The following is a 57,357-nucleotide window of genomic DNA, read 5'->3' as shown; positions in this document are numbered from 1 at the left end:
TTTCTTTAAATAATTCACTGAGATAACGGCTTGCATTACTGCGATCGATTTGTAAAATCTCCGCAACCTCTAAGGCTGTCAGACCTTGTTTGTGCAGTTCGATCGTCTGAAAGATTTCTTCTTTCCTTGAATTCACGAAAATGCCTCCTCAATATTACACACTAGTAATTAACCACCGTTAATGGTAACACAAAAAGACGCTCAATGGCGTCTTTTGCCTTTATCTTTTTGGTTTTTTTGCTTTTTCTTCGTTTTCTTTGGCATAGTGTGTAATTTTTCAGAAGTTTTTCTGGAATTTTTCTGCACACTCTGCTCTTTTTTAGGTTCACTTTTAACTTCCGGACGCTCTGTGTGAAGCGCACCTCCATGCAAGAAAACTTCTTGCAGCGTTAGATCCAGCTGTGCGGCAATTTTCTTTAGATCCTTTAATGTATGGTCTTGAACGATCGTGATCACTGTGCCCTCATTTCCCATCCGTCCCACACGACCTGCTCGGTGAAGATAAGATTCTTTCTCTTGTGGAACCTCGGTGTTGACCACATACCCCAGCTGATCGACATCCAATCCTCTGGCAGCAACATCTGTCGTTAGTAATTCACAAATCTTTCCCTGACGGAACCCATCAAGCGAAGCACGGCGGGTCAGTTTGTTCTGGTCTGAAGCAAGGGAGGCGACTGGCAAACCATGAAAGAGCAGTTTTTCTTCAGCATTACCTAATGCACTTAATTCATTGAAAAAAATCAATCCCTGAAAATCTGGTAAGTAAGCCAACCGGCGCAAAGCATCCACTAGTTTACGACTCGGGTAATTCAAATAATAATGATGGATCACCCCTTTGCTCTGGTCTTCCTCTGTCACATCAATGACCTGTGGTGTTTCAAAAGCCAGTTCTTGAATTTCTTTTAGAACCTCATTGGCAGTTGCAGAGAAGAAACTGCGAGTCGCCTGTTTTGGAATAAGCGTCAAGATTTTGCTAGCGAGCCCAAAGGCCCCTTCTTTCAGTAATTGATCCACTTCATCCAAGACTACCCCGTGAATCTGTTGCGTTTTGACTTTTTTTAATTTGAGCAATTCCAATACTCGTCCTGGTGTCCCCACCAAAACTTCTGGTTTGGCCTTCAACTTTTCAATTTGTCGCTTAGTATTTGCGCCGCCAATCAGTGGTAAAACCTGCAAATCTAAAAGCTGGGCCCAATCTCGTGCGACCTGTGTGACCTGCATGGCCAGTTCTTGGGAAGAGGTCAAAATCAGGAGCTGATTGCCTTCACCAACTTTTACAGTTTCCAATAAAGGTAGTAAATAGGCCAATGTTTTCCCTGAACCTGTCGGTGAAACGCCTACTACTGATTGTCCTGATTTCAAGAGGGGGTAAACCCGTTCTTGAATCAGTGATGGCGCAGAAAAGCCGCTGCTTTGCCATTTTTCTTGCCAAACTTCTGCTAAATAAGTTGCTGTCATACATTCCATTCCTTACTCTTTGTCTGCGTCAAAGGAGATTTCTGCGTGTTTTCTCATGAGATAGATCGCTTCATTTACATCACGAGCTAATTCGATCCATTCTTCATAGCGCGCACCCAATTGGGGATCTGCTTTATTTTCGATGACTTCTGCAAAATCTGCAGCTTCTTCGACCATCGGATTTGCCTGCGCGGTCACCGGTAATACCGTTTCATTATTTGTACGGTCATAAAATACCGCTTGTTCAATGGCATTGACTGCATTTAGTTCCAGTGTTCCATTTTCAAAATATATTTCGGATTTCAAGTCAGAGTTGCCGATTTTTCCAGTTTGAATGGTTACGTCAAAAGTTTCATAACGTAAAATGATCGTACCGATCCCATCGACTCCTGTCACGATTTTCCGGGCAAAATAATAAACATTTTGTGGTCTGCCAAACCAAGCTAGTGCTGCATAAACGGGATAAACACCCAGATCTACCAATGCGCCGCCAGAAAAATGGGGAGAAAAAATATTTGGCTCCTCTCCTGCTAACACTGCATCATACCGTGAAGAGTATTTCATATAGGTAAAGTTTGCACCAATGATATTGCCATGTTCAGTTAAGACAGACGCAATGGTGTCAAAACTTTTCTCATGAATGTTGCGCGCTGCTTCAAAAAATAAAACTTGATTTTCATTGGCCAATTCAATGATCTCAGCCATTTCTGATGGTGTCGAAAAGGCAGGTTTTTCGACGATCACATTTTTTCCTGACAAAATCCCTTGTTTTGCTTGTTCAAAATGCAAACTGTTGGGAGATGCAATATATACCGTATCTAATTCTTCTAGTTGAAAGAAAGCCGTTAAATCATCTACACAAGTCACTTCTCCGTATTTCTCTGCAAAAGACTGAGCAGTCGCCAGTTTTCTAGAATAGACAGCCGTTAGATGGTAGCGTCCCGTTTCATGTGCAGCTTGTACAAATTGATCCGTGATCCAATTTGTACCGATTATCCCTAAATGAATCATTCATATTCCCTCTTTTCTTATAAGTTTGGGTCTTCAAAAGCAGCCGTAAGATCAAAAGGTACTGCTTTATTAATGGAAATGCTGGTTTCATCCACAAGACAATTATACGCGAAAACTTGGATTCCGTCTGCAATTGCTTGTCCGATTTTTTTTGCTAGCTCTGGTTGCATGGCACGATGGATCGTCGCGACATCAATGTCTTCAAATTGGACGACAAACAATACCGCGGCATAGTACCCTTCTTTCTTGGCATCTATCAGTTCACTTACATGTTTCAATCCGCGACTGGTGGGCGCATCTGGAAAAGCACCCACTCGTTTGTTTTCCAAAGTCATCCCTTTGATTTCTATAAAGCCCTTTTCTCCGACATCTGTTTCAAAATAAAAATCAAACTTTGAACGGTGATACGTCACTTCTCTCTTTAGTAAAGTTAGATTGCCTGTGATCTGCGGTAAAAGAATCGTTCCGTCCAATAAGGATTCATAGGCCAAACGGTTTGGGACTTGACTGTCGATATTAATCCATTGGTCGCCCTTTTTTACTGCGATCAAATCATAATTAGTTTTTCTCTTTGGACTATTCCAGTATTGCAAAGTGACTAACGCACCAGCAACAAGTACCTCTTTTCCTCGACCAGTATTTTTGACGTGAACGATTACTTCCTCCCCTGACATCAATCGACAGCGGGCAATAAAGCGATTTTCCCGAATAATAAATATCGCTAAGTGACTATTTGGATATTCCATCTTTTTCCCTCTCCATTAATACCTCGGCCTTAAAACAGCCGGACTTCCTTAAATAAACGCTAAATCAGTTGATCTAGTAATTGATGATGTTCTGATTCTCAGTGAAAGACTCTCTTTCAATTAAAGTAGGAGAAAGCAGAAAACTTTCTATCTGATTTTACCATAAGCTATGGAACAATGCTTTGGGTCAGCATCATTGCTGCAGCTATCCGCTGCAGCTGCAATTTTCTGGTATTTTCTGAGGGCTGTAAGATTTTGATAAATGGATTATGCGGTCAATTAAAAACTTTTAAAGTTCCGACCAAAGTAGGAGGATTTCCTTGTTCCCCATGGTATACTAGTTCCATCATAGGTAGGAATGGATGTGAAAATGTGAAAAAACGTTCACTGTTGATTGGTCTGTCACTTTTGACCGGTGTTGCCAGTTCGCTCATATTAAGAAAAGAAAAGCAAAAAACTGAGCCCCGCCAACAATTCGTGGGGAAATGGCAGTTCACTTCAAAAATGAAAGACACTGTATCCATTGAGATCACAGAGGAGCATTCACTGACAATTGATGGGAAACATTCACCTACTGTGATCGTTGAGCTGACCCCATCAAGATTGGTTTTACTAGATTCATTGGGTTACCATTTGATCATTGAACAAAAGGACCAGCGCTTCACCCTTTATGATGAAGCAGAAGATTGGCAATATCCTTTGACAAAAATCGAATGATTTCTTCAAAGTTTCTTCATTATTTATTCTTGATTTCCTCTGAAAATGCTCAGACTTTCTACCAGCATTTTTAGACAGTTCATGCTATGATAGTAATAAGAAGTGGTTGAACAAGGTGTTCCGTTGAGTGATAGATGATCGTTCATAGATTAAGGTGTAGGTTCGATTCCTACCTTCCACATTAATTAAAAACAGAAAGAAGGGATTTCTATGTTAGCGACGTTTGTTTCACTTTTTTCAATCTTTGGTTTAGCCGCATTACTTGGAGGAACGCTGTTTCTTGCCCGCCAATTGATGCAGCAAGAAACAAGAGCAGTGAAAGTACCTGTAAAAGTGCAAAGTGAGGATCCCCGAAATCATATTCGCCGATAGTTTTATTAGATAAAAAAACTGCTTTTCTTTGTTCGTTAAAGAAAAGCTTTTTTTATGTCTAAAAACAACTGTTGTTTCAAGACAAAGCGATCACTGGTGTGATTCGGCAAGAAGAAAAAAGCTGGTTCTTACGAATTTTTGAACTTTCTGTTAGAGTATTGCAACTCAGGAAACTCTTTGTTAAACTTTTGATTTAGATACAGAAACGAAGGAGTTTACCTATGCAGAAATTATCCAAAATCTGGTATTCATTGATTGCGGGTCTAGCAACCCTCTTTTTTATTGCCGGAATACCAATGATCTCCCACGCTGAGGAGACTACATTTACCGCTGAAGAAATCAAAAACTTTTCTATCGATGCAAAAGCTGCTTTTTCAGTGGATTTCGATACAGGCAAAATTTTATATGACCAAGAGGGAGAAACCCCGATGGGCATCGCCTCAGTGACAAAAATCATTAGTCTGTATCTAGTAGCAGAACAAGTCAAGCAAGGCAAATTGACTTGGGAAGACCCTGTTGAAATCTCACAATATGCAGCCGACCTCAGTGTCACACCTGACTTGTCCAATGTTCCTTTGCATCGTGATGTTCAATACACCGTTAAAGACCTTTATGAAGCGAGCTACATTCAATCAGCTAATGCTGCGGTCGTTGCCCTAGCAGAGAAAATTGCCGGGTCGGAGCCAGCCTTTGTCGATCAAATGAAAGACAAACTCACTGAATGGGGAATCACAGATGCTAAGATTGTCAATGCTTCCGGACTGAATAACACCTATCTGGGAGAAAACCTTTACCCTGGTTCCACTTCCACTGATGAAAATGAATTATCTGCAAAAGATGTCGCTATCGTAGCGAGACATTTGCTCCAAGACTTCCCAGAAGTATTAGAAGTCACCAGCACGGTTACCAAAACATTTGGTGAAGGTTCCTACTCACCAGTTGAGATGGTCAACTGGAACTGGATGCTACCTGGTTTCATCAACGCCAAAGATGGTGTTGACGGTTTGAAAACCGGAACCACTGATTTAGCAGGTGCTTGCTTTGTTGGAACGGCTGTGCGAGATGGCCAGCGTATTATCACCGTAGTGTTAAACGTCAACGGTCATGCTGAGAATCCTAGTGTACGTTTCACCGAAACAGGCAAACTGATGGATTACTCATTTGATGCATGGGAGCAAGTTCCTATTCTATCTGCTGGTGATCAGTTAGCAGATACAAAAACGGTCGCTGTTAAAAACGGCAAAGAACTTACTGTTCCCATAGCGGTAAAAAATGATCTTTCTGTTTGGGTACGTAAAGATATGGATCCAAAAGACTTCACTACAACAATCGATTATAACAAAACAATGAACGAAGAAACTGTCTCTGCACCAGTTGCCAAAGGAACGGATTTAGGAAAAGTAACAGCAACGATTCCTGCAGATACATTAGGTTATATGGATGGTAGTAAAGAAGTCCCTACTACTGAGCTGATCACTACTAAAGCCGTTGAAAAAGCAAATATTTTTGTTATCGGCTGGCGATCAGTTGCCAATTTCTTTACAAATCTCTTTTAATCAAAAATAAACTTCCAGTGTTTGGCGTTGCCGGTAAGACCGGTAATCACTAAAACACTGGAAGTTTTTTGTTAAGAGAGTAACTCTTCTTTGGTTACAACAGGCGCAATCGGTTCAATAGGAAAATACAGTTCTACTTCCCCTTCTTGAAAATTAGGCAGGTAGTGTTCCTGAATAGCTGCTGCCAGTTGAACATTATTTTCTGGAAGAACTTCTCTCAGCATCTTCTCTGTCATCATGTTTAGATTGGCTTCATTTGTTTTTACGACCATGTATTCCATCTCTGGCATTTGCCAACGGACCCAATCTACTGGTGGAAAATTATCCGTAGTGACTTGGACACCCGCAAGGTAACGTCCTGTCTCTTGCCATGGTTCCAGCCAGTTCTCTCCGTCACTCATCAATCCCCAGAACTGCAGATTTTCCGCTTCTTGATCGGCTAGCAAAAACTCGATTTCTTCAAAATCTTTCGTTGCAAGATCCCATAGTGCCGGTACCCATGAAGGGCCTTCTTCAGCAAGACCTTTCCCTTCTTTTCCGACAACATAAAACGCTGGGAGTGTTACTCGGATCACTTCACCTAATTCCATGCTTGTGCCTCCTTCTTTCTTCTCTATCCATTGTAGCGAATTCAAGAAAATTCAGCAACTTTGACCACATCTGCAAGCTTTTTCTTCGAAAATTAGGTATACTGTTCTTAGATTTAAAGGAGTGAAAAGAATGGATTTTACACAAATTGGGCTTTTCAGTATCGCTTATATCTTAGGAGCGATTTTTGTTTTTTGGTACCGTAAGAAAAAAGATGACCCAGATATCTTTTTCTTCGAGTGTTGTTGGACGATTGCCGCTTTATTGGCCTATTTGTCCATTTCGGAATTACGTACTGGCAGTTTTTTTATCTTAGCCCCGCTTAGTTTGGCCGGATTATTTTTATATTCCTATTTTAAAAACAAGCATCGTTTAGTGAATGGTTTGCTTTTTAATGTCTTCATCTTGACCTTTGGGATTTATTTGCTCGTTAATCTTTATCGGACAGAAGATATTTTAGTCGGCGGGATTTTAGCTGTTGCATTAGTTGGCTTTCTATTCGTTTTTCTTTTTGGTTTGTATGGATTGATTATTTTCCTCTATTGGAATTCAATCGTCGTTTTACGCCGAGAATCCCACTCATTGGCCAACCTGTTGACATTGGTTTTAGCTATCGTTTTAACGATCTTGTTGGTATCGGATTCCTTTTTACATGCCTTACCAAGTTGGGTCAGTGTTTTATTTACAATTTTTCCGGCATCGCTGCTTTATTTTTTTGTGGTTTTTCTTAACTTTTTGTCGATCTCGGTTATTTATCAATTCAATCATCCCCGCTATGACCAGGACTTCATTATAGTTTTAGGGGCAGGTCTCCTTAATGGCGAGAAAGTTTCTCCATTATTAGCCCAACGGATCGATAAAGCTATCGCATTTTATCATCTTCAATTTCGTGCGAAGAAAACAGCCCCTCGTCTTTTGATGTCCGGTGGTCAAGGCAGCGACGAAAAAATTCCTGAAGCAGTGGCCATGAAAGAATATGCCGTTTCTCAAGGAATCCCTGAAAGTGAAATCTTAGTGGAAGCCAATTCGACAACGACTTACGAAAATATGAAATTCTCCAAAGAAATCATGGATTCGTTACGTCCAGAAGGATATCACGCAATCTTTGCTTCCAATAACTATCATATTTTCCGGGCAGGGATGTACGCCGACCAAGCGCATGTCAAAGCAGATGGGATTGGCTCACACACAGCCTTCTATTACTTGCCGAATGCTTTTTTACGAGAATATATCGCCATTTTGTTCATGCACAAAAAAAGACATGCGTTAGCTATAGGCGGAATTGCAATCATCATCTTTTTGATGACTATTCTCGAATTTTTCTTTGGAAACTAGCGTAAGTATGCCCTTTGAATGGAATCATGAGCACCACGATCCAATTGTTTCACCACCATACAAAAAAAGCGCCTGGAATCTGATAAATCACTACAGATTCTAGGCGCTTGCCTGTTTTATTAGAGATGTGTTGGTCGTTGTTTATGCCAAAACCGTTGTTGCCATTTTGCTTTCATGGCTTGAGTCATTGGTTCTGATGCTTCCTTCACCGCACAATATTTATCCACCATGGTTACGATATAACTTTCTTTATATCGGGGTGGTGCAATGGTTGCTCCCCACATATGTTTCAAAATAATGTCCCGCTCGAGATCACTTAATTCAGTAATTTTCTCTGCGTTTTTAACGGCAATTCGCGGATGCATATAGGCATGTGTTCCTTCATCGAATTTGGTTGTACGCCAATCATAATAGAAAAGGTCATGCAATAATCCAGCCCGAGCTGTTGCACGAGCATTGCCGCCCCATTTTTTTGCCAATTTATAACTGTAATAAGAAACGCTGATCGAATGTTCTAAACGTGTGGAACTCATATGTTGAACATAATTGGCTAATTTTTTTACAGCTTCTGTCTCTAACAAATCTGCTACATAAGACATATACTCGCTATCTTCTTGCCATTTTTCTGTCATAGATTTATGCCTGCCACCTTTTTGATACTGCTTATTTCTTACAAATAGAAGTATAGCATCTGCTCAGACAGAATTCTAGGAGAATCCAAAGAGTTGCTTTGAGTTTAACAGTTCCTTAAAAAAGTCTAACTGACAAAAAAGTACATCAAAATACCGGCAGCAATAGCTACATTCAGTGATTCTGCTTGCCCATAGATAGGAATATAGACATTTTGATCGGTCAACCCTAAAATATCTGGATGGACGCCTTGTCCTTCGTTCCCTAAGATAAACGCAGCTGTTCCTTTCTTAGATAACTCTGTATAAGAAACCGCCTCTTTATTCAATTCAGTCCCGTAAATAGCAGTCCCTTGGGCTTTTAATTTTTGGATGAATGCTGGCACATCCCCTTCAAGGATCGGTAAATGAAAGTTGCTGCCTTGCATACTACGCAAGACTTTTGTGCTGTAACGATCAGCTGTGCCTGTTCCTAAAAAGACCCCAGCAAAACCCGCAGCATCGGCTGTACGAATCATAGTCCCAACATTCCCTGGATCCTGGACATTATCTAAAATCAGCCAATTTCCATGAATCGTTTCTTGAACGGTCTCTTTTTCGATCACTGCAAAGATCCCTTGGGGTGTCGGTAAATCTGATAGAAAAGCAGCTACTTCATCGGAGATACGAAATACTTTGTCTTGATAGTCTTTTAACTGATTGCCGGTTTCTTGGATTCCTTTATCAGTAACAAATAGATAATTGATCGGTGCCGATGCTGCAATGGCTTCTTGTACCAAATGCCAACCGTCGATTATATACGTATTGGTTTGATTGCGGTATTTTTTTTGTGCGAGTTTTTTGACCTCTTTGATCAATATATTTTTTTTTGAAAGAATTTCCTTCATCCTGTTCACCTCGCCTCATTATAGCATGAGTCAAAGGATGAAACTTGTTCTTTCGTTAGAAAAACGCTATCATATACTATAGAGGTTGACTGAAACGAGGGATGATTTGATGAAAAAAATACGCATTCAAGTTCAAGGCAGAGTCCAAGGAGTCGGTTTTCGTTACACGACAAAATTGTTAGCGGACCGGATGGGGATCCAAGGATCCGTCAAAAATGAATCTGATGGTTCAGTAACGATCGAAGCTATCGGCGAAGAGAAACAGGTAGACGCTTTTGTTGAAGCGGTCAAAGATTCACCGTCTCCTTCTGGTAAAGTGACAAGTACAAAGATCCAAGAAGATCCTTCTATCAAGGAAAGAACAAGTTTTGATGTTGAATATGGTTACTAAATCTACGACGAAAGATTGATTTTTCAATGAATTTCCTTTTGTACATTGAAATAGTCGGTCTTTTTTAGTATAGTTATTTTTGTCTAAATTTATAGTGAAGAGGAAGAAAAGAATGTCAAAAATGAATAAATGGCTGCTCTCGTCTGGATTGTTAGGACTTTTACTGACTTTATCCGGATGCGTCAGCACAAACTCTGATGGAACACCGAATGAAAACGGCATGATCTATCGTTTCTTAGTGAAACCATTAGGTAATTTGATCACCATGCTGGTAGAAAACTTCGATTGGTCTTATGGTTGGGCAATTATCGCTGTGACAATCGTTGTACGCCTCATTATCTTACCGCTTGGGATCCATCAATCGAAGAAAACGATGATCCAAAGTGAAAAAATGCAGTTCTTGAAACCGCAGGTAGATATCGCACAAGCCAACTTGAAAAAAGCGACCACTCGTGAAGAACAAATGCAAGCACAAGCAGACATGCAAAAAATTTATTCTGAAAATAATGTCAGCATGTTTGGCGGAATCGGTTGCTTGCCGCTGCTGATTCAGATGCCAATATTTTCAGCTTTGTATTTTACTGCTCGTTACACACAAGGGATTCAAAATTCGGAATTCTTTGGGATTTCCTTAGGACAACCAAGTTTCCTATTTGTAGCCATTGCTGGTATTTCGTATCTCATACAAGGATATATTTCAACCATTGGAATCCCAGAAGAACAGAAAAAAACGATGAAAACAATGTTGATCGTTTCGCCATTGATGATTGTCTTCATGTCATTAAGTGCACCTGCTGGTGTAACGTTATACTGGGTTGTCGGCGGGGTCTTCAGCTGCCTGCAAACCTTTATTACAAATGTCATCATGAAACCTAAGATTCGTGCGCAAGTTGAAGCAGAAATGAAAGCCAATCCGCCTAAAACGGTCGTGACGCCTCGGAAAGATGTCACTCCTACGCAGCAGACGCAGCCTACAACGCCAAAAAACTTGAATCATAAAAATGCAAAAGGCCGTAATGCCGGCAAACAACAACGAAAATAAATTTAGAACTATGACCGACTCTTCTCGGTCATAGTTTTTTTGATTGCTTTTTTGGGGTATTCTTTTCTGATTGAATTGATTATGGAATCAAGATTCGCTATAGTGAAAGAGAGGTGAGTTCATGTTCCAAGCATATAGCAATATTTTTGTGATTTTTAGTTTGATGTTTATTGGCTACTGGTTGTCTTTTAAGCAATGGTTCTCAAATCGTACAGCAGATACCTTTTCAAAACTTGTTTTGAATCTCTCACTGCCGGCAAGTATGTTTTTGAATATCATCAAGAATTTTACCCGCGATGAATTCCTTTCATTGTTTTCTGGAATGATTATTCCATTATTATCCATTGTCATTACTTATGGGATCAGTAAACTTTGGCAGCGTTTCTTTCAAGTAGCTCCCACTCATCATGGATCCTTCTCCACCATGTTTACTTTTTCCAATACAATTTTTATTGGATTACCGATCAACCTGGCTATTTTTGGCGAAAAGGCTGTTCCTTATGTCTTGCTTTATTATATTGTCAACACTAGTTTGTTTTGGACGGTTGGGATCTATGAAATCGCTCGAGACAGCCCTAGTTTCGAAGAAGCAAAAGTCTCCTTTCACCCTTTAGTTGTGTTGAAAAAAATCTTCTCTCCTGCATTGATTGGGTTTATTATTGGATTGATCTGGATGCTCTTCGATTTTCCTTTACCGAAATTTATTGCAGGCCTAGGAGGCTATCTTTCTGAGTTGACCACGCCTCTATCCATGTTCATCATTGGGATCATCGTTTACTATAGTGGTATCAAGAATTTACGTATGACCAAGGATCTTGCCGGTGTCCTCGCAGGTCGTTTTCTCCTCTCTCCATTGATCGTGTGGCTGATTGGTCAATGGATACAGGTTCCTTCATTGATGTTGCAAGTCTTTATCATCCAAGCATCGATGCCTGTTCAAAATTCTGTGCCGATCCTGGTTAGAAATTACCATGGAGATGAAGAGTTTGCTGCTTCTTCATTAGGCTACTCCGTTTTGATTTATATGATTTACATTCCATTATTGTTGATGGTTTTATTATGACATGCAGCAAAAGTGTCGATGTATAAAACAAAAAAACGATTCGAGGACCTATCATTTCTGAGAAAGATAGTGCCTGCGAATCGTTTTTATAGTTGATAATAAATTTCTTCCTTATAGCATATCAAACAACGACAATTGATTTTCATCCGGTAAATCTTTCAAGACACCATTGTCTGTCATATATTCGATTAATGTTTTGGAAACTTTTCCTCGGTTGGCCAGATCTTCTTTGGACAAGAACGGACCATCTTTCCGGGCCTCACAGATTTGTTTGGCTACGTTTAGACCTAAACTTGGTACAGCTCGAAATGGTGCGATCAGCTTGTTGCCATCGATCACAAAATTCTCAGCATCCGATTTATATAAATCGATCATGCCAAATTCATAGCCTCTTTCCAACATTTCATTGGCCAATTCCAAAACAGTCAGCAAGTTTTTTTCTTTTGTCGATGCATCCATGCCTTTGTCATTGATTTCTTGCATCCGCTCTTTTACCGCTTCTTTGCCTTTTGACATGGCGATCAAATCAAAGTCGTCCGCACGAACAGAGAAATAGGCACAGTAATACAGAATTGGGAAATATACTTTGAAGTAAGCGACCCGCAATGCCATCAATACATAGGCTGCCGCATGGGCTTTGGGGAACATATACTTGATCTTAGAACAAGAATCGATATACCATTCAGGGACATTATTTTCCCGCATCGCTTGCAGATAAGTATCTCGCAAATCATCCGGGATCTTGTTCCATTGTCCTTTACGAACCGTCTCCATGATTTTGAAAGCCATACCGTCATCTAATCCTGCATGAATCAGATAGACCATGATGTCATCCCGACAACCAATGACTTCTGCCAAGTTGGCATCACCGCGCCGAATCAGTTCCTCGGCATTTCCTAGCCAAACATCCGTTCCGTGGGAAAGTCCTGAAATCTGCAACAACTCTGCGAAGGTGGACGGATGGGTCTGTTCCAACATCCCCCGTACGAAACGGGTCCCAAATTCAGGAATCCCTAAGGTACCAGTTTTAGAATAAATTTGCTCTTCTGTTACACCTAAAACATCCGTTTCGCCAAAAATACGCATAACTTCTGGATCATCGGTAGGGATCGTTTTTGGATCAATTCCAGATAAGTCCTGTAACATCCGAATCACTGTCGGATCATCATGTCCTAAAATATCCAGTTTCAAAATATTGTCATGGATCGAGTGGAAATCAAAGTGTGTCGTCTTCCATTCAGAATTCATATCATCGGCTGGGTATTGAATCGGTGTGAAATCATAGACATCCATATAATCGGGGATTACAATGATCCCCCCTGGATGCTGTCCGGTGGTGCGCTTCACTCCGGTAGCCCCTTTGGCCAATCGGTCCACTTCTGCTGCACGATAATGAAGATTGTGATCCCGCTCAAACCCTTTTACAAAACCGAATGCGGTTTTGTCTGCTACCGTACCGATCGTTCCTGCACGGTAAACATAATCTTCTCCGAAAAGAACCTTTGTATAATTGTGCGCTTCGGGCTGGTATTCCCCAGAGAAGTTCAAATCGATATCGGGGACTTTATCTCCATGGAAACCTAAGAAGGTTTCAAACGGAATGTCATGACCGTCCTTGTTTAGTCGGGTGCCGCATTTCGGACATTTTTTTTCTGGCATATCATAGCCAGAACCATAAGACCCGTCCTCATAAAACTCCGAGTACTGACAGTCTGGGCAATAATAATGAGGAGCTAATGGATTCACTTCAGTGATCCCCGTCATCGTTGCGACAAAACTGGAACCGACAGATCCCCGCGAGCCCACCAAGTAGCCATCTTCATTGCTCTTGTGTACCAGTTTTTGGGAGATCAGGTAAATCACGGAGAAGCCATTTCCGATAATGGAATCTAATTCTTTTTTCAATCGCTTTTCAACGATCTCAGGCAAAGGATCCCCATATAATTCTTTGGCACGATTGTAACTTAGATCTGTGATTTCTTGCTCGGAACCTGGGATTTTTGGCGTATACAAATCATCCTTGACTGGAATGACCTTTTCACACATATCCGCAATTTTGTTGGGGTTTGTCACGACGATTTCTTTGGCTGTATCTGGGCCTAAAAATTGAAAAGCGGTCAGCATCTCATCTGTCGTCCGAAAGTGAACAGCTGGGAGACTATGGCGATTCAGAGGATTGGCTCCCCCCATTGAATTGATCAAAATCTTACGATAGATCGCATCTTCTTCATTCAAATAATGAACATTCCCTGTAGCTACCACCACTTTGCCTAATTCGTTCCCGATCTCGATCAGGTTGCGAATAATGTCTTCTAGGTCTGATTCATTCTTAACAAGTTCGGTCTCAATCAAATGAGCGTAAACTTCTTTGGGCATGACTTCAATATAATCGTAGAACTCTGCTAATTTACGGGCAGCATCCACCCCTTTTTGCATCATGGCGACAAAGACTTCTCCCTTGTCACAGGCGGTTCCTACAAGTAATCCTTCCCGCAGCTTCACCAATTCCGAGCGAGGAATTCTTGGGACTTTGTCATGGAAATATTTCACGTTCGACATCGAGATCAATTTAAATAAATTTTTTAATCCGGCTTGCGTCTTCGCCAAGATCGTCGCATGGAATGGTCGCGCCGCTTTGAAGGAGTTCTCTCCTCCCACATGGCGGTTCAAGTCTTCATGCAGCAGCATGCCATGCTTTTCCATCGCTTCTTTGACAAAGATCCAAGCTAAATGGCCCGTGGCTTCCGCATCATAGATCGCTCGGTGATGCTGTTCTAAGCTGACGCCGAATTTTTTAGATAAGACGCCTAGACCAAAACGTTTGAACTCAGGATATAAGTAACGTGCCAGTTCTAATGTATCAATAACTGGATTTTCGGCTTCTGGAATCCCATATTTTCGATAACTCGTATTTAAAAAGCCCATATCGAAAGAAGCATTGTGGGCAACCAAGATTGCTCCTTCAGAAAACTCTCTAAAGAGTCGCAATACTTCTTCTTCTGATTTAGAACCGCGAACCATTTCATCCGTGATCCCTGTAAGCTCTACGGTGGTGCGAGACAATGGGTGTCCTGGATCAATGAATTCATCAAATGAGCCTTCCACATTGCCTTTATGCATGCGGACAGCCGCTAATTCGATAATTGTATCATAAACGGCAGATAGCCCCGTCGTTTCCACGTCAAACACAATATACGTGGCATCCGTCAAAGGAACTGGTTTAGGGTTATAAGCCACTGCAACGCCATCATCAACGATATTGGCTTCAACCCCATATAAAATCTTAACACCAGCTTTTTCACCCGCATGATGGGCATCTGGGAAAGCTTGCGCGCCACCATGGTCCGTAATAGCGATCGCCTTATGTCCCCATTTTCCAGCTTGTGCAACTAAATCACTGATATTATTCGTGGCATCCATCGTACTCATATTTGAATGAAGATGGAGTTCCACCCGTTTTTCTCCTTCAGGTGCATAGTCTTTCCGAATCTCGTGTTTTACCTCAATCAAGTCTTGAGCATTCATAACAAGATCTCGCATAAAGGTATCTTCCTGCACGCTTCCGCGAACTTTTACCCAGCTGCCTTTGGCGATTGCCTCAAAGATTTGTTCATCTTTTTCATTATTGGAGAACTTTTTGACACTGAAAGATGACGTATAATCCGTGATTTTCAGAATCAAGATCTTCCGCTTTGAACGTAATTCCCGAACTTCTTTATCAAAGACATATCCTTGGATCGTCACACGGCGTTCTTCCTCAATGATATTAATCATTGGGGTAACGGGTTCATCGGCTGGAATATTCCTTCCCAATGCAATCGGACCGTCAAATTCAACAGCTTTCACTTCTTTTTTCCGCTGTTCATGGGCGATCAAGTTCTCAGCAGCCTGTAATTGGAAAGCAGCAGTCTGTTCTTCTTTACGAGCTTCCAATTCTTTTAAAGCTTCTTCTGCTTGTTCGGCATCCATTTCAGGAATGATACGAAATTTTTGAAAACCAAATGTTTGATAGTTTTCTTCAATGATTGGTAAATATTGTTGCTGCAAAATCGCGATTACCGCTTCATTGGTAACAGGCAGGATCACTTTTTTCTCATTCACTACCGGTAGCTGATTCTTAATGACTTGCTGTACTAGTGGACGATCACAGTTTTGATTTGCGAGTGCTAATGGCCAGTACTCTTGGATCAGTTGTTGATCGAAGGCATTATCCTTGGCTTCAATGATCATTCGCACCGCAGCGATTTCCTTAAAGGCCAGTTCCAAATGTTGTTTGAACGATTGATACACCATAACGGGTAGCAATGTATCAAACTGCAAGTAAAATGTCCAAGCTTTTGACTGGCGATGGACCACGACTTGTTTGATTTGAGCGGTCTGTATCAAAGGATGTTGGCGTAAATCAGGACCAGCATTGATTTGCTCTAATAAAATCTCAAAGGTCTCTCTTTCTTTTGACAATTGACCATCCTCCTTTTTCTCAGTATTAATTAGTATACCTCTTTTTCTTTTGTCTTTCATTAAAAAATCGAGAAAGGGCTCCCCCTTCCTCGATTTTTGTCACGGATCATTCAGATGCAGTCAACAAGATCGTTAATGTCGTAGCCACTTCCTCTTTACGAACTTCAACGGTTGCATTTGTGTGTTTGATTTTTATTTCGACAATCCCTTCTGTCGCTTTGTTGCCAATGGTCAATCGAATCGGACAGCCTATCAAATCCGCATCCGCAAATTTGACACCAGCACGTTCGTTGCGATCATCTACTAAAACTTCATAACCGACAGCAAGCATCGCTTGCTCTACTTCCTCGCACAAAGCAGTTTGATACGAGTCTTCCATTGTGGTTTGAATAATATGGATATCATAGGGTGCAATCTCTTTCGGCCAATCGATTCCCTCTTCATTGCCGTGCTGTTCAACGATTGTTGATAGAAGACGAGATACACCGATGCCATAACACCCCATCATGACTGGCGTCTCCTGACCGTTCTCATCGACAACTGTCGCACCAAGTCTTTCACTGTATTTGGTTCCTAGCTTGAAAATGTGGCCAACTTCGATTCCTCGTGTGAAAGTTAGGACCCCTTTGCCATCTGGAGAAGGATCACCTTCTTGCACCAATCGAAAATCAGCAAATGCCAATGGGGAAAAATCTTGTCCTACATTTGCGTTTTGATAGTAATGGCCCGGTTGATTTCCAAAGACGATCACATTTGCTAAATCTTGTACATGCTGATCAGCATATAAGCGGACATTTTCCGGCAGCTCAATGGGACTGATTGCTTCAGTTTGCAGATGACAACGTAATTCTTCTGGTGTAGCTATTTTCAATTGATCGGCTTCTAGAAAATTTTTGACTTTTGCTTCGTTCAATTGATGATCGCCACGTAGAAGAATCATGACCGGTTCTCCATCAGCAAACAAAAGAAAGGACTGAACGATCTTAGTCAAGTCACTCTCACAAGCTGCAGCTACTTCTTCCAGAGAATAAGATGGATCAACCTGCAACTCTGCGCGCTCAAGAAAGGTTTCGTGAGATTTCTTTGATACATACAAACTTGTGGCCATTTTCCAATTCGCCACGTAGTCGCTTTCCGTTGAGTAGCAAATTAGTTCTTCACCAATCTGCGACAGTGCCATAAATTCTTTGGAATCATGCCCTCCCATCAGACCGTTATCACCAATCACTGCGCGATACTCCAGACCACAACGCTGCAAAATCGCGTGATAGGCTGCTTCATACCGACGATAAGTCGTATCTAAACTTGACTCATCGGCATGAAATGAGTAGCCGTCTTGCATGATGAATTCGCGACTGCGAATCAAACCGAAGCGCGGACGTTGTTCGTCTCGGTATTTTGACTGAATCTGATACAAACTGATCGGCAGACGTTTGTAGGAAGAGATCTCACTTTTGATCAATTCCGTAAAAGGCTCTTCATGGGTTGGCCCCAAGACATACTCCCGCTCGTTTCGATCCGTTAACTGATACAGTGAGCGCCCATAAAGCCCGTCTCGCCCAGTACTTTGCCATAGTTCCAAGGGCAATAAAACTGGCATCGTCATTTCTACTGCATCAATTTTGGCTAATTCTTCCCGCATCAATTTTTTAATTTTCTCCAACACCCGCTGGGCTAAAGGCAAATACATGTAGATGCCTGCTGCCACTTGCCGAATATAACCGGCTCTAACTAAAAGTTGATGACTCAATGTTTCCGCATCACTTGGTATTTCCCGCAATGTCGGAATAAACAGTTTCGACTGCTTCATTTTTTTCTCCTTTGCTGCAAACACTTTGCTATACCATACACCCTGCTTGGCCCATATCAGCTGCTTCCTCTAATCAAAAGAAAAAGCGCTGAATATCATTCCAAGTCACTAACACCATCAGCAACATCAAAAAACCAAACCCAATTAACGTGATGATTCCTTCTTTTTCTTGACTGATCGGTTTACCTCGGACACCTTCAAGAATGTTCAAAACGAGTTTGCCGCCATCCAATCCTGGAATAGGCAACAAATTGAAGATTCCTAAGTTGATGGAGATCGCCGCCATCATCATGACGACAGAAGCTACCCCTTGTGAGGCTGCTTGTGAGGACAATTGGAAAATGGCCACCGGACCGCCTAATTTGTCCAGATCTGGTTGTACAATCAAATTACCGACAGCTCGGAAAATCAGTAAAGCATTGTTGAAGGTCAATTTCAAGCCACCTAATAGCTTGTCACCAAGACTTGTTTTCAAGCCAGGACTGATTCCCATAAATCCTACTTTTTCTCCTTCAGCATATTTCCCTTCTGGCGTTGCTTCAATCGTTAATGTATCACTTCCCCGCTTCACTTCAAGGGGGATCTTCGTGTCAGGATAATTTTGGATCTCACTGCTCAATTCCTGCCAGTTGGATACTGTCTTGCCATTGACTGCTAAGATCTCATCGCCATCTTTCAAGCCTGCCTCAGCGGCTGGTGAACCATTTTGGATACCAGAGATGCTGGTCGTATTCACATCTTGTACACCACCCTGTGCAAACACTAACCCTGTGAATAAAACAAAAGCTAAGATGAAGTTATTCATCGGTCCAGCAAAATTGGTCAACATTCGCTGCCAAAGTTTCGCTGACTGAAATTGAACATCTTTCGGTGCAATCCTTACTTCCACACCGTCTTCATGAATAATGGTTGCATCATGATCGACCGCATAAGCGACTTTTTCTTGTTCATTTCCATTGATGTACCCTGCAATCGTCAACTTTTCTTCGAGATCAAAGTCTACCACTTCCATCGGAATCGCATGAGGCAACTGCACCTTTTTGCTAGTATTGATCTTGATGACTTTTCCATCCTTGTCTTGCACAAGTGAGATCGGCATACCTGGTGTCAGCTCTGTCTCATCTTCGCCCCAGCCTGCCATTTGAACATAGCCACCTAATGGTAACATTCGAATCGTGTAAGTCGTTCCATCTTTTCCTTGATGGGCAAAAAGCTTTGGACCCATTCCAATGGCAAATTCCCGAACTAAAATCCCTGCACGTTTGGCAAAGAAGTAGTGTCCAAATTCGTGGATTACGACCACAACAGAAAATATGATAATAAACACAAGAATCGTTTTCATTCTGTTTCCTCGCTTTCACTGTTCCCTCTTGCTAAAGGGGAAACCTTTCTTTATTTTATCACACCCACACCTAATGAGGAACTTCCGGCGTTATTGTAACAAGAATTTAAAGAACCAAGCTCTAACACGCATAAAAAGACTGTGGCTCTTTCTCTCAACACATTCCTTAACAGGAAGAGTGTTCTTTTTTCCTTATCCTCGCATTCTTCACAGGGGTCCGTCAAAAAAGCTTCGACCGCCAAGTAGTCGAGAACTAAAAAACCTCTAAATGTCTGGTCCCGTGAAAACAGGCTTCATTTAGAGGTTGAAATAAGGTTAAAATGAGGTTAAAAATTGTCTTCTTTCTGCGGAGCTGATCAAACAAATTAATGATCTAGCACTTATCTAGTCAAGCAAGTGATTATTGCTCGTTTATCTAGACTAACTAAATGATTGCTTTAGAAAACACCTAATAAGTACATGATTGGAAAAACAAACAGCATACTATCAAAACGATCAAGAATCCCGCCGTGGCCAGGCAAAATATTGCCTGAATCTTTTACTCCGTAGTGTCGCTTGATAGCTGATTCGACAAGGTCACCAAACTGACCAGCAATCGAAAAAATAATCGTCAATACGATCATGATCAGACTTCCATGGCCAAAGTAATCGTTGCCTGGGAATGCCAACAAATAAAGAGCTGCCACAACGACTGCCGAAACAATTCCGCCCAATGCCCCTTCAACGGTCTTGTTCGGTGAGATCTCCGGCCATAGCTTATGTGCGCCGAATCGGCGGCCAACCATATAAGCACCAATATCTGTCGCCCAAACAATAAACAAGCCAAAAATCAGCACAACTAATCCGTTTGGTACTAATCTAGCCGTCAAGAAACGTTCAAAGCCGACACCCACATACAGACTGACTAAAACGGGGAAACCTGCTTCATCAATGGTGTACATATTTTTGGAAACGACAGCGATCCCTAGCAACAACAAGACAATCAGATAAAACAAAGCACTTTTATCTGTATTTGCTGGTAAGAAAGCAAACCAAGGATCTTTAGGTAAGACTAAGATCACAGCCCCAAGAATCGATAACACCCCTTCAAAACTGAGAACCGCTAGTCCTTTCATCCGAAATAATTCAAACACACCAATTCCGGCAAGTAAAGCTGCCGTCAACTCGATGGCTATTCCACCGACATAAATAACTGGTAAAAAAAATGCTAATGCCACCACTGCGGTGATCACACGTTGTTTCACTTTTTGTCCTCCTTCTTGTTCAACCCGCCAAAGCGCCGATTTCGCTGTTGAAAACTGCCGATGGCAGCTTCTAACAATTGGGCATCAAAGTCAGGCCATAATGCTTTAGTGAAAAAGAGCTCGCTATAAGCAATTTGCCAAAGAAGAAAATTACTGATCCGTTCTTCACCACTCGTTCGAATCACCAATTCAGGATCGCGAAGTGCAGCAGGCAAGAAACCAGTCATGAGATGCTGGTCCATCATTTCTTCGGTGATTTCCACCGTCTCCTGTGTGTGGTCTAGTTCTTCATACAGCTTTTGGATCGCCTGCAGCATTTCAGCACGACTGCCATAGTTCAAAGCGAAATTCAGGACCATTCCTGTATTCTCCTTGGTCTGTTCGATGGCACGATTGACAGCATCTTGAGTGTGAGCAGGCAAATATTCAGTAAAGCCCATCACATGGACCTTCACATTTTCTTTGATCAGCTCTGGTACAAACGTGTCAAAAAAATCAACTGGCAATTGCATCAAGTAATCGACTTCTTCATTTGGTCGTTTCCAATTTTCCGTTGAGAATGCGTACAATGTCAAGACTTTGACTCCAAGCCGCGAGGCATGGGTCGTGATCGTCTTCACTGTCTCCATCCCTTCTTTGTGCCCTGCCACCCGCGGTAAACGCCGATTCTGAGCCCAGCGGCCATTTCCGTCCATAATGATCGCGATATGCTGAGGCACAGGTAATGCCGGATCAAGTTCGTATTCAGTTTCTTCCTTAACATATTTGTCTTTTTGTGGAAAAAAACGCAACATATGATTCGCTCCTCTTCCATTTCGTAAAATTCATCTTTTTCATTATAACAATAATCATATTTCTTGCCTATGAAAAGTAAAAAAAGAAATCTATATTAAAGAAAAACAAAAACATTTTCTCTTTGTTAGGAATAAAAAAAGGGCGCTTGTGCGCCCCTGCTTCTTATACTTCTAATAATTCTTGTTCTTTTTCAGCTGCGATCTGATCGATTTCTTTAATACTGTTGTCTGTCAATGTTTGAACTTCTTTTTCTGATTCTCTTAAATCATCGACCGTGATATCGCCAGATTTTTCTTGCTTCTTGTAAGCATCCATCGCATCACGACGGATATTACGGACAGCAATTTTCGCATTCTCCGCTTCTTTTTTCACATCTTTTGCCAATTCTTTCCGGCGCTCTTCCGTCAATTGCGGAATGACTAAACGGATTACTGTACCATCATTAGCAGGTGTGATACCGATGTCGCTTTGCATGATCGCTTTTTCGACTTCTTGGATCATTGTTTTGTCGAAAGGCGTAATCATCAAAATACGCGCTTCAGGAATCGTGATTGATGCCATTTGATTTAGTGGTGTTGGAACACCATAGTAGGTTACCATCACACGGTCTAAAATACTTGCGTTCGCACGGCCAGCACGAATTTGTCCTAACTCGCGCTGCAAGTTTTCTGCTGCTTTTTTCATTTTATCTTTTGCTTCTGTTAAAATTTTGTCAGCCATTCTATTTCCCCCTTACTGTCGTTCCAATATGTTCTCCTAAGATTGCACGGCGAATATTTCCTTGTTCATTTAAATTAAAGACAACTAACGGAATATCATTATCCATGCTTAATGAGCTTGCAGTGGAATCCATGACTTGCAATCCTTTCGAAATCACTTCTAGATGCGTAAGCTCTTCAAACTTCACTGCACTTTGATCGATTTTTGGATCTGCTGAGTAGACACCATCGACGTTATTTTTTGCCATCAAGATCACATCTGCATTGATTTCAGCTGCTCTTAAGGCAGCCGTAGTATCTGTTGAGAAATAAGGATTCCCTGTGCCGCCAGCAAAGATCACTACACGCCCTTTTTCTAGATGACGTTCTGCCCGACGGCGAATATAAGGTTCTGCGATTTGGCGCATTTCGATCGATGTTTGGACGCGAGTCGGTACGCCAGCGTTCTCAAGAGTGTCTTGCAACGCCAATGCATTCATGACCGTTGCCAACATTCCCATATAGTCTGCTTGCGCTCGTTCCATGCCCATTTGTGCACCAATCTGACCACGCCAAATGTTACCACCGCCTACTACGATCGCCATTTCAACACCAAGTTCATGGACTTCTTTGATCTCTTTGACGATTTCTTGGATCGTTGGCGGTTTGATACCAAATCCTTCATCCCCTGCCAATGCTTCGCCGCTCAATTTTAACACAACACGTTGATATTTTGGTTTACCCATGATGATTCCTCCGTACATTCTCCAATACTATTGTAGCATATTGGCGCCATTCTGTTTGAATTTGTGCAATTTTTTTGAAAATCGGTTTTTGCTTAAAAAAAGGGAGCGCACTTCCATGCGTTCCCATCTGTTCGAGGAACAGAATTATTTTTTGACTTGGCTCATAACTTCTTCTACAAAGTTATCTTCGCGTTTTTCGATACCTTCGCCGACTTCAAAACGAACAAATGATTTCACTGTTGCGCCTTTTGAAGCAACAAATTTTTCAACAGTCATGTCAGGATCTTTAACGAATGGTTGGTCAACCAAAGCGATTTCTGCTTTGAATTTTTTCAAACGGCCTTCAACCATTTTTTCAACGATGTTGGCTGGTTTGCCTTCGTTCAATGCTTGTTCAGTCAAAACTTGTTTTTCGTGATCCAATTCTTCTTGTGAGATTTGAGATTCATTCACATAGCGAGGATTGATTGCAGCAACGTGCATAGCGACATCTTTTGCAACTGATTCGTCTGTTGTTCCTTCAAGAACAGTCAAGACAGCGATACGTCCGCCCATGTGCAAGTAGCCACCGAAAGCAGAGTTGTCATCTTTTTCAACAACTTCAAAACGACGGAAGCTGATTTTTTCACCGATAACTTGAGTTGCTTCGATCAATGCTGCTTCCATTTTACCTTTTGATGTTTCCAACTGCAAAGCAGCTTCCATGTCAGCAGGTTTGTTTGCAGCGATTACTTCTGCGATTTCTTTAACTAAATCTTGGAACATTTCGTTTTTAGAAACGAAGTCTGTTTCAGAGTTTACTTCAACGATTGCAGCAGCATTCCCGTTGATAGCAACAGATGCCAATCCTTCAGCAGCAATCCGATCATTTTTCTTTGCAGCTTTAGCCATTCCTTTTTCACGTAATAGATCAACGGCTTTTTCGATATCTCCTTCGACTTCAACTAAGGCACGTTTTGCATCCATCATACCTACACCAGTCATGTCGCGCAATTCTTTTACTAATTTAGCTGTTACTTCTGCCATTTTTTGTTTTCCTCCTAAATGTCATTTAACAAGCCTGAACTTGCCTTTTAAAAAAGCTGTTTCAAAGGAGAGTGAGGCTTGGCGCCTAGCCTTTGAAACAGCTCCATCATTTCTTATTCAGCTGATACATTGTCGCCTTCGACAACATCAACGATTTCTTCGATTGAAGTAGCATTTTCTGTTGATTCAGCAGAAAAATCTTCTTCAACTACTTGGTCTTCGCCTTGGTTGCCTTCGATAAATGCATCTGCCATTTTAGCAGTGATCAATTTAACGGCACGAATCGCATCGTCGTTTGATGGGATAACTACGTCGATCTCATCTGGATCACAGTTTGTATCAACCATCGCTACGATTGGGATATTTAATTTACGTGCTTCTTGGATCGCAATGCGTTCTTTGCGTGGGTCAACAACGTACATTACATCTGGAATTCTTGGCATATCAGCGATACCGCCTAAGAATTTTTCAAGACGTTCGCGTTCTTTGTTCAAACCAACGACTTCTTTTTTAGGAAGGACATCAAATGTGCCATCTTCTTCCATTTTGTTGATTTGTTTCAAGCGAGCAACACGTTTTTGGATAGTTTCCCAGTTCGTCAATGTTCCACCTAACCAACGATGGTTTACGTAGTATTGACCTGAACGGATTGCTTCTTCTTTGATTGCTTCTTGGGCTTGTTTTTTTGTTCCTACGAACAAAGCAACTCCGCCTTCTTCAGCAACGTTTTTCATGTAGTCGTATGCTGCATCTACTAACTTAACAGTTTTTTGTAAGTCGATGATGTAGATACCGTTTCTTTCTGTGAAGATATATTTCTTCATTTTTGGGTTCCAGCGACGTGTTTGGTGTCCAAAGTGTACGCCGGCTTCTAGCAATTGTTTCATTGAGATTACTGCCATGATGTGTTTCCTCCAATTTGGTTTTTGATTTCCTCTCTTGCTCTTTAGCTCTTCGAAGAACTGATTATCAGCACCGCTTCGCAGATGGAACAAGATGTGGATTTGCGGAGTCAAAAAACTCACGCCTTAAACAGTATACAGTAGCTACTAAAGAATTGCAACTGCTTTTCCTCATAAACCTAGCTGTTTACTTTTACATTTTTTTCTTACAAACAACGGGTGTTCAGTCTGACTAAAGCCTAGGTTTTTAATCCTTTTTCTGCTATGATAATGCTGAAGAATTCAATTAAAGGAGTCTATTTATGCGTAAATCCGACCGGCATTTATTGATCAAACAGATTATTGCAGAACATAGTGTGGGAACTCAAGAAGAACTGTTGCAGTTGCTCGAAGCACAAGGAGTAACCGCTACGCAGGCAACGATCTCCCGCGATATCCGTGATCTAAAAATTGTCAAACAGCCTGATGAGACTGGACAAACAAAATTTGTTCTCTTTCAAGGAATGAATACTCAAGAAAATGAAAAAGCGGAAGAACAACGGCTGATTCACATGCTGGAAGATGTCGTCACCAAAGTGGATCGTGTTCAATTTATGACGCTAATCAATACGCTCCCTGACAATGCACCTTTATTGGCAGCGGCTTTAGATGAAGTTTCGATGCCTGAGAAAGTTTGTTCTCTCGCCGGCTTTGATACAGTAGCCGTTATTTCCCGTACAAATGAAGATGCCATCAAGCTGACTGAATATATCAAGTCCCATGCTATTCTCTAAAGAATCGAAAAAAAGATACCAGTGGCAAGCATATAGGCTGCCGTTGGTATCTTTTTTTTATTTACATTTTATCAGGTGCATGTAATCCTAACAGACGCAAATCTTCTTTTAACAAGACTGTTACAGCGTAAACCAATGCCAATCGAGCATCTTTCTGCGCATCTTCTGCTAAAATCTTGACATTTGCATAGTATTTATTGAAGGCTTGCGCTAATTTGATCGCATGTTTAGCAATCACTGATGGCTCATATTTATCTGCAGCCTGTAAGATAGTTTCTGGGTAGCGTTGGATCAACTTGATCACTTCCCAGCTCTCTGCATCATTCAAAGCAAGAGCTTGCGCATTGGCAGGATCAAATTGTGCTTTTTCTAAAATGCTCATCGCCCGTGCATGAGAATATTGGACATAAGGTCCGGTTTCTCCTTCAAAACGAACGACTTCTTCCAATGTGAAATCGAAGTTGTTCAGGCGATCATTTTTTAAATCATGAAAGACGACCGCACCGACACCCACTTGTTTTGCCACTTCATCTTTGTTCGCTAAGCCTGGATTTTTTTCTGTGATTTGTTCTTTCGCAGATTCGATGGCTTCATTCAATACTTCTTCTAATAAAACGATTTTTCCTTTACGAGTAGACAGCTTCTTACCATCTTTGGTGATCAAACCAAATGGGATGTGGTGCATATCATCTGACCAATCGAAGCCCATTTCTTTAAGAACTGCTTTCAATTGCTTAAAATGATAGCTTTGTTCGTTACCGACAACATACAGAGACTTAGCAAAGTTATAAGTCCGTTTGCGGTACAATGCTGCCGCCATATCCCGAGTGATATATAATGTTGCGCCGTCAGATTTGCGGATCAACGCTGGATTGAGATCATAGGCAGTCAAATCAACGATTTCTGCGCCTTGATCTTCTTGTAATAAATGTTTTTCTTCCAAAAGTTCAACGACTTCCGTCATTTTATCATTGTAGAAGGCTTCCCCATTCAATGAATCAAAACTTACTTCCAGCATGTCATAGATTTTGTTGAACTCTTGCAATGACTCATCGCGGAACCATTGCCATAATTCGGTTGCTTCTTGATCACCGTCTTCTAGCTTCTTGAACCATGCCCGAGCTTCATCTTCCAACGCTTTATCATTTTCTGCTTGTTCATGGAATTCAACATATAAACGCAAGAGTTCATTGATTGGTTCTTTTTTAACTGCTTCTTCAGAACCCCATTTTTTATAGGCGACGATCAATTTCCCAAATTGAGTTCCCCAGTCTCCTAAATGATTGATCCGAATTGGCTGATAACCGATTTTTTCAAGAATAAAGCCAATCGAATTACCGATCACCGTCGAACGCAAATGGCCCATGGAGATTGGTTTCGCAATGTTTGGTGAAGACATATCAATCGGAACCGCCTGCTGATTGCCAATTGATTGATCTCCATAATGATTTTTTTCCTTCAAGACGGTTTGTAAGACGTGTTCGCTGATCACTTCTTTATTCATAAAAAAGTTCAAGTATGGACCCACGACTTCGATTTTTTCAAAAGAAGCTGGATCAATTTTTTCCGCCAGTTCGCTAGCGATCTGTTGCGGTGCTTTGCGATAGACTTTGGCTAACGCAAAGGCAGGAAAAGCAACGTCTCCGTGTTCAGCAGTTTTAGGATTTTCTAACAATTGACTGACTTGTTCTAAAGTCAAATCTTCTTTGACTGCGGCATAAATAGCTTGTGCAACGATTTGTTTATTATTCATTTTCTTTCCCTCCATTTGTTTCGATACGAAAGCAATGCCCAGCGAATGTACATGCGGAACAACTAAAAAAAGCCTCTAGTGCATCACATGCACTAGAGACGAGATTTCCCGCGGTACCACTCTATTTGTCCTTTAAGGAATGATTCTTAAAAGACCTACTTATTTCTGATAACGGCAGAATTCCGTTTGCTAGGCAAAATCTCACAAGTGCGCTTCACTTTCTTGATTGTTCGGCTCACACCTTCCCGAACTCGCTGAAAAACAAAAGCTACTCTTCTTGCTCATCGATTATCTACTATTTTGTTCCCAGAAAGTATAACAAAAAATAATCGGTTTGGCTAGCCGGTTTTTCGCCTTTGCATGGATTTCGCTAGTTAAACCTTTGGAATAAATAGATCTCCTAGGGTGACAGCCATAATGGCTTTGATAGAGTGAAGGCGATTTTCTGCTTGATCGAACTGGCGCGCTTGCTTGCTGTGAAAAACGTCATTCGTCACTTCCATCTCCTTCAAGCCAAAATCAGCAGCGATTTTGGCCCCATATTTGGTTTGTGTATCATGAAAAGCTGGTAAACAATGGAGGAAAATGGCTTGTTCATTATTGGTTTTTTTCATTAATTCGGCATTTACTTGGTAAGGCATCAGCAAGTCGATTCGTTCTTTAAATTTTGCTTCTTCTCCCATTGAAACCCATACATCGGTATAAACAACGTCTGCTCCTGCTACAGCTGCCACATCATCTGTAATCAAAATTTCGGCTTGTGATGCTTGGACAAATTGCTCTGCCAGCTCGATGACTTGCTGTTCCGGCTGTAATTCTTTTGGTGCGATGATTCGAATAGCAACACCGAGAATCCTGCTAGTCACAAGTAAGGATTGCGCAACGTTATTTCTTCCATCGCCGCAGTAAGCGATCGTCAGACCTTCAAGACTGCCAAAATTTTCTTGAATCGTCATAAAGTCTGCGATCATCTGTGTCGGGTGCCACATGTCAGACAATCCATTCCAGACAGGTACACCAGAATATTTCGCCAAGTCTTCAACGATTCTTTGGCTAAATCCTCGATATTCGATCCCATCAAACATCCGACCAAATACTTTTGCAGAGTCCTCAACAGATTCTTTTGATCCCATCTGGATATCGTTTGCTCCTAAAAATTCCGGATGCGCTCCTAGATCAACGGCAGCAACGGTAAAGGCAGCTCGTGTCCGAGTAGAATTTTTTTCAAACAAAAGAGCGACATTTTTTCCTTCCAAATAACGATGCGGGATATTCTTTTGCTTTAATTCTTTTACATGTAATGAAAAATCGATCAGATACTGCAATTCATCTCTGGTAAAATCTTTTTCTGCTAAAAAACTGCGACCTTTAAAAACGGATTTCATTTCTTTTGCACCCTTTCTTGCCTATGTTTTTTAGCCAGTATACATCTTTCCTGATTTTTATTCAATATATACAAGTTTTACGTATTTTTAATCAATTTTATCCAAATAATTAAACAAAAGACCGTGGGCTGCCATTCGGATTCGTATCCCGGTGACGCCACGGTCTTCTCTGTAATGTTGAGCAGCAAATGCTTGATTATTTCATTTCATGACCAAAACTTAGGCTTGGCACAGCATTCAAAGATAGTGGGGCAAACTGTTTTTTTTCTAACAAAATATGCCCAAAGGCCCCGATCATTGCCGCATTATCGCCACATAAACGCAAAGGTGGGATAATCAAGTCAATCTCAGGCAGGTCACTCATTGCTTCATCTAGTGCCTGACGCAGGCCTTGGTTTGCAGCAACGCCACCTGCAACAATCAATTGGTTGACAGGATAAGTCTTGCAGGCGCGAATCGTCTTAGTGACCAAAACCTCTACAACACTTGCTTGAAAACTAGCAGCAAGGTTGGCTTCGTCCAATGTTTCTCCTCGTTGCTGCGCATTATGGACAAAATTAATAAAGGCACTCTTTAATCCGCTAAAACTAAAATCAAAATTGTCTTCATGAATCATTGCTCTGGGAAAATGGTACGTGTCCTCACCTAAATGCGCCAAACGATCGATTTCTTTTCCGCTAGGATAAGAAAGTCCTAAGACTCGTCCTACCTTGTCATATGCTTCTCCTGCAGCATCGTCACGTGTCTCGCCAATAATCTCAAAGGAACCATCTTCTGTCATATAAACTAACTCCGTATGTCCACCGCTCACTAGCAAGGCAAGCAATGGAAAGGTCAGAGGTTTGACAAAACGGGCCGCATAGATATGCCCCGCCATATGATTGACTGGCAACAAGGGTAATCCATGCGCCCAGGCAAACGCTTTGGCTGCCGAAAGACCGATCAGCAACGCCCCCACTAAGCCTGGACCGTACGTGACCGCTACAGCGGATAAGTCTTCTGGTGTCACTTCTGCTTGTTTCAGTGCCTCTTCTAAACAAAGATTAATCTGCTCCACATGATGTCGACTAGCTACTTCTGGGACAACGCCACCAAAACGTTGATGACTTTTAATTTGAGAAGCCACGATATTGCTTAAAATCGTGTCCCCGTTCATTATGACAGCGACACTTGTTTCGTCGCAGCTGCTTTCAATGGCTAAAATCAATTCATTCATTTGATTGATGCTGGCCTCACTTTCTTTTCCATGATCAATGCATCCTCTTGAGGATGACTATAATAATTTTTGCGCCGCCCAATGATTTCAAAACCCATTCGCAGGTATAAGGCTTGTGCTGGAAAATTACGGACCCGCACTTCTAGAAAAATCCTTTCGACGCCAGCAGATTGACAAGACTGAATAACAGCTTGCAGCAAGAGTTTCCCCAATCCCTGTCCTTTTTTTTCCGGTAAGACTGCGAGATTAAAGATTTCAGCTTCATCTAAAACCCGACGGTAACTAACAAATGCCTCCATTGGCTGGAGTACTAAATAGTGACTGTCAACAGCAGCCAAATCCTGCTTGAATTGTTCACAAGTCCAGGGAGAGCCATCTTGGTAACTCGCTTCTGCCAATTGCCATAACAGCTCTTCACTTTTTGCAGGCAATTCTTCTTTATTCAACAGTTTATTCATTTAAAAATTTCACCATATCCAATGCATCTTCATTTCCTTCTGTATAGTAGGCAGTTTTGATCGCTCGCGAGACAAAGCCCAGCTGTCGATAAAGCCGCTGAGCGTCACGATTACTTAAACGCACTTCTAACGAAATTCGGTCACATTTGTTTTTTCGCGCATACTGTTCGATTTCAGTCAACAAAAAAGAGCCGACACCTCGGCCTTGATATTCAGGTATAACAGCAATATTGGTAATATGAGCATCTTCTCCCAACAAACGAACGCCCGCAAAACCGATCATGCGCTCATTTTGTAAGATACACAAGTACAAATGCTTAAATCGCGAATAAATCTCTGAAAGAAACGCGCTCTTGGTCCAAGGCAGCTCGCCGGCATACACCAATCGTTCCACTTGCAGTAACTCTTTGATATCTTCGCCGACGATTTCACGAATCACATACGTTTCATCCTGAATCGTTTTCGTCTGTTCTGGGTATTGAACTTTACGAAAAAGGGTCAGCTTTCCTTTGAAAGATTTAAATTTTTTCAACATACGTATCCGCTCCTGGAGTATGAGATGCCAACCACTTTTCTTCCGCTTCAACAAGTTTCAAATACTCTGGCACAAAATCATGGATCGACGAAACGGGTTCCTCTGTTTCACTTAATTCTGCCAACACGACGCCATTCGGATAATTCCACAAAGAAACGTGATTGATCTGTGCAGACGGCATGGCTTCAGTGATTTGCGGGGCAAATTTTGCAGCATCAGCGCCAACAAAAAGTACCTCTGTGTGCAACTCAGCTAGTGCATGCAACAATGTCGGTAATGCCACATGCTGGTCAGGGATCACTGACTGCAGCTCCCCTTCCTGCCAACGATAGCCACCAGCATAGACATTGTTGCGACGTGCGTCAAATAATGGCACGATCACTTTCAAAACCCCAACACAATTCGCAGCTATGTTCTTCAAACTCGACACGCCCACCAATGGGATATGTAATGTATCGGCTAATGTTTTAGCGGTCGTGACACCGATCCGCAATCCTGTATAAGATCCCGGACCTTGGGCAACTGCGATTCGCTCTAACTGCTGCGGCAATACCCCCACAGATTGCATCAATAAATCGATTGCCGGCATCAATGCACTGCTGTGATTTTTGATAGCCATCGTCTGACTTTGTCCTAGGATCTCCTGACCATCCATGACTGCAATGGCCAATGTTTGATTTGATGTATCGATCGCTAATGTTTTCATTGCTTTTTCTCCCCAATCAAAAAACTCACTCATATTTTACCATATTCTGATAAAATGCCAAACTTTGCTTATTTGCTTTCATAGGTGCATGGTTACTGGTGAACTAAAAAAATGGCCAAAGAATCTATGGCAGCCGCGACAGTTTCTGACTGCGACGGAAAACTGTTCCATTACTGGAGACTTTTTCCCATAGATTCTCAGGACATTTCTATTTGTTGCAGATGAACTTCCCCATCATTGATTCGTAGATTGACGTTTAATCAACTCCGTTGCGATGGTGACCTTTCGCGGAACAGGAGCTGGATTCTTGATGATCTCAAGTAGTGTGGTTACAGCCAACTCTCCCATCCACTCCGTATGAACTTTGATTGTCGAAAGGGTTGGAAAAACATACTTGGCAACACTGACATCGTTAAAGCCGATCAAGGAGATATCTTCTGGCACACGAATCTTTTCTTCCTGCAGTGCCCGCAGTGCTCCGATGGCTAAAGCATCGCTGGAAGCAAATAACGCAGTAGGCAGTGGCAAGGCGTCTTGCAAGAACTGTTTCATTGCCTGATATCCATCTTCGACAGTAAACGCTGCTGCAATGTGATACCCTTCGTCATAAAGACGCAAGCGTGTCAGTCGTTCCTTGAATAGCGTCAGCCGCGGATCTTCAATTTCTTGTCGACTTCCTTTTGTAAATTCAATACCAGATAAGATACCGATTTTTTGATGTCCTTTAGCAACAAAATGATCAATGACCAAATCCACTGCTTGCTGAAAATCGACTACCAATGAATCCACTCCAGCCGACAGCCCGTCAAAATCAACGAGTAGCAGATGAGGCTGCGTCTTTTTTAATTGTGCGATCTGCTGGGCATCAAATTTTCCTAAAGCAATCGTTCCATCTACTTGGGTCTCACTGATAGAAGCAAACGATTCTTTTAACAAGCGAATCCCCAATTCTTCCGTCTTGTTCTCAATCCCAAGCCGAATAGCTAAATAGTAAAGATCGGCCAGTTCTTCTTCGGTATCAAACCACTGAATCAAACGAATCCGACCGTTTTCGACTTGGCTTTTCTTTTTATGCTTTGTATAGTTCAGTGCTTCGGCGGTTTTGAATATTTTTTCTTTAGTTTCTGAACTGACGGCTAACTCACTGTCATAATTGAGGACACGAGAAACAGTCGCTGGTGAAACGCCTGCCTGTTCAGCAATATCTTTAATTGTAGCCATTCCCGCGCCTCCATTCTTTCAAAGTCATCTCAATAACTTCAAAGTTTATTGATAAAACGCATGAATGCAGCCTGACCGGATGCATCTCGCTTGAAAACTCCTGCGTATTCCAAAACTTTTGCAAAAATCCCACCAACTTCTTGATAAACAATCTCTGTTACATTCTCCTCAGTGATGGTGTAGGTTTCCTTCATCTCTTGTGCCCACGGAATATGATAAGCAGCAATTTGATTTGGCTGATCAAGAAGATAGGCCCTCACTTCTTCTAACTCCGTTGCTAAACGTGGAGGCAAGACCGCTAATCCCATCACCTCGATTAACCCAATGTTTTCTTTTTTGATATGCTGAACATCTTTATGAGGATGAAAAATACCATCAGGATGTTCGTCAGAAACATTGTTATCCCGAAGAACAAGATCCATTTCAAAGTATTCGCCCTGTTTTCGAGCAATTGGTGTGATGGTGTGGTGCGGTGTGCCATCTTCTGAATAAGCATTGATCGAAACGGAAGGATCTGAGTACTCTTTCCATTGTGCCAAAATATAATCAGAAGCAGCAGCCACTTTTTGCTTGTCTCGACCTTGAATCCGAATAACCGAAAGCGGCCATTTAACGATTCCCACCGTTAGCTCGTCAAAACCAGTTAGTTTGAATGTTTTCTCAATGGGTGCTTTTGCCATCGCAAATGTATGCCGTCCACCTTGATAATGATCGTGGGACAAGATCGATCCACCTACGATTGGCAAATCAGCATTTGAACCGACAAAATAGTGAGGCAGAACCTCAATGATTTGCAATAGACGGTCAAAGGTTTTGCGCGTGATCTTCATCGGACGATGCTCTAAAGACAAAAAGATGGAATGCTCATTGTAATAAGCATACGGAGAGTACTGAAGCCCCCACGCTTCGCCGTCCAGATTCATCCGAATAATGCGATGATTTGTTCGAGCCGGGTAATTCAGCCGCCCTTTATAACCTTCATTTTCCAAACAAAGGAGACATTTAGGATAATCGATCGCTGCTGCTGCTCGCTGCGCAGCGATTTCTTTCGGATCTTTTTCGGGTTTGGATAGATTGATCGTGATCTCTAATTCTCCATACTCGGTCATTACCGGAAAAACAATATTTTTCTTGATGGCTCGAGTCTTGATGTAATCATTTTGCTGACACAAATGGTAAAAATAATCCGTTGCCTCTTGTGGGTCTTTTGCATAGTGCTGGGCAAAGAAAGCATTGACCACAGAAGGCGGTGGCGTCAAGAAATCCATCAATTGCGCTTCAAGGATTTCGGTTTCAGCAAGTGCCTCGCCGATCACCTGATTTTTTTTTGCTTGAGTGACCAATTGATCCATCAATACCACGGCTGATTCTTCGACCGGTCGTACAGTAGCTGATTCAAAGTCTTCTTCACCAATCATACCAAGGATCCTATTTTGTAAATAAATACGATCCATTTCCATCCAACCACCAGCCTGGATCGCTAATGTCACGAAATCACAGATTGTTTGACTGAGCGTCATTTTGTTGCCTCCTAGTCTTGATAACCTTCTGGATGGCTAACGTGCCAATTCCAAGCTGTTTCAATTATTTGTTTCACATCGGTGTAACTAGGTTCCCAACCTAACACCGCTTTTGCTTTATCACTAGAAGCGACCAATGTTCCCGGATCTCCGGCACGTCGCGGTGCTACTTTCGCTGGAATATCTTTTTGCGTAACAGTACGCGCGGCATCCAACATTTCTTTGACTGAGTAGCCATTGTTGCTGCCAAGATTAAAAACATTGCTAGGATTGCCTTTTTTCAAATATTCTAATGCTAAAATGTGGGCGTTGCATAGATCTTCTACGTGTACGTAGTCTCTGATACAAGTTCCATCTGGCGTATCATAGTCATCACCGAAAATTGCTAGCTCCTGACGCTGACCTAAAGCGACTTGCAAGATGATTGGAACTAAATGAGTCTCAGGATCATGGTCTTCCCCGATTGAAGCATCTGATTTAGCTCCTGCAACATTAAAGTAGCGTAAAGCGACGTATTTCATGCCGTAAGCTTCATCACACCAACGCATCATTTTTTCCATCATGAGTTTGCTTTCCCCATAAGGATTTTTAGGATTTGTAGGTGTTTCTTCTGTGATTGGGCTTTGTTCTGGCTCGCCATAAGTCGCTGCAGTAGAAGAAAAGACAATATGATCAACGTTGTTGTCTTTCATTACTTCTAATAATACCTGCATCCCATACACATTGTTGTTGAAGTATTTCAACGGTTTCTCAACTGATTCACCGACAAGAGAGCTTGCGGCAAAATGGATCACGCCATCAATCGTCTCTTTCTCAAAAACGCTTTGCAAAAATGCTTTGTCTCGAATATCTCCTTCGTAGAAAACAGCCTCTGGATGGATTGCTTGACGATGACCTGTTAAAAGGTTATCCACGACAACGGCTTGGTATCCTTTCGTAATCAATTGATCAACTGCATGAGAGCCGATATATCCGGCGCCACCTAATACTAAAATAGCCATTCTTAATCATCCTTTTCTTTCATTTATTCAATGAATCCGTCTTACATTCTACAGTTTTCGCGCGCCATCATCAATGCTTGCTTGGTAAATATCTGTCTCATAGCCGATTTTTTCACGATAGCTTTCTTTGACAGCCGTTGCAAAAGCTTCCCACTCGCTTTTTTTCACCAAAGCGATTGCACAACCACCAAATCCAGCCCCTGTCATTCGGGCTCCCAAAACTGCTGGCTGTTCTTGTGCCGCTGCCACCAAAGTGTCTAACTCGATACCCGTAACTTCATAATCATCTCTTAAAGAAGCATGAGAAGCATCTAACAGATGACCAAAAGATTCTAAATCTCCCGCTTCTAATGCCGCTTTAGCTTTTAAGGTACGCTGATTCTCAGTTACAGCATGTTTTGCGCGCTTGATCAAGGTTGGATCTTCAATCAGTGAAGTATGTGCAAAGAATGTTGCTTCGTCCAATTCACCAAGCGATTGGATTTTCAGTTTCGTTTGAAGTCGTTTTAATGCTTCTTCACACTCCCCACGGCGCTCGTTGTATTTTGAATCTGCCAATTCCCGCCGCTTGTTTGTATTCATGATAGCTACGACATAGTCCCCAAATTCTGCAGGTACAAGGTCATAAGCTAAAGTGTTGGTATCTAGCAGTAATGCATGGTCTTTTTTTCCCATTCCTATAGCAAATTGATCCATGATACCTGAATTAACCCCAATAAATTCATTCTCAACTTTTTTCCCTGTCAAAATCAACTCTAAACGTTCGATCGCCAATCCGAACAAATCATCAAGAATCACTCCTGTCAATAATTCAATGGAGGCTGAAGAAGACAAGCCGGCACCATTAGGAATATTGCCATAAAAAGCGATTTCAATACCAGAGTCGATTGCATGACCCGCTGCTTTCAAATAGCGAATCACACCTTTAGGATAATTGGTCCAGTCGTCTTCTTTGCGGTACTCCAAATCGTCTAAGGAAAAAGTGATGATCCCCTTTTCAGGGAAGTTTTCCGAATAAAGACGTATTTGCTTATCTGCCCGTTTTCGTGCTACACCATACGTTCCTATCGTGATAGAGGCTGGAAAGACATACCCGCCATTATAATCTGTATGTTCCCCGATCAAGTTGATTCGTCCTGGTGCAAAATACGATCCTGTGCCTTTTTCACCGAATTTTTCTGCAAAAATTTGTTGTAGCTGTTCCATCTTTTTCGCTCCTTCATTTCATTTAGTAAATTTATTATAAAATATTTACTAAATTTTATCAATCCTTTACTCACGATACAAGGGCTTATTTTTGATATTTTTGTACTTTTGTTTCATAATAGAAATAAATAGATAAAGGCGAGGTGGAGAAGAATGAAACGATTTCTTTCAGGTTTCTTAGTTGGTACAGTAGCAACTATCGCAGCAGCTGCTAGCGTAGTTATGACTGTCAAAAAACAAGTGATCGATCCAATTGACGAACAACAAGCACTAAATGAAGAAAAAAGAAAACGAGCTATGCGTAAAAGTGTCTCTCGTTAATACAAAAACTGCCATTGAAGATTTTACTTCAATGGCAGTTTTTTCAATTCTTCAGCTAATACAACCGCTTGATTATGTGTTTCATCTTTTGCACCATAAACCAATGTCACGGTTTTATGGTCTTTTACTATTTGCTGCAATGCACTAAAGGCATCATCGGCTGGCTTCTTTTTTAGTTCTGCTAGGTATCTTTGACAAAACGCATCAAAGCGCTCTGGATCATGACCAAACCATTTACGCAATTCCGTACTAGGTGCAACCTCTTTCAACCAAGAATCAATCGCCGCCACTTCTTTTTTGACGCCTCTTGGCCAGATTCGATCAACAAGGACCCGATAACCATCTGTGGGTGCTGCAGCCTCGTATACACGTTTTACTTTAATCATTTCCTTCCACTCCTTTGAATCTACCTTAACACATTCTTTCAAAAAAAAAAGACCGAGTCCATGATGACAAGATTCTCAGTTACAGCTGCTGAATGGTTTCTAACGATTCATTCTCGCGCCTCTTAGGAACATCTTGTTTGATCATTGATCTCAGTCTTTTGATTGATTAACTAGTTTTCTTTTTCGTTTTTCCGCTCCAGCCTTCATAGCCTTCTTTTAGAATGTAAATTTCTTTAAACCCTTCTTTGCGAAGTTTATTCGCAGCACGGATACTTAGAGATTTACGGGTATCATATAAGTAGATGGGCTGATCTTTCCGAAATGCGCTAAACGAATTGGTTAATACCGTAAATGGGATATTTCGTGCACCTAAGATATGACCGGCATCGAACTCGTTTTTCTCCCGCACATCAATCACTTGTGCTTTTTTCATGCCATTTTTAAATTCTTCTTCGGAAATGATTTTGGCTGATCGTCTTCCCATAATTTGGAAGTACGCCCAATTCAATGCGATTGCCAATAAAATCAATCCTAAAATAATATTAATCCAGTTCCAAACAGACATCTTACCTATTCCTCTCTACTTTGCAAATTGTAATGCTAATGACGCAGCGCCGATCACACCAGCATCATTCCCTAACTCAGCTAATTTGATTTCCGTGCTTTCCGTTACTTGCGGGAATGTGAATTCTGCAAAGTAAGCTGCTACACGACTACGTAAAAATTCACCTGCTGCTGAGACACCGCCACCCAGTACAATACTTGAAGGATTCAGTGTATTGCCCAAGTTTCCACAAGCAAGGCCTAAATAGAAGCAGACTTTATCTACTACCATCAATGCAAACGGATCTTTCGCTTGGGCCGCTTCAAAAATATCTTTGCTGGAAATATCTTCGCCATTATCCAGATTTTTTTTCAATTCAGAATCGCCAGCATACTCTTCCGCCAAATGTCTTGCTACCCGAACGACACCCGTCGCACTTGACACGGTCTCTAAACAACCACGCTTCCCACAAGTACATTCAAATCCTTCTGGATCTACAGTAATATGCCCGATTTCTCCTGCACAGCCTGCTACACCATGCAAAAGTTGTCCTTCCATGATGATTCCACCGCCAACACCTGTACCGAGGGTGATAAAGATCACATCGGGATTGTTGTCACCTGCGCCTTTCCAGCGTTCGCCTAACGCAGCAACATTGGCATCGTTATCGATAGCAAAAGGAATCCCTGTCCCTTTTTCAATCGCTTCTTTGACAGGTTGCAACGTTTTCCAATTCAAATTGTAAGCACCGATAACTGTTCCTTTTTTGCGATCGACACTTCCTGGAGTCCCCATACCGATCCCAATGAAGTCTTCTGCTTTCATGCCATACAAATCCAGACGATGATTGATTGATGCAATGATCTCTGGTACGATGTGGGAACCCTCATCAAGAATATTGGTATCGATGCTCCATTTTTGTTGAATCTCTCCTTCAGAAGTCAACACAGCAAACTTGACTGTTGTTCCTCCTAGATCAATCCCGATGATTTTTTTGTCCATCACTTATTTTCCTCCCGGCTTTCTTCAATCCGATGTTCACGCTTTAAAATGCGCCAAGCGGTCAAATAGGTATCTCGATCGATCAAACGGCTGTCATAAAGATTTTTGACTTCCATCTGGATCAACTCGATATCATAGATTCGCTTGCCAACATAAATATAGACACCAAATTGTTTCAATAGTTGTTGTACGTCATATAACGTTTCCATAAACACACTTCCTGCTTATTATACAAGTATTTGATACTTTTTTAAACCATATATCACAAAAACTGCCAGTAAAAAAAGAATAACAATGGCGGAAAGAATGCGGGTATGAATCGAATATTTCCCGAAGTTCTTTGGTAAAGCCAATGCATTGCCTAAGATGAATCCTCCTAAGATTCCTCCGACATGTCCCCAAATATCAATCGATTGATCAAATAGACCAAATACGAAATTCAAGACAACGAACAATGCAAATTGACGAACCATCGCTTGGATCTGGTAATCATTCTTAAAGTGGAGTCCCAGAATCAGAAAAGCACCAAACAGACCAAACAATGACGTGCTCGCACCTGCAGATTGGACACCGGCCTGATTAAAGGCAAAACTCATCGCGTTCCCCATAACCCCACTCATCAAATACAAAATGAAGAAACGAGCATGACCGTAGATCGCTTCCACCTGTTGACCCATAAAATAAAGAATAACAGAATTCACTGCAAAATGAGCGAGACCAAAGTGAATGAAAATCGGCGTTACAAAACGCCAATACTCGTTCATGTAAGCAACATAAGGGCCAAACATCACCCCCATCACTTGAGTCATCGGACTAATATAGCCGATAATAAAGACTAACGTCTGGATGGCTAAAAACGTATAAGTAAAGATTGGACGATTAAGCCAGCGTTTCATTTGTTTATTCATTGTCTACTCCTTTTTCTCCGAAAGAAACTTTATCAGTGATTATTTTCTGGACCGGAATATCAAAAGAATCAGGTTGCCACCGGACATCAAATTGTTCTGCAAAAACCAATGACACAGTTTTCCCTTGGAAATCTGCCAGAAACCGATCATAATAACCGCCGCCAAACCCAATCCGATATCCCTCATGAGAAAAAATCAAACCAGGAACGATCAAAAGATCCAGGTCTAATGCATCGATTTTTTTTTGAGAAAGAGGCTCTTCTACCCCAAAACTGGAAAGCTGATATTCAGTCTGTGGTTCCACTTGATAAAAGTGAAGTTTCTTTCTCACAGAACGTGGCACGGCAATTTGTTTGCCAGAGTGAAATCCGCGCTCAAAAATCGGCTTTGTATCAAATTCAAACGGCAATGACCGAATCACGCCAATGGATTCTGCTTCGAGCCACTCTTCGGAAGCAAACAACAAAGACTGAATGATCTGCTCTTTGGTTTGCTTTGTTCGTGGATCCAGTTGCTTGAGTCGGGTTAGCCCTTGTTCACGCAAAATTTTTTTATCCATAATTAACCAACTCCTACTCCGAATAGTACCAAAAACCGGACTCAAATAGCAAACGCAATCGTGAAAAAATTCTCACGACTACGTTTTTTGACGAATCAGCAAAAACAAAAAGTACGGAGCACCAATGATCGCAATCACGATACCAGCAGGAATTTCGCCACTTTGAAGTAAAAGACGGCCGACCGTGTCGCTGACTAGCACCAAAATAGCACCAATCATTCCCGCTGCTATCAATGCCCAACGAGATTCTTTGCCAATCAATCGTTTAGCGATATGGGGCGCCAATAAACCAATAAAAGATAAGTTTCCAGTATAGCCAACACTGCTTGCGGCCAGGCCAATCGCTACGAACAACAAACCGGTGCGCAAAAGATTTAGGGGAACACCTAAACTGATCGCCTGTTCTTCTCCAAAACCCAGTAAATTGATCAAAGGTGTAATCATGAATGCCAACAATCCTAGAATCAAGAACCAAGGCAACAAACTTAGTACTTGCGTCCACGAAGTTCCCCAGATAGTCCCCGAAAGCCATGCCGTAACAAAACTATATCGTTCTTTTGACAATTGAACAGTCAATAATAACGACGCAGAAGCAAGTCCAGCATTAACAGCAATTCCAGATAATAAAATTCGCTCCATTGAAAGCAGCTGCCGCTGTTTATAAGCGATAGCATAGACTAGCAGTGCAGCTAATAGTCCGCCAATCATACCAATTAGTGGTAACAGCTGGGAGCCCTGGGCATAAAAGCCTAAGTAGAGCATGACACATAAGCCAGCTCCATTATTGATTCCTAAAATACTTGCATCCGCCAACTCATTTCTGGTTACTCCCTGTAACAAAAAACCTGAGAAGCCAAACGCACTTCCAGCAATCAGTGCCAGTACTGCTCGAGGAAGTCGGAAATCGAAGAATATCAATGACTGGCTAGCTGTTAGAGTTTGCTGCCAAAGAGCGAGCCAGAGATCAAAAGAAAAGAACGTCTTTCCCACCATGATACTGCCACAAAACGCCAGAAGAACCAAAACAAAAAGGAAACCGATTTTTTTCTTCATAGCTGTTCCCTCCGAATCTTCACTAATAAGAAAGGAACCCCAATCAAAGCCATCATGATTCCAAAAGGCGTTTCAAAAGGTGGCTGAATGATTCGTCCTACCCAATCTGCTAAGATTACCAATATTCCCCCCGCCACTATCGTCAAAGGTAAGATCATTTGATAATTTTTGCCAATCAGTCCGCGAATCACATGAGGGACCATCAATCCAATAAAGCTGACCGGTCCCACCAGTGAAACAGCCATCCCAGCTAATAGAACAACTACGGCTAAAGAAACAAGTCGAATCCGTTCAGGATGTTTGCCTAAAGAGATTGCCGTCTCATCTCCCATAGCCAGCAAATTCAAAGATTTCCCGAGTCCTAGGATGATGAAGAGCGCCACCAGATAAATAGGGGTGATCACTTGTAATTGTGTCCACGTTACATTTGCTGCACCGCCAATAAACCAAAAGGCCAAGTCTTGATTCAAATCAAATTGTAAAGATAATACTTGACTAATCGCAGAAAAAAAAGAACTCAATGCAACACCTGCTAGAATCAATCCAGTCGGCGTCATACCGATCCTTGAATACTTCGTCAACAAAAATAAAAAAGAAGTAGCTAGAAAAGCGCCTAAGAAAGAAAACAACGCTGCCTGATTCGGTTGTAGTGAGGGAAACAAGATAAATGCAACGGCTAATCCGACTGCAGCCCCACTATTGATTCCTAGTAAACCGCTATCTGCTAGCGAATTTTTGGTGACTCCTTGCATGATGGCACCAGTTACAGCAAAACTGCTGCCAACAATAAACGAAGCACAGATCCGCGGCAAACGGATATTTCTAAGCACTTGATGGGTTTGATTTTCTGGATCAAATGCGTAAAAGGCCTCTTTAATAGTTATTAAGGGAATATCAGCTGCCCCTTGCGTCAATGCCAGAAAAAACACAGCGACCAATAATCCGCTTAGAACAAGCAAAAGAATCGTAAATTTTTTCATGTGTTGGCTCCTAATTCATAGGTCAAAAGCAACGGTTTCGAACTATTGGGAAACGTACCTAAAACAGCTTCGATAGCGAACAATTGTTGGAGCCATGAATGGGTCAAAACTTCTTCTGGTGTCCCCCAAGTCATTAATTGACCTTCTTTTAAGGCAAAAATATAATCAGAAAATCGAGATGCATGATTCAGATCGTGAATCGACATAATGATCGTTTTCCCATATTTTTCATTGATTCGCTTTAACAATAACAGCACTTCTAGTTGATGTGCCGGATCTAAAAAAGTCGTCGGTTCATCTAAGATAACAATCTCTGTATCTTGTGCCAAAGCCATAGCGATCCAAACCCGCTGTTTCTGACCTCCTGAAAGCGTATGGATACCAGCATCCGCTAGTTCGGTCAAATCTGTCGCAGCTAATGCCCATTCAATGGCTTGATAATCTTTTGCGGTCAACCGACCTAGCCCTTTTTGATAAGGAAAACGACCATAAGAAACGATCTCTCGAATGGTTAATCCGATGGAAGAATCACTGACTTGTGACAACAAAGCAATCTGGCTTGCGACTTCCTTCGTTTTGATCGTTTGTAGATTCTGTTCATTTAGATAAACTTCCCCTTCCATAGGTAGCAGGATTCGGGCTAATGCTTTTAGAAAAGTCGACTTGCCACTACCATTAGGTCCAATCAAACCAATGATCTTCCCTTCTGGGATGTCGATTGTTATCTTTTGCACAATTTTTTGTTTTTGATAGCCGACAGTCAAATCGACCGTGCGTAAGTTTGCCATATCTTTCCCTCAAAATTCTATTGATAATGATTATCAATTATGACGGTTTTCCTTCTATCCGTCAATGCTTCAAAGCAAAAAACCAGGGATTGACAAATCACTTTTTCTTCGTGATAATGACAAAAAGAAAGTGAGAATGATTCTCATTTATCCTATAAGGAGGAACCTAATGAAAAAACGAACCATAAAAACACTTTTTTGGCTGTCTTGTACCCTAGTCAGCTTAACAGCATTGAGTGCTTGTTCAGCTAATTCCAATAATACCAAGTCATCTTCCTCAGCTGAGACGGCAACGCTGAAAGATGCGGCTGGACATGAAGTAACAATCCCGGATGATCCAAAGCGAATCATCGGCAGTTATTTAGAAGATTACTTAGTAGCCTTGAACGTCACACCAGTAGCACAATGGACTGTTGGTAATAACAGTGATCAAGGCTATTTGCAAGAGAAACTAAGTGATGTACCAAAGATCAGCTACGACTTGCCCTATGAGGACGTCTTAAGTTATGAACCAGACTTGTTGCTGATCGACAGCAATACGATGGTTGAAGGGGATAAATATGCACAATACAGCAAAATTGCCCCTACTTATGTAGTCAAAAATGGTAAAAATGTCTCTTGGCGAGACCGTTTGACAGATATCGCAAAAGTTCTTCATAAAGAAGATCAAGCAAAAACAGTAGAAAAAGACTATGATGACTTAGTAAAAACAACTAAGCAAGAATTTTCAGGTAAAATCAATGGGAAGTCGGTGGCTGTTCTCTGGGTCACCAACAATTCTGCTTTTATGGTTGCTGACGATCGTTCCAGCGGTCAGCTCCTCTATCATGAACTAGGATTCTCTGTACCGCCACTTGTTTCTGAGATCAGCAAAACAGCGACAGCTGACTGGTCTGCCGTTTCTTTGGAGAAATTAGCTGAATTAGATGCTGATTACCTGATTCTAGTAAACAGCGATCAAGGAGCCGACTTTTTTAAAGACCAAGTTTGGCAAAATCTTAAAGCGGTCAAAGAAGGAAATCTTTGGGAGTTTGGACCTGAATCCAGCTGGCTGTATAACGGACCGATTGCTTATACAAAAATGATCGAAGACGTGAAAAATAAATTGGATGAAAATGGTTGATTTCATTCAAAAAATCGTCAAGTAAAATTACTTAACAAATTTCATTAAACTACTAGCATTCCTTTGCCAAACATGCTATTATATTTTAGTCTGAGAGAAATCTTAGAGGATTCTTGAATATATGGGAGGGAAAAACATGCGCGTAAACATCACATTAGAGTGCACTTCTTGTAAAGAACGCAACTACTTAACAAACAAAAACAAACGTAACAATCCTGATCGTTTGGAAAAGAAAAAATATTGCCCACGTGAAAGAAAAGTTACTTTACACCGTGAAACAAAATAATTCATTTTAAGCCGACTGCACTTGCTGATAAACAAGCATTGCAGTTGGCTTTTTATTTTTGAGCTATACCCATATGTTCACTTTAAAATAGATAGATGACAAAATCGTAACTTGTTTTTAATTGTTAATAATGCTATTTTTTAACTATAGACTAAATATGCGTATAAATAATAATACAGCAAGGGAAAGTATAGAATCAAAGAAAGTTTTGCTTACCCCAATTTTCCCTTTGATTACCAGGAAAATTAAGATCCCCTTTTTTTATCTCTCAAAAGATGACCTTATTCTTTACGTGACAAGTATTTTTCCCAATTCCAACAATCATTCTGCGAAAATCGTTTTTTCCGCTAGAACTTCTTCTTTGAACCAAGTCATTTGGTCTTGAAAATCAATCGTCCCATCTCGAATATAATCTGCTTGTGGAGAAACAATTTCTTCGTGCATCAAAAAAAGCGGTCGCGCTTCCTCTAGATACCCCGTGACCCAATTAATAATTTTCTCTGGCTGTTGTTGAAAGTCTCTAATGATTAGTCTACCCAAGACAATATCCAGAGGTGTTCTTAAATAAATGGCCTTGTCGATAGCAGGTGCGAGTTGCTGATGGACATACCCAAACGGAAAATCGATCAAGATCAGCGCACAGTGGTGAATGATTTGTTTTAGGTCATTTATCAATGGTTGAATATCAAATTGATTGATTGCTTCGTAGGGTTCGTTTAACAGAGCCTCAGAGGATGGTGCAGAAGGCAATGCATCGATACTATAATCATCAAAAGATAAAACTGCTGTACCGGGACATAGATTGGCGACCTTTTGGATAAAGGTGGTTTTCCCTGAAGCAGTCACTCCACTAACAACGATAACTCTTGCTTTTTTCATCTGTTTCTCCTTTGTTTTCATTTTCTGTTTAAGTCTTGCGACACATCTAGCTGTTTCTTCTAAGCGTAAAGTAGTTTTGATGCAATACCAAACAGGTGTTTAAAAATTTACTAATTCATATAGATTTTTTTTACATTACTCCGGAAATAAGGTAACTTATCATATAAAGGAGCGTGATCGTGTGAAGGTAGACAAAATCGAATACAAACGAGTAATCAATGATGCCGGACATCTTGAATATGATCTTTTGCAGTATCTTGAAAAAAATCGCGAGAGTGCTTCTCCGGAAATCAAACGTACTGAGATCGATTACTTGATCGATCATGATATTCAACACCGCATCATCCAAAATGCTCGTAAAAGCTTGCTTGGAGACAAAATCATACTTAAAGATGCCGTCAGTCAAGACTATCTTTTATTAAAAAAATATACCGACTTTTTTCGCACTTATCAGTGATTGTAATGAAAAAGCAGAACCAGAGAGAAGCTCTCAGTTCTGCTTTTTTTTATTCTTCAAAATGTTCTTGGTAAACGTCTTCGACTGTTTGGTTTGGATCAATCACAATATAAAGGCTTTTTGTTTTTTCACTGATTTTTGTTGATTGATAAACGTTATCTAATCCTTCAGTATCTTTGTCTTTGTATGGGAAGTACACAAGATCAGGTGTTCCATTACGGTAAAGAATTTCCATTCGTTCAATATCTTCGTATTTCAAAGCGCGGGCGAACATGCCTAATTCCAATCCACCTAAATTGATATCATGTGTTGCAACATGATCCCCTTCTTGGAAGATTTCAATTTTGAATCCTGCACATGGATGGATCTCAACAAATTCGCTTCCGTGGATGCGGCCAAAACTAGTAGTGATTTGCTTGATCCACAAATCTCCAATATAACGGCGCTCAATCGTCCATGTTTCTCCATTACGGAAATAAAATTTCAATGCTTTCATTTCTCTTGCCATGACATAACGCTCCTTTTTTTTAATAATACATTTCAATTTTAACACATTGTCTGCTAAGGAGCACAAATTAACTTTCTTTCTCGCTCACTTTTTTTAAAAAACCTTCGATATCGACCGCCGCTCGATGATGCGTACCTGTCGCTAGCAGTTGATCGTTTTCATAGACACGAAAAGTAAACTCATACGTCTTTTCATTCGAGATCTCTTCACAGCATACCTGAACGGTTGCACCGATTCCTGAAGCCGCCCGGTGCTCGATCGTAAATTGTGTTCCTACTGTTGTCTTACCAGACGCTATACGCGATTCCAATGCTTCAAAACAGACAGCTTCTACCATGGCAGCCAAACGAGGGGTCGCTAAGACAGGCAGTCCTCCCGATCCAACTGCAAGAGCTGTATCTTCCTCGGTAACCAAAAATTCTTTTTCGATCATTGTTTTCTCACCTGCTTATTTATAGGTTATTTAATACGATTGTTTTGGCAAAAGCCAATAATGCTTTCTCTTCATTTGCGACTCGTTTCTCAATCACCGCTTTTTCGGCAGCTGCTAGCACTTCTTTCATCCAAGGACCGCCGGATTGGTCAAAGTGGCTCAGCAAGTCGCGCCCATTGATGGCCAAGTCTTTAAGTGAATGGATTGGCAACGCCTGGTAGCGAGCTTGACTAACAGAGGGATCTACCTCTTGTCCGTAATAGTATAGCAATTCTTCTGATAGTCGAGCGGCCTCGCTGCCCAGATGGTATAATGCTTCATCACTAAACGGCCCTGCTTTCCGCAACAATACTCCCTCGAATAACGATTGGACCATCCGAATCAATTCATTGGAACACTTCCATTGCTTCAAAAAAGGACGAACTTCTGCTGTAGAAAGTCCAATCTGGTCAATCAATAGTGTCCAGGCAGAAGCTTCATTGTTCAATGGTCTCTCCGGTAAATCAGCCATTCGCAACAGAGCTTCACCGGCTTGTTTCAGTCCTGGACAATAGAGATAACATTCAGTCGCTACAAAAGCCTTTAAAGCTGAATTGCGATGTGCCCCTAACAGCAATTTGACGAACTCAATGGTGATTCTCTCCACGGATATTTTTGCCAATAGCTGATGATTGTCATAAATTGCCTCAAATGTTCGTGGTTCCAATGTAAAGCCCAGTTGACTGACAAAGCGCAAGCCCCGCATCATACGTAGTGCATCTTCATGAAATCGTTCGTGCGGCTGACCCACTGCTCGCAGAATTTTCAGTTGCAGGTCTGCCAGTCCATCAAACAAATCAATGATTTCACCATCTTTTTTCAGAGCAAAAGCGTTGATTGTAAAATCTCTGCGCTTCAAATCTTCAGCCAAAGAGCGCACAAAAGCAACTTTGTCTGGCCGACGGAAATCTTGATAGGCTTCTTCTGTCCGAAAAGTCGTGATCTCATATTGTTCATTTTCCCATAAAACAAGGACTGTTCCGTGCTCGATACCCAAATCGATGGTACGAGGAAAAAGTTCTTTGATCTCAGCTGGAAAGGCACTTGTTGCAATATCTACATCATGGATTGGCTGTCCTAAGATTGTATCTCTGACACTTCCTCCCACAAAGTAGGCATCAAACCCGGCTGCTTCGATTCTTTGCAATACAGGGATTGCTTGTTCAAATTCTTGTGGTAACTTAGTCAGCTTCATTCATTTTCCCATCTTTTCTTTCAAAGCGATACGCATCTCTGCGGTTGAACTTTTTCATATTGGATTCAAAAACTTCCGTCAAATCGATACCCATGGAATTTGCCATGATCATGGTGACAAAAAGGACATCACCTAGTTCTTCAGCAACTGTTTTCTCGACTTCCGTCTTCTTCTTGGCCTTTTCCCCATAGTGATGATTGACTTCCCTTGCCAACTCGCCGACTTCTTCAGTAAGTCGGGCCATCTGTGCTAAAGGGCTGAAATACCCCGCCTTGAATTGTTGGATATAGGCATCGACTTCTTCTTGCATCTCATATAGTGAACGTTTTTCTGTCATCCTCTTCACCCTTTCTTTCACATTTTAGCAAAAGAAAACGCACCTGCCTAGATAGAGGATCGACTTGCTCATATTGTTTAATGCCAAATTTCGTGCTAAATTGGTACTTGTGAGATTTAGAAATGGGGGAAACAGGATGCGATCTTTTTTTTCGTGGCGGACAGTCCGCGATATTGCCTTAATTGTTCTAGGAACGAGTGTCTATGGTTTTGGTCTCGTCTATTTAAATATACCTAATGATTTAGCTGAAGGCGGCGTCACCGGGATCACGTTGATCATGCGCGCATTGTGGGACATCAATCCCGCTTACAGTACACTGATTTTGAATATCCCAATCATTTTGCTAGGAGGTAAGATTCTTGGCAGACGTTCGCTAGTCTATACAGTGATTGGAACCTTTGGTCTTTCATTTTGGTTAGGTTTCTGGCAGACGGTTCCATTATTGATCGATCTGCAGCATGACTTACTGATCGTTGCGTTACTCGCAGGACTAATTGCAGGGATCGGCAGTGGTGTTGTTTATAAAGTTGGTGGGACAACAGGTGGCGTGGATGTATTAGCCCGGATCCTAGAAAAGAACTTTGGGATCACGATTGGTCGTTCTCTCTTGATCTTTGATGTTTTCGTTCTATTGCTTTCCTTAACCTATATCGATTTGAAACGCATGATGTACACGCTAATCTTTTCCTATGTTTTCGCTCGCGTGATTGATTCGATCCTAGATGGCGGCTATTCAGCAAAAGGGATCATTGTTATCAGTAATCATAGTGAAGAAATTGCCCCTGTCTTAATGAATGAATTGGAACGAGGCGTCACCTTTTTAAATGGGGAAGGAGCCTATTCCGGTGGTAACAAACGGATCATTTATATGGTAGTAAGCGGCCGGGAAATTTCAGAGGTCAAACGGATCGTTGCCGACTTCGATCAACAAGCGTTCGTGTCGGTGATCAATGTCCATGAAGTCGAAGGGGAAGGCTTCACTTATTTACGTCCTAAATCACGATTTTTGCAACGCAAGGCAGCAAAATCAAAAAGATAACCCCATTCTTCCATCCTATCTAATTATAAAGAAAAAACCGCAAGAAACTTGATTTCTCCCGCACACTGTTGCAAACGACGAACGCTCGGTGCTGGGAGTCCTCTTCTTTCTTGCGGTTCTTTTCTGTTCCACTAGTTTTTATTACTTCACATAGCGCTTTTTAATAGCTTTATTAATGACTTTTTTCTTTTTGATCGAGTTTGAAGCGGTTGACTTCATCCGATAATTCCAAAAAAGCATCCCGATCCCCATTTTCCAAAGCAAGATCGATTTGGCGGTATAATTTCTCAATTTTTAGCTGCATAGCTTCTTTGTCAAGATATTCTGTCACATTTTTTTGTACTTCTTCGTCAACATGGTCATTCCACCGTTCAAAAGGATTGTCCTCCAGAACAGCTAAATAAAGTGGTTTTTCCCAAGGATTTGGAAAGATACATTCTAAATAAAGCGGCTGTTTCCAATTCATCCTGATTTCGTGAAAAATTTGATCGATATCATAAAAGGTTTGATTCTGGATCGTCAACACAAATGGCTCGCCGCCAATCTCTGTACTGCGAACACTCAACCCCCGATCTGTCTGCATCGCCCCTTCAACAATATGAACATTTGTCAAAATGGCTTCATGATTTGCTAGGTAGTTCAGAACCCAAGAAACTTCTCGTCGGCTAAATGATACAGTAGAAACTAACCAATTGAGAAATTTTTTCTTTTCTTGTACATTGATGTTCATTTCCCTCACCTATCTTTCTAATAGATCCTCCACGATCGATTGCACTTCCAGATCACCAGGTTCGTGAGCCAGATAATGTCTCAGTAAAGGTAGAGCTTCTGATAATCGTCCTTCTTCTCTTAAGAACAATCCATATTCTTTCATAAAAGCTGGTTCATGCTGCAATCCTTCATTCGCTTGTTCATAGAACTTCGCTGCTTGGTCAAACTCTTCTAACGCGTTATAAGCCTGTGCTAAATTCCATAGAGCATGGGGTTGTTCATTGTCTTCCATCTTCTCGATAGCCAACACAGCTTCTTGCCAACGCTCTTCATTCAAATAAAGATTACTCAGTGTAAGCAGGGTTTCATCTTCTTTTTCCCCCGTCTCAAGGGCTTTTAATAAGAAGGATTCGGCTGCTTCGCTGTCATGCAACCGATACGCATTTTCTGATGCAAAATGATAAAAATCCACTTGAAATGGATCTTCATGGATTCCTTCTTCAATGACAGTTTGTGCCTCTTCCAGTTGCTCTTCTTCTTGTAATGCCTCTGCTAAATAGAGATACAAGGAACGGTATTGCGGATTCAGTGCCCGCAACTGCTGCAAATATCGAATCGCATGCTCATTTTCTTTTAATTGTAAGTAAACTAAAGCGGTTTGGAATAGACGGTCATCTGTTTGATCCTCAGCTAGACTTGCTTCCAGATATTCGATGGCTTCTTCAAATTTCCCAGCCATACTCAATGCGGCTCCGGTCCGTTCCAATAAGGAAATACCTGTGATTTCCTGGATATTTTCCTTTAGTAATCCTTGATAAAACTCTGCCGCTTCTTGATAACGGTCGGTTGAAAAATACAATTCCGCTAGTGCAAAACGAATCAGCGATTCTTTGGGCAGCAGCTTTTGAGCTTCCAATAATTTTGCTTCACTGACTTCGGGGATCCCAATCAATTGATAGAGATCAGCACTGATCAATAACGCTCGTGGATAAAAAGAGCTTTGCGGTGTGATTCGATCTAGATAATCAAAAGCTTCGTCGATTTGATCATTTTCCATAGCAATTTCTGCTAACGATAGCAACCATTCTTCATTTTCGGGGTCACGTTCTTGCAGTGTATCAAATACTTCTCTTGCTTCTTCTAAAAAGCCGATTTGGATCAATTCTTCTCCTAATTCGGCTAAGACTTCATTTTGATCTGATTGCAGGGCTTTTGCAAAATTCAATTGCGCATCAGCTAAATTCTCGGCTGCTAATGCCTGTAACATTTTTTCACTGTATGTTTCCATCTAAGTTCCTCTTATCTGATTGATTATTGTTTGGTAAGCGCTCATTGTCTGGACGAGATCCTCTTCTAATGCGCTGGTTCTGCCCCCTATTGTACCAATTTCTGATAAAAAAAGCAGTTTTTTCTCTTTTTTCTGTAACAGCAGAACTTGCTGAAAATAGTCGCTTAAAGATAGTTGGTCAGGCAATACTAAAGGAAACCCTAGTTGGTCAAGCCACAAGCAAAGCTTATCTAATTTGACTGCTAACTGCTGTTGTTGAACATTCCAGATTAAGTGAAAGAGTAGGCCATAAAAAAGTTTCATTGCATCAGACAGCAAATGTCCATTTTCAGTCTTATAAAAAGCATCTGTAAAGACTTGTCCATATTCTTCAAGTGCTGCACCGTTTGCTTGATAGGCTTGGATCACCCGATCTGTATATGCTGCAAACGAACGATTGTTTACTTGTTTTTCTGTCAGAAACGTGCGAAAGAGTTCCCGCAGAAAAGCTTGATCCGTGAGCAGTCCGCAACGAATCAATACAAGTAAGTCCACCAACTTCCCATCTTTTTGTTTTTCAGCAATCGTTTGATCGTATACGACCACTTGCGGTACATTGGGACTTTGCAAAACAGGAATATCTGGTTTCTTAACAATGATCGCAGATTCTTTGACACTTTTAGCTAACGCCCGTAAAGACACCGGGATCAACCAAAGATCGCTAGTCAGAATCGACGTGTAGTGAATAAAACTACTTAACGCCAGCACACCTTCATTGCCGAAACCCACGATCAAATAGTTCTCCTGTTTCGAAAAGCGGCTTAGGAAGGACATAAAGGCCTGAAATTCCGTAAAATTATTGCAATACATTTGATTGGTACAAATATACCAGCTGACTTCTTTGGGTAAAAACAAACGGGTCAGTTTTTCAGAGAAACGATCATAATACCGCTGGTTTGTGAGAATGATGACTTGATCATTGGAAATTTCCTGCGTCCGTAAAACAGCATTCAATGTTTCTCCATACAAGATTTGCGTCTGCTGTTCTTTTCTAGAAAAGACAAATTCCATACATCCGCCCCCCATCTACGATTTGTTACTTCTATTATAACAAGAATCAACCATTTCACCTACTAACTAGCGAAAGGATGAGGGAAAGCCATGGATTTGAAATCAAAAAACAAACGACCTCTTTTTTTTAAAAAGGTCGTTTGTTTCGTAACGCTTGGTTCATAAAATCAAACAAGAAGAGTATAGAGAGATTGATTGTCCCGCAAATCAATATATTGTGGATCAAATCTTGACATTCGCGCCAGTAGTGGGGGCAGATCTTCCTGCCTTTTTAGCAGAATCCCTAACAGTACTGGTCCTGTTCCGCGATTGATTTTTTTGGTATATTCAAATCGAGTGATATCATCCGTAGGACCCAAAATATTGCTAACAAATTCTTTCAACGCCCCAGGTCTTTGAGGAAAATTGACCACAAAATAATGTTTTAAGCCTTGATAAATCAAGGACTTTTCCTCAATCTCTGCCATTCGAGTACTATCGTTATTGCCGCCGCTGATAATACAAACAACGGTTTTCCCTTTAATCTCTTCTTTGATCAATTCCAGAGCGGCGACACTCAGTGCTCCCGCTGGTTCTGCCACAACTGCTTGTTTACTGTATAAGTCCAAGATAGTTTGGCAAATTAAACCCTCATCTACCGCTACTATTCGATCGACGTACTGGGCTGCATGCTGGTAGGTCAATTGACCGACTTTTTTGACAGCTGCTCCATCTACAAATTTATCGATCTGCTCTAATGTGGTCGGACCATGATTATCAAAAGCCGCCTGCATCGAAGCGGCGCCTAGAGGTTCAGCACCAACCATTGAGATTGTAGGCTGTTTTGCTTTCAAATAAGTTGCAACACCACTGATCAACCCGCCACCGCCAATTGCTGCCACAACATAATCGATAGAATAATTGCGCTGCTTTGCTTCTGCCAGCAGTTCAACTGCCAATGTTCCTTGGCCTGCAATAATGGCGGGATCATCAAAGGGATCAATAAACGCCATTTGATGGTCTTCGGCATAGTGTTGGGCTGCCTCGGCGGAAGCATCGAAGGTATCACCGACAAGTTCGATACGGACAAAATCACCGCCAAAAAACAAAACTTGCGCTACTTTTTGTTGCGGTGTCGTCGTCGGCATAAAGATAACCGCCGACACTTTCAATTCATGACAGGTATAGGCGACCCCTTGGGCATGATTGCCGGCACTTGCACAGACAACCCCCCGCTTCAGTATAGCCGGATCTTGCTGTGCGATTGCATAATATGCCCCCCGCAATTTAAACGATCGGACCTTCTGAAGATCCTCTCGTTTCAGTAAGACAGTCGCTTGATACTTCTCGGATAAAAACCGATCATGCTGTAAAGGAGTCTTTGAAACGACTGATTGCAAGCTTTCATGTGCTTGTTCTATTTGATCGACAGATACCAGCAATCACTGTTCCTCCTTAATCTTTCGTAACAAAAGGCATCATTTTTCTTAATTCTGACCCAACTTTTTCGATTGGATGATTCCCGTTTTGTTCCCGCATTTTTTTGAATTCCGGAAAACCAGCTTGATTATCCGCAATAAAACCTTTGGCAAACGTGCCGTTTTGAATATCTTTCAAGACATTCTTCATATTGGCTTTTGTTTGTTCGGTAATGATTCGTGAACCAGAGACATAATCCCCATATTCTGCTGTATTGGAGATTGAATCACGCATCTTGGCGAATCCTCCTTCATAAATCAAGTCAACAATCAGTTTCATTTCGTGACAAACTTCAAAATAGGCTAGTTCTGGCTGATAGCCGGCTTCTACCAGCGTTTCAAACCCAGTCTCGATCATACTTGTCAGTCCGCCACATAATACGGCTTGTTCCCCAAACAAGTCTGTTTCCGTCTCTTCCTTGAACGTTGTTTCTAGTACACCGACTCTTGTAGCCCCGATTCCTTTGGCATAGGACAAGGCTGTCTCTTGTGCATTGCCAGTAGCATCTTGATAAACAGCAAACAACGCAGGGACAGCAAATCCTTCGCTAAAGGTCCGGCGCACCAAATGGCCTGGTCCTTTAGGTGCCACCAGGAAGACATCCACCTCTTTTGGAGGCGTGATGACCTCAAAATGAATATTAAAGCCATGAGCAAAGGCTAATGCATCCCCTGCAGAAAGATTAGGCGCAATTTCCTTCTCGTAAAGTTCTCCTTGGATCTCATCAGGAGCTAAGATCATCACAACATTTGCTTGTTGTACAGCTTCAGAAACTGGAAGCACGGTAAATCCATCATTCTTTGCGTTCTCAGCTGATTTTCCTGCACGAATCCCGATCACGACGTTGTGTCCTGTATCCCGTAAATTCTGTGCATGGGCATGTCCTTGAGAACCGTAACCAATGATTGCAATAGTCTTATCTCCTAAATTGTCTGTCACTTCGTTATAATATACTTTTACCATGTATGCTTCCCTCCGAAATCTTTTTTTATTAAAAGCAACTGTTCTTGCATTTAACCTCTAGTGAAACCTGTCACACCGGTACGAGCCATTTGCTTGATTCCATAAGGCCGCAACACGTCGATACAGGCTGCTACTTTCTCTGAGTCTCCCGCTACTTGAACCACGATAGTCTTCAATGCAACATCAACGATGTGGGCTCGAAATGGTTCGATCACAGCTTGGATCTCCGAACGTGTAGTCGTTGGCGCGTTCACTTTGATCAGCACTAATTCCCGTTCAATATGGGGGTCTTCTGTAATATCTGAAACTTTTAAGACATCGATTTGCTTATTCAATTGCTTTGTCACTTGTTCTGTCTCCAGTGGGTTTTCTGCGTTGATAATGATCGTCATTCGCGAAAATTCCGGCTGTTCGGTGGTCCCAACTGAAATACTTTCGATATTCACCTGACGACGATTCAACACACTGGTGACGCGGCTTAAAACACCAGCTTCGTTATGCACGATGGCAGCAAGGATACGTTTCATAGTCTTTTAAACTCCTATCATCTCATGATTGGCTTTTCCTGGTGGAATCATTGGCAGCACATGTTCCGTTGGCGAGATCAGTACCTCAATTAGTCGTGCACCAGGTTCTAGCAATGCATTGGCCAAATCGTTGGTCAATTGATCTGGGGTTTCGATCCGCACACTATTGATGCCATATGCTTCTGCTAATTGGCCAAAATTTGGCTGTTTAGCAAATACAGAAGCAGAACGGCGTTCATTATGAAACGTTTCTTGCCATTGCCGTACCATCCCGAGAGAGCGGTTATTCATCAAAATGAATTTGACATCCAGACCATAATCATTTAGCAGAGCAAACTCTTGGTTGGTCATTTGGAAACCGCCATCGCCTACAAAAACGACTATCGTTTTTTCAGGACAAGCAAATTTTGCCCCTATGCCTGCGGGGATGCCATACCCCATTGTTCCTAAACCTCCGCTAGTGATCAGCTGTTTGGGAAATCGAAAAGGATAGTATTGAGCGACCCACATTTGGTGTTGACCAACATCGGTAACAATAACGGCTTCCTCTTTCGTCAAGCGTCCCACTTCTTCAATCAATTTTTGCGGCTTGATTTCCTTTGTTTCCTCGCGGTCATACCGATAAGGATGTTCTTTTTTCCGTTTTTGACAACGATTGAGCCATTCCTTGCAATCTAATTCCTCCGCAGGATAGCGCAGCAACTGGGTCAAAGCTGCTTTCGCATCCGCCACGATCGGAATAGTTGTTTGAACGACTTTTCCGATTTCTGCAGGATCAATATCGATATGAGCAATGATTGCCTGTTGTCCAAATTGACTGCCGGCTGTTGCTAATCGGTCATCAAAACGTGAGCCAATATTGATGATCAAATCCGCTTCAGATAATGCCATATTCGCAGCATACGTGCCATGCATGCCCCCCATTCCTAAGAATAAGGGATGATCTGCTGGCACCAATCCAAGACCTAAGAGCGTGGTTACAATCGGCAAATGATGGGTTTCGACAAACAGACGCAATTCTTCGGCTGCATTGGCGGCACATACCCCTGCTCCCGCCAAGACAACTGGACGTTTTGCTTGTTTTAAACAATTCATCAATTTCTCGATTTGCAAAATAGATGGAAAGACGGTGGGTTGATAGCTTTTTCGCTCAATCGGCAGTTCAATGACTGCGGCTGTCCGCTGAAGCGTGACATCTTTTGGCAAGTCGATCACCACTGGACCTTTTCTACCCGTGGTAGCGATATGAAAAGCTTCTGCGATCACTCGCGGCAAATCATCGACATGTCTAACTTGGTAATTATGTTTAGTGATCGGTAATGTGATCCCTAGAATATCCGCCTCTTGAAAAGCATCTTTGCCAATACCGGCTGTTGCTACTTGACCGGTGATCACCACTAATGGAACGGAATCACTCATGGCATCAGCGATACCTGTTACCACATTGGTTGCTCCTGGTCCACTAGTCACTAGGACAACGCCGGCTTTCCCGGTGGCTTTGGCATACCCTTCTGCTGCGTGGACAGCACCTTGTTCGTGACGCGCTAAAATATTCGGAATCGCAGCATCGTAGAGTTGGTCATATAAAGGCAAGACAGCACCGCCAGGGTATCCGAAAATCAGTTCTACTGCTTGTTTCTGCAAACTATCGACTAACACTTCTGCACCGGTCCTAGTTACTTCATTCAACTGGATATTCTCCATTAAACTTCCTCCTCGCTGATTTTCATGATCGCCCCGGTATTTGCTGATGTGACTAATGCCGTATAACGTGCCAGCCAGCCTTTCTTCACTTTAGCCCGAAACTTCGGACGTGTTTGTGCACGCAGCATTAATTCTTCCTCTGAGACTAATACTTCCAATGAGCGATTTCGCAGATCAATCACGATGTCATCTCCATCACGGATCAAAGAGATCGGACCACCGGCTG

The 57,357-nt window shown here is 41.7% G+C and carries 61 protein-coding genes and 1 other annotated feature (2 of these 62 only partly in view); of the genes, 13 read left to right on the top strand and 48 right to left on the bottom strand.

Annotated features, from left to right (window positions below; all coding sequences use genetic code 11):
* The 4 genes from EGX73_RS10820 to sfsA form a co-directional block, all read right to left on the bottom strand.
* Positions 1–136 carry the 5' portion of a sigma 54-interacting transcriptional regulator gene (locus tag EGX73_RS10820; protein ID WP_003126899.1) on the bottom strand. 2,576 nt of this gene lie to the left of the window's left edge, so only the first 136 of its 2,712 coding nucleotides appear in the window; the start codon lies at positions 134–136; its stop codon lies off the left edge, out of view.
* A gap of 65 nt (positions 137–201) precedes the next feature.
* Complete coding sequence (locus tag EGX73_RS10815; protein ID WP_123866940.1) at positions 202–1,458, bottom strand: DEAD/DEAH box helicase; 1,257 nt, start codon at positions 1,456–1,458, stop codon at positions 202–204.
* 12 nt (positions 1,459–1,470) lie between these two features.
* Positions 1,471–2,469, bottom strand: coding sequence for a Gfo/Idh/MocA family protein (locus tag EGX73_RS10810; protein ID WP_003126897.1), 999 nt, complete (start codon positions 2,467–2,469; stop codon positions 1,471–1,473).
* Positions 2,470–2,486: 17 nt separating this feature from the next.
* Positions 2,487–3,215: a DNA/RNA nuclease SfsA gene (gene sfsA / locus EGX73_RS10805; protein WP_005472220.1), complete on the bottom strand. Its 729-nt coding sequence runs from the start codon at positions 3,213–3,215 to the stop codon at positions 2,487–2,489.
* A gap of 372 nt (positions 3,216–3,587) precedes the next feature.
* On the opposite strand from sfsA, the gene EGX73_RS10800 reads away from it, so the two are divergent.
* From EGX73_RS10800 to EGX73_RS10795, 3 genes are all read left to right on the top strand, one after another.
* The gene (locus EGX73_RS10800) at positions 3,588–3,932 is read left to right on the top strand and encodes a DUF4828 domain-containing protein (RefSeq protein WP_003126895.1); all 345 of its coding nucleotides are present in this window, start codon (positions 3,588–3,590) and stop codon (positions 3,930–3,932) included.
* 210 nt (positions 3,933–4,142) lie between these two features.
* The gene (locus EGX73_RS15950) at positions 4,143–4,304 is read left to right on the top strand and encodes a hypothetical protein (protein WP_003126893.1); all 162 of its coding nucleotides are present in this window, start codon (positions 4,143–4,145) and stop codon (positions 4,302–4,304) included.
* A 221-nt stretch (positions 4,305–4,525) separates the two neighbouring features.
* Positions 4,526–5,860 carry a serine hydrolase gene (locus tag EGX73_RS10795; RefSeq protein ID WP_005472217.1) on the top strand — a complete coding sequence of 445 codons (1,335 nt, stop codon included), beginning with the start codon at positions 4,526–4,528 and terminating at the stop codon, positions 5,858–5,860.
* Between the two features lie 71 nt (positions 5,861–5,931).
* Here the strand turns inward: EGX73_RS10795 and EGX73_RS10790 are convergent, their stop codons facing one another.
* Positions 5,932–6,450: a GyrI-like domain-containing protein gene (locus EGX73_RS10790; protein ID WP_005472215.1), complete on the bottom strand. Its 519-nt coding sequence runs from the start codon at positions 6,448–6,450 to the stop codon at positions 5,932–5,934.
* Positions 6,451–6,580: 130 nt separating this feature from the next.
* On the opposite strand from EGX73_RS10790, the gene EGX73_RS10785 reads away from it, so the two are divergent.
* Entirely contained in the window at positions 6,581–7,783 is a 1,203-nt protein-coding gene (locus EGX73_RS10785; RefSeq protein WP_029487014.1) for a YdcF family protein, read from the top strand.
* A gap of 119 nt (positions 7,784–7,902) precedes the next feature.
* On the opposite strand, the gene EGX73_RS10780 is transcribed toward EGX73_RS10785, so the two are convergent.
* Positions 7,903–8,415, bottom strand: coding sequence for an HD domain-containing protein (locus EGX73_RS10780; protein WP_003126881.1), 513 nt, complete (start codon positions 8,413–8,415; stop codon positions 7,903–7,905).
* A 125-nt stretch (positions 8,416–8,540) separates the two neighbouring features.
* Positions 8,541–9,299 carry an RNA methyltransferase gene (locus tag EGX73_RS10775; protein ID WP_029487015.1) on the bottom strand — a complete coding sequence of 253 codons (759 nt, stop codon included), beginning with the start codon at positions 9,297–9,299 and terminating at the stop codon, positions 8,541–8,543.
* 109 nt (positions 9,300–9,408) lie between these two features.
* Here EGX73_RS10775 and EGX73_RS10770 point away from each other — a divergent pair, with 109 nt between their 5' ends.
* From EGX73_RS10770 to EGX73_RS10760, 3 genes are all read left to right on the top strand, one after another.
* The gene (locus tag EGX73_RS10770) at positions 9,409–9,690 is read left to right on the top strand and encodes an acylphosphatase (protein ID WP_005472207.1); all 282 of its coding nucleotides are present in this window, start codon (positions 9,409–9,411) and stop codon (positions 9,688–9,690) included.
* 112 nt (positions 9,691–9,802) lie between these two features.
* A complete protein-coding gene (gene yidC / locus EGX73_RS10765) occupies positions 9,803–10,732 on the top strand; it encodes a membrane protein insertase YidC (RefSeq protein WP_005472205.1) in 930 nt (309 codons plus the stop codon).
* Positions 10,733–10,853: 121 nt separating this feature from the next.
* A complete protein-coding gene (locus EGX73_RS10760; protein WP_003126877.1) occupies positions 10,854–11,795 on the top strand; it encodes an AEC family transporter in 942 nt (313 codons plus the stop codon).
* Positions 11,796–11,906: 111 nt separating this feature from the next.
* Here EGX73_RS10760 and EGX73_RS10755 read toward each other — a convergent pair whose 3' ends face one another.
* The 9 genes from EGX73_RS10755 to rpsB form a co-directional block, all read right to left on the bottom strand.
* Positions 11,907–16,256, bottom strand: a complete 4,350-nt coding sequence (locus EGX73_RS10755) for a PolC-type DNA polymerase III (RefSeq protein WP_123866939.1) — start codon at positions 16,254–16,256, stop codon at positions 11,907–11,909.
* 106 nt (positions 16,257–16,362) lie between these two features.
* Positions 16,363–18,066 (bottom strand): proline--tRNA ligase, encoded by a 1,704-nt coding sequence (locus EGX73_RS10750; protein ID WP_123866938.1) that lies wholly within the window; start codon positions 18,064–18,066, stop codon positions 16,363–16,365.
* A gap of 73 nt (positions 18,067–18,139) precedes the next feature.
* Positions 18,140–19,408, bottom strand: a complete 1,269-nt coding sequence (gene rseP / locus EGX73_RS10745; protein ID WP_003126873.1) for an RIP metalloprotease RseP — start codon at positions 19,406–19,408, stop codon at positions 18,140–18,142.
* Between the two features lie 437 nt (positions 19,409–19,845).
* Positions 19,846–20,652 (bottom strand): phosphatidate cytidylyltransferase, encoded by an 807-nt coding sequence (locus EGX73_RS10740; protein WP_003126872.1) that lies wholly within the window; start codon positions 20,650–20,652, stop codon positions 19,846–19,848.
* On the bottom strand, positions 20,649–21,446 hold the full coding sequence (locus EGX73_RS10735) for an isoprenyl transferase (RefSeq protein ID WP_003126871.1): 798 nt from the start codon (positions 21,444–21,446) through the stop codon (positions 20,649–20,651). Before EGX73_RS10735 ends, EGX73_RS10740 begins: the two co-directional genes overlap by 4 nt.
* 163 nt (positions 21,447–21,609) lie before the next feature.
* Positions 21,610–22,167: a ribosome recycling factor gene (gene frr, locus EGX73_RS10730; protein WP_003126870.1), complete on the bottom strand. Its 558-nt coding sequence runs from the start codon at positions 22,165–22,167 to the stop codon at positions 21,610–21,612.
* Position 22,168: 1 nt separating this feature from the next.
* Complete coding sequence (gene pyrH, locus EGX73_RS10725) at positions 22,169–22,891, bottom strand: UMP kinase (protein ID WP_003126869.1); 723 nt, start codon at positions 22,889–22,891, stop codon at positions 22,169–22,171.
* A 144-nt stretch (positions 22,892–23,035) separates the two neighbouring features.
* On the bottom strand, positions 23,036–23,917 hold the full coding sequence (tsf, locus tag EGX73_RS10720; protein WP_005472197.1) for a translation elongation factor Ts: 882 nt from the start codon (positions 23,915–23,917) through the stop codon (positions 23,036–23,038).
* 113 nt (positions 23,918–24,030) lie between these two features.
* Positions 24,031–24,819 carry a 30S ribosomal protein S2 gene (rpsB, locus tag EGX73_RS10715; protein ID WP_003126867.1) on the bottom strand — a complete coding sequence of 263 codons (789 nt, stop codon included), beginning with the start codon at positions 24,817–24,819 and terminating at the stop codon, positions 24,031–24,033.
* A gap of 302 nt (positions 24,820–25,121) precedes the next feature.
* Here rpsB and EGX73_RS10710 point away from each other — a divergent pair, with 302 nt between their 5' ends.
* Positions 25,122–25,592: an arginine repressor gene (locus tag EGX73_RS10710; RefSeq protein WP_005472195.1), complete on the top strand. Its 471-nt coding sequence runs from the start codon at positions 25,122–25,124 to the stop codon at positions 25,590–25,592.
* A 61-nt stretch (positions 25,593–25,653) separates the two neighbouring features.
* On the opposite strand, the gene argS is transcribed toward EGX73_RS10710, so the two are convergent.
* The 10 genes from argS to EGX73_RS10660 all read right to left on the bottom strand — a co-directional run bounded on the left by argS (position 25,654) and on the right by EGX73_RS10660 (position 36,593).
* Entirely contained in the window at positions 25,654–27,345 is a 1,692-nt protein-coding gene (gene argS, locus EGX73_RS10705; RefSeq protein ID WP_003126865.1) for an arginine--tRNA ligase, read from the bottom strand.
* Between the two features lie 91 nt (positions 27,346–27,436).
* Positions 27,437–27,639 (bottom strand) — a binding site (T-box leader).
* Positions 27,640–27,719: 80 nt separating this feature from the next.
* Positions 27,720–28,730, bottom strand: coding sequence for an ornithine carbamoyltransferase (argF, locus tag EGX73_RS10700; RefSeq protein ID WP_021151215.1), 1,011 nt, complete (start codon positions 28,728–28,730; stop codon positions 27,720–27,722).
* A gap of 196 nt (positions 28,731–28,926) precedes the next feature.
* Positions 28,927–29,946, bottom strand: a complete 1,020-nt coding sequence (tsaD, locus tag EGX73_RS10695; protein WP_123866937.1) for a tRNA (adenosine(37)-N6)-threonylcarbamoyltransferase complex transferase subunit TsaD — start codon at positions 29,944–29,946, stop codon at positions 28,927–28,929.
* Complete coding sequence (rimI, locus tag EGX73_RS10690; protein ID WP_003126862.1) at positions 29,943–30,404, bottom strand: ribosomal protein S18-alanine N-acetyltransferase; 462 nt, start codon at positions 30,402–30,404, stop codon at positions 29,943–29,945. The genes tsaD and rimI (EGX73_RS10690) overlap by 4 nt, the downstream gene beginning before the upstream one ends.
* Positions 30,397–30,939: a ribosomal protein S18-alanine N-acetyltransferase gene (gene rimI, locus EGX73_RS10685; RefSeq protein WP_021151217.1), complete on the bottom strand. Its 543-nt coding sequence runs from the start codon at positions 30,937–30,939 to the stop codon at positions 30,397–30,399. Before rimI (EGX73_RS10685) ends, rimI (EGX73_RS10690) begins: the two co-directional genes overlap by 8 nt.
* A complete protein-coding gene (gene tsaB / locus EGX73_RS10680) occupies positions 30,923–31,645 on the bottom strand; it encodes a tRNA (adenosine(37)-N6)-threonylcarbamoyltransferase complex dimerization subunit type 1 TsaB (protein ID WP_005472189.1) in 723 nt (240 codons plus the stop codon). The genes rimI (EGX73_RS10685) and tsaB overlap by 17 nt, the downstream gene beginning before the upstream one ends.
* Before the next feature lie 234 nt (positions 31,646–31,879).
* A complete protein-coding gene (locus tag EGX73_RS10675; RefSeq protein ID WP_003126857.1) occupies positions 31,880–32,866 on the bottom strand; it encodes a LacI family DNA-binding transcriptional regulator in 987 nt (328 codons plus the stop codon).
* Between the two features lie 38 nt (positions 32,867–32,904).
* Positions 32,905–34,386: a UDP-glucose--hexose-1-phosphate uridylyltransferase gene (galT, locus tag EGX73_RS10670; protein ID WP_029487019.1), complete on the bottom strand. Its 1,482-nt coding sequence runs from the start codon at positions 34,384–34,386 to the stop codon at positions 32,905–32,907.
* Between the two features lie 11 nt (positions 34,387–34,397).
* Positions 34,398–35,387 (bottom strand): UDP-glucose 4-epimerase GalE, encoded by a 990-nt coding sequence (gene galE / locus EGX73_RS10665; RefSeq protein WP_021151224.1) that lies wholly within the window; start codon positions 35,385–35,387, stop codon positions 34,398–34,400.
* Positions 35,388–35,435: 48 nt separating this feature from the next.
* Entirely contained in the window at positions 35,436–36,593 is a 1,158-nt protein-coding gene (locus EGX73_RS10660; protein ID WP_003126854.1) for a galactokinase, read from the bottom strand.
* A gap of 153 nt (positions 36,594–36,746) precedes the next feature.
* On the opposite strand from EGX73_RS10660, the gene EGX73_RS10655 reads away from it, so the two are divergent.
* Positions 36,747–36,914, top strand: a complete 168-nt coding sequence (locus EGX73_RS10655) for a DUF3042 family protein (RefSeq protein WP_003126853.1) — start codon at positions 36,747–36,749, stop codon at positions 36,912–36,914.
* Positions 36,915–36,937: 23 nt separating this feature from the next.
* On the opposite strand, the gene EGX73_RS10650 is transcribed toward EGX73_RS10655, so the two are convergent.
* The 9 genes from EGX73_RS10650 to EGX73_RS10610 form a co-directional block, all read right to left on the bottom strand.
* Entirely contained in the window at positions 36,938–37,300 is a 363-nt protein-coding gene (locus tag EGX73_RS10650) for a DUF488 domain-containing protein (RefSeq protein ID WP_005472185.1), read from the bottom strand.
* Positions 37,301–37,466: 166 nt separating this feature from the next.
* Positions 37,467–37,865: a rhodanese-like domain-containing protein gene (locus tag EGX73_RS10645; protein WP_005472184.1), complete on the bottom strand. Its 399-nt coding sequence runs from the start codon at positions 37,863–37,865 to the stop codon at positions 37,467–37,469.
* A 15-nt stretch (positions 37,866–37,880) separates the two neighbouring features.
* On the bottom strand, positions 37,881–38,846 hold the full coding sequence (locus EGX73_RS10640; protein ID WP_005472183.1) for an ROK family glucokinase: 966 nt from the start codon (positions 38,844–38,846) through the stop codon (positions 37,881–37,883).
* Positions 38,846–39,055 carry a YqgQ family protein gene (locus EGX73_RS10635; RefSeq protein WP_005472182.1) on the bottom strand — a complete coding sequence of 70 codons (210 nt, stop codon included), beginning with the start codon at positions 39,053–39,055 and terminating at the stop codon, positions 38,846–38,848. The genes EGX73_RS10640 and EGX73_RS10635 overlap by 1 nt, the downstream gene beginning before the upstream one ends.
* Before the next feature lie 18 nt (positions 39,056–39,073).
* A complete protein-coding gene (locus tag EGX73_RS10630; RefSeq protein WP_123866936.1) occupies positions 39,074–39,754 on the bottom strand; it encodes a rhomboid family intramembrane serine protease in 681 nt (226 codons plus the stop codon).
* Positions 39,747–40,313 carry a 5-formyltetrahydrofolate cyclo-ligase gene (locus EGX73_RS10625; RefSeq protein ID WP_005472181.1) on the bottom strand — a complete coding sequence of 189 codons (567 nt, stop codon included), beginning with the start codon at positions 40,311–40,313 and terminating at the stop codon, positions 39,747–39,749. Before EGX73_RS10625 ends, EGX73_RS10630 begins: the two co-directional genes overlap by 8 nt.
* Before the next feature lie 78 nt (positions 40,314–40,391).
* Positions 40,392–41,366, bottom strand: coding sequence for an iron ABC transporter permease (locus EGX73_RS10620; protein ID WP_029487021.1), 975 nt, complete (start codon positions 41,364–41,366; stop codon positions 40,392–40,394).
* Positions 41,363–42,346 (bottom strand): iron ABC transporter permease, encoded by a 984-nt coding sequence (locus EGX73_RS10615; protein WP_003126843.1) that lies wholly within the window; start codon positions 42,344–42,346, stop codon positions 41,363–41,365. The genes EGX73_RS10620 and EGX73_RS10615 overlap by 4 nt, the downstream gene beginning before the upstream one ends.
* Positions 42,343–43,134, bottom strand: coding sequence for an ABC transporter ATP-binding protein (locus tag EGX73_RS10610; protein WP_003126842.1), 792 nt, complete (start codon positions 43,132–43,134; stop codon positions 42,343–42,345). Before EGX73_RS10610 ends, EGX73_RS10615 begins: the two co-directional genes overlap by 4 nt.
* A gap of 169 nt (positions 43,135–43,303) precedes the next feature.
* Here EGX73_RS10610 and EGX73_RS10605 point away from each other — a divergent pair, with 169 nt between their 5' ends.
* Both EGX73_RS10605 and rpmG read left to right on the top strand, forming a co-directional pair.
* A complete protein-coding gene (locus EGX73_RS10605) occupies positions 43,304–44,257 on the top strand; it encodes an ABC transporter substrate-binding protein (protein ID WP_123866935.1) in 954 nt (317 codons plus the stop codon).
* A 136-nt stretch (positions 44,258–44,393) separates the two neighbouring features.
* On the top strand, positions 44,394–44,543 hold the full coding sequence (gene rpmG / locus EGX73_RS10600) for a 50S ribosomal protein L33 (protein ID WP_003126840.1): 150 nt from the start codon (positions 44,394–44,396) through the stop codon (positions 44,541–44,543).
* Between the two features lie 321 nt (positions 44,544–44,864).
* Here rpmG and EGX73_RS10595 read toward each other — a convergent pair whose 3' ends face one another.
* Positions 44,865–45,422, bottom strand: a complete 558-nt coding sequence (locus EGX73_RS10595; protein WP_003126839.1) for a hypothetical protein — start codon at positions 45,420–45,422, stop codon at positions 44,865–44,867.
* A 181-nt stretch (positions 45,423–45,603) separates the two neighbouring features.
* Here EGX73_RS10595 and EGX73_RS10590 point away from each other — a divergent pair, with 181 nt between their 5' ends.
* A complete protein-coding gene (locus tag EGX73_RS10590; RefSeq protein WP_003126838.1) occupies positions 45,604–45,879 on the top strand; it encodes a hypothetical protein in 276 nt (91 codons plus the stop codon).
* A gap of 49 nt (positions 45,880–45,928) precedes the next feature.
* On the opposite strand, the gene EGX73_RS10585 is transcribed toward EGX73_RS10590, so the two are convergent.
* The 4 genes from EGX73_RS10585 to EGX73_RS10570 form a co-directional block, all read right to left on the bottom strand.
* Positions 45,929–46,387, bottom strand: a complete 459-nt coding sequence (locus tag EGX73_RS10585) for a hypothetical protein (RefSeq protein WP_003126837.1) — start codon at positions 46,385–46,387, stop codon at positions 45,929–45,931.
* 67 nt (positions 46,388–46,454) lie between these two features.
* The gene (locus EGX73_RS10580) at positions 46,455–46,820 is read right to left on the bottom strand and encodes a thioesterase family protein (RefSeq protein WP_003126836.1); all 366 of its coding nucleotides are present in this window, start codon (positions 46,818–46,820) and stop codon (positions 46,455–46,457) included.
* A 19-nt stretch (positions 46,821–46,839) separates the two neighbouring features.
* Positions 46,840–48,054, bottom strand: coding sequence for a CCA tRNA nucleotidyltransferase (locus EGX73_RS10575; RefSeq protein WP_003126835.1), 1,215 nt, complete (start codon positions 48,052–48,054; stop codon positions 46,840–46,842).
* A complete protein-coding gene (locus EGX73_RS10570; protein WP_003126834.1) occupies positions 48,041–48,391 on the bottom strand; it encodes a nucleotide pyrophosphohydrolase in 351 nt (116 codons plus the stop codon). Before EGX73_RS10570 ends, EGX73_RS10575 begins: the two co-directional genes overlap by 14 nt.
* Positions 48,392–48,527: 136 nt before the next feature.
* Between EGX73_RS10570 and EGX73_RS10565 the strand changes: the two genes are divergently transcribed.
* Positions 48,528–49,430, top strand: coding sequence for a YitT family protein (locus EGX73_RS10565; protein WP_003126833.1), 903 nt, complete (start codon positions 48,528–48,530; stop codon positions 49,428–49,430).
* A gap of 172 nt (positions 49,431–49,602) precedes the next feature.
* Here the strand turns inward: EGX73_RS10565 and EGX73_RS10560 are convergent, their stop codons facing one another.
* From EGX73_RS10560 to ilvD, 8 genes are all read right to left on the bottom strand, one after another.
* Entirely contained in the window at positions 49,603–50,160 is a 558-nt protein-coding gene (locus EGX73_RS10560; RefSeq protein ID WP_003126831.1) for a YpiB family protein, read from the bottom strand.
* Between the two features lie 9 nt (positions 50,161–50,169).
* Positions 50,170–51,429 (bottom strand): tetratricopeptide repeat protein, encoded by a 1,260-nt coding sequence (locus tag EGX73_RS10555; RefSeq protein WP_003126829.1) that lies wholly within the window; start codon positions 51,427–51,429, stop codon positions 50,170–50,172.
* Positions 51,430–52,479 (bottom strand): hypothetical protein, encoded by a 1,050-nt coding sequence (locus EGX73_RS10550; RefSeq protein WP_005472178.1) that lies wholly within the window; start codon positions 52,477–52,479, stop codon positions 51,430–51,432.
* Between the two features lie 167 nt (positions 52,480–52,646).
* A complete protein-coding gene (ilvA, locus tag EGX73_RS10545; RefSeq protein WP_003126827.1) occupies positions 52,647–53,900 on the bottom strand; it encodes a threonine ammonia-lyase IlvA in 1,254 nt (417 codons plus the stop codon).
* Positions 53,901–53,913: 13 nt separating this feature from the next.
* Entirely contained in the window at positions 53,914–54,900 is a 987-nt protein-coding gene (gene ilvC, locus EGX73_RS10540; RefSeq protein ID WP_003126826.1) for a ketol-acid reductoisomerase, read from the bottom strand.
* A gap of 50 nt (positions 54,901–54,950) precedes the next feature.
* The gene (gene ilvN, locus EGX73_RS10535) at positions 54,951–55,427 is read right to left on the bottom strand and encodes an acetolactate synthase small subunit (RefSeq protein WP_003126825.1); all 477 of its coding nucleotides are present in this window, start codon (positions 55,425–55,427) and stop codon (positions 54,951–54,953) included.
* A 6-nt stretch (positions 55,428–55,433) separates the two neighbouring features.
* On the bottom strand, positions 55,434–57,131 hold the full coding sequence (ilvB, locus tag EGX73_RS10530) for a biosynthetic-type acetolactate synthase large subunit (RefSeq protein WP_003126824.1): 1,698 nt from the start codon (positions 57,129–57,131) through the stop codon (positions 55,434–55,436).
* A protein-coding gene (gene ilvD / locus EGX73_RS10525; protein ID WP_029487024.1) for a dihydroxy-acid dehydratase crosses the window boundary here: on the bottom strand, positions 57,131–57,357 show its 3' end. The gene runs 1,462 nt beyond the window's last position; 227 of the gene's 1,689 nt are visible here — the last part of the coding sequence; the start codon falls outside the window, past its right edge; it ends in the stop codon at positions 57,131–57,133. The genes ilvB and ilvD overlap by 1 nt, the downstream gene beginning before the upstream one ends.

The organism is Enterococcus sp. FDAARGOS_553 (genome assembly GCF_003812305.1).
GTDB classification, from domain to species: Bacteria; Bacillota; Bacilli; order Lactobacillales; family Enterococcaceae; genus Enterococcus_D; species Enterococcus_D gallinarum.
The sequence above is the reverse complement of the archived record's forward strand: the minus strand, read 5'-3'. Positions and strand labels throughout refer to the sequence as shown.

Bases quoted from the DNA above. Each gene is read 5' to 3' on its own strand.
- EGX73_RS10815 (WP_123866940.1), bottom strand. From the start codon at position 1,458: ATGACAGCAACTTATTTAGCAGAAGTTTGGCAAGAAAAATGGCAAAGC.
- EGX73_RS10810 (WP_003126897.1), bottom strand. From the start codon at position 2,469: ATGATTCATTTAGGGATAATCGGTACAAATTGGATCACGGATCAATTT.
- sfsA (WP_005472220.1), bottom strand. From the start codon at position 3,215: ATGGAATATCCAAATAGTCACTTAGCGATATTTATTATTCGGGAAAAT.
- EGX73_RS15950 (WP_003126893.1), top strand. From the start codon at position 4,143: ATGTTAGCGACGTTTGTTTCACTTTTTTCAATCTTTGGTTTAGCCGCA.
- EGX73_RS10795 (WP_005472217.1), top strand. From the start codon at position 4,526: ATGCAGAAATTATCCAAAATCTGGTATTCATTGATTGCGGGTCTAGCA.
- EGX73_RS10790 (WP_005472215.1), bottom strand. From the start codon at position 6,450: ATGGAATTAGGTGAAGTGATCCGAGTAACACTCCCAGCGTTTTATGTT.
- EGX73_RS10785 (WP_029487014.1), top strand. From the start codon at position 6,581: ATGGATTTTACACAAATTGGGCTTTTCAGTATCGCTTATATCTTAGGA.
- EGX73_RS10780 (WP_003126881.1), bottom strand. From the start codon at position 8,415: ATGACAGAAAAATGGCAAGAAGATAGCGAGTATATGTCTTATGTAGCA.
- EGX73_RS10775 (WP_029487015.1), bottom strand. From the start codon at position 9,299: ATGAAGGAAATTCTTTCAAAAAAAAATATATTGATCAAAGAGGTCAAA.
- EGX73_RS10770 (WP_005472207.1), top strand. From the start codon at position 9,409: ATGAAAAAAATACGCATTCAAGTTCAAGGCAGAGTCCAAGGAGTCGGT.
- yidC (WP_005472205.1), top strand. From the start codon at position 9,803: ATGTCAAAAATGAATAAATGGCTGCTCTCGTCTGGATTGTTAGGACTT.
- EGX73_RS10760 (WP_003126877.1), top strand. From the start codon at position 10,854: ATGTTCCAAGCATATAGCAATATTTTTGTGATTTTTAGTTTGATGTTT.
- EGX73_RS10750 (WP_123866938.1), bottom strand. From the start codon at position 18,066: ATGAAGCAGTCGAAACTGTTTATTCCGACATTGCGGGAAATACCAAGT.
- rseP (WP_003126873.1), bottom strand. From the start codon at position 19,408: ATGAAAACGATTCTTGTGTTTATTATCATATTTTCTGTTGTGGTCGTA.
- EGX73_RS10735 (WP_003126871.1), bottom strand. From the start codon at position 21,446: ATGTTGCGTTTTTTTCCACAAAAAGACAAATATGTTAAGGAAGAAACT.
- frr (WP_003126870.1), bottom strand. From the start codon at position 22,167: ATGGCTGACAAAATTTTAACAGAAGCAAAAGATAAAATGAAAAAAGCA.
- pyrH (WP_003126869.1), bottom strand. From the start codon at position 22,891: ATGGGTAAACCAAAATATCAACGTGTTGTGTTAAAATTGAGCGGCGAA.
- tsf (WP_005472197.1), bottom strand. From the start codon at position 23,917: ATGGCAGAAGTAACAGCTAAATTAGTAAAAGAATTGCGCGACATGACT.
- rpsB (WP_003126867.1), bottom strand. From the start codon at position 24,819: ATGGCAGTAATCTCAATGAAACAATTGCTAGAAGCCGGCGTACACTTT.
- EGX73_RS10710 (WP_005472195.1), top strand. From the start codon at position 25,122: ATGCGTAAATCCGACCGGCATTTATTGATCAAACAGATTATTGCAGAA.
- argS (WP_003126865.1), bottom strand. From the start codon at position 27,345: ATGAATAATAAACAAATCGTTGCACAAGCTATTTATGCCGCAGTCAAA.
- argF (WP_021151215.1), bottom strand. From the start codon at position 28,730: ATGAAATCCGTTTTTAAAGGTCGCAGTTTTTTAGCAGAAAAAGATTTT.
- tsaD (WP_123866937.1), bottom strand. From the start codon at position 29,946: ATGAATGAATTGATTTTAGCCATTGAAAGCAGCTGCGACGAAACAAGT.
- rimI (WP_003126862.1), bottom strand. From the start codon at position 30,404: ATGAATAAACTGTTGAATAAAGAAGAATTGCCTGCAAAAAGTGAAGAG.
- rimI (WP_021151217.1), bottom strand. From the start codon at position 30,939: ATGTTGAAAAAATTTAAATCTTTCAAAGGAAAGCTGACCCTTTTTCGT.
- tsaB (WP_005472189.1), bottom strand. From the start codon at position 31,645: ATGAAAACATTAGCGATCGATACATCAAATCAAACATTGGCCATTGCA.
- EGX73_RS10675 (WP_003126857.1), bottom strand. From the start codon at position 32,866: ATGGCTACAATTAAAGATATTGCTGAACAGGCAGGCGTTTCACCAGCG.
- galT (WP_029487019.1), bottom strand. From the start codon at position 34,386: ATGACGCTCAGTCAAACAATCTGTGATTTCGTGACATTAGCGATCCAG.
- galE (WP_021151224.1), bottom strand. From the start codon at position 35,387: ATGGCTATTTTAGTATTAGGTGGCGCCGGATATATCGGCTCTCATGCA.
- EGX73_RS10660 (WP_003126854.1), bottom strand. From the start codon at position 36,593: ATGGAACAGCTACAACAAATTTTTGCAGAAAAATTCGGTGAAAAAGGC.
- EGX73_RS10655 (WP_003126853.1), top strand. From the start codon at position 36,747: ATGAAACGATTTCTTTCAGGTTTCTTAGTTGGTACAGTAGCAACTATC.
- EGX73_RS10650 (WP_005472185.1), bottom strand. From the start codon at position 37,300: ATGATTAAAGTAAAACGTGTATACGAGGCTGCAGCACCCACAGATGGT.
- EGX73_RS10645 (WP_005472184.1), bottom strand. From the start codon at position 37,865: ATGTCTGTTTGGAACTGGATTAATATTATTTTAGGATTGATTTTATTG.
- EGX73_RS10640 (WP_005472183.1), bottom strand. From the start codon at position 38,846: ATGGACAAAAAAATCATCGGGATTGATCTAGGAGGAACAACAGTCAAG.
- EGX73_RS10635 (WP_005472182.1), bottom strand. From the start codon at position 39,055: ATGGAAACGTTATATGACGTACAACAACTATTGAAACAATTTGGTGTC.
- EGX73_RS10630 (WP_123866936.1), bottom strand. From the start codon at position 39,754: ATGAATAAACAAATGAAACGCTGGCTTAATCGTCCAATCTTTACTTAT.
- EGX73_RS10625 (WP_005472181.1), bottom strand. From the start codon at position 40,313: ATGGATAAAAAAATTTTGCGTGAACAAGGGCTAACCCGACTCAAGCAA.
- EGX73_RS10620 (WP_029487021.1), bottom strand. From the start codon at position 41,366: ATGAAGAAAAAAATCGGTTTCCTTTTTGTTTTGGTTCTTCTGGCGTTT.
- EGX73_RS10615 (WP_003126843.1), bottom strand. From the start codon at position 42,346: ATGAAAAAATTTACGATTCTTTTGCTTGTTCTAAGCGGATTATTGGTC.
- EGX73_RS10610 (WP_003126842.1), bottom strand. From the start codon at position 43,134: ATGGCAAACTTACGCACGGTCGATTTGACTGTCGGCTATCAAAAACAA.
- EGX73_RS10605 (WP_123866935.1), top strand. From the start codon at position 43,304: ATGAAAAAACGAACCATAAAAACACTTTTTTGGCTGTCTTGTACCCTA.
- rpmG (WP_003126840.1), top strand. From the start codon at position 44,394: ATGCGCGTAAACATCACATTAGAGTGCACTTCTTGTAAAGAACGCAAC.
- EGX73_RS10595 (WP_003126839.1), bottom strand. From the start codon at position 45,422: ATGAAAAAAGCAAGAGTTATCGTTGTTAGTGGAGTGACTGCTTCAGGG.
- EGX73_RS10585 (WP_003126837.1), bottom strand. From the start codon at position 46,387: ATGGCAAGAGAAATGAAAGCATTGAAATTTTATTTCCGTAATGGAGAA.
- EGX73_RS10580 (WP_003126836.1), bottom strand. From the start codon at position 46,820: ATGATCGAAAAAGAATTTTTGGTTACCGAGGAAGATACAGCTCTTGCA.
- EGX73_RS10575 (WP_003126835.1), bottom strand. From the start codon at position 48,054: ATGAAGCTGACTAAGTTACCACAAGAATTTGAACAAGCAATCCCTGTA.
- EGX73_RS10570 (WP_003126834.1), bottom strand. From the start codon at position 48,391: ATGACAGAAAAACGTTCACTATATGAGATGCAAGAAGAAGTCGATGCC.
- EGX73_RS10565 (WP_003126833.1), top strand. From the start codon at position 48,528: ATGCGATCTTTTTTTTCGTGGCGGACAGTCCGCGATATTGCCTTAATT.
- EGX73_RS10560 (WP_003126831.1), bottom strand. From the start codon at position 50,160: ATGAACATCAATGTACAAGAAAAGAAAAAATTTCTCAATTGGTTAGTT.
- EGX73_RS10555 (WP_003126829.1), bottom strand. From the start codon at position 51,429: ATGGAAACATACAGTGAAAAAATGTTACAGGCATTAGCAGCCGAGAAT.
- EGX73_RS10550 (WP_005472178.1), bottom strand. From the start codon at position 52,479: ATGGAATTTGTCTTTTCTAGAAAAGAACAGCAGACGCAAATCTTGTAT.
- ilvC (WP_003126826.1), bottom strand. From the start codon at position 54,900: ATGGTAAAAGTATATTATAACGAAGTGACAGACAATTTAGGAGATAAG.
- ilvN (WP_003126825.1), bottom strand. From the start codon at position 55,427: ATGAAACGTATCCTTGCTGCCATCGTGCATAACGAAGCTGGTGTTTTA.
- ilvB (WP_003126824.1), bottom strand. From the start codon at position 57,131: ATGGAGAATATCCAGTTGAATGAAGTAACTAGGACCGGTGCAGAAGTG.